The organism is Leifsonia sp. NCR5, from assembly GCF_002105485.1.
Classification (GTDB): domain Bacteria; phylum Actinomycetota; class Actinomycetes; order Actinomycetales; family Microbacteriaceae; genus Leifsonia.
In genome coordinates this window covers 1-51,486 of sequence record NZ_NCSR01000027.1, presented here as the reverse complement: position 1 = coordinate 51,486, position 51,486 = coordinate 1, and the positions used below count along the sequence as shown (strand labels likewise).

45 protein-coding genes are annotated in these 51,486 nt (G+C 69.0%); 15 read left to right on the top strand and 30 right to left on the bottom strand.

Annotation, left to right across the window (positions count from 1 at the left end; genetic code table 11):
- From B7438_RS17745 to B7438_RS17710, 8 genes are all read right to left on the bottom strand, one after another.
- Positions 1 to 1,631: DUF11 domain-containing protein (locus tag B7438_RS17745; RefSeq protein WP_143466034.1), on the bottom strand; the 1,631-nt coding region annotated here is incomplete at its 3' end.
- A gap of 312 nt (positions 1,632 to 1,943) precedes the next feature.
- The gene (locus B7438_RS17740; RefSeq protein WP_179150864.1) at positions 1,944 to 2,621 is read right to left on the bottom strand and encodes a phosphatase PAP2 family protein; all 678 of its coding nucleotides are present in this window, start codon (positions 2,619 to 2,621) and stop codon (positions 1,944 to 1,946) included.
- 118 nt (positions 2,622 to 2,739) lie between these two features.
- Positions 2,740 to 3,969, bottom strand: coding sequence for a multidrug effflux MFS transporter (locus B7438_RS17735; RefSeq protein ID WP_085371014.1), 1,230 nt, complete (start codon positions 3,967 to 3,969; stop codon positions 2,740 to 2,742).
- A gap of 172 nt (positions 3,970 to 4,141) precedes the next feature.
- Positions 4,142 to 5,314 carry an ROK family protein gene (locus tag B7438_RS17730; RefSeq protein ID WP_085371013.1) on the bottom strand — a complete coding sequence of 391 codons (1,173 nt, stop codon included), beginning with the start codon at positions 5,312 to 5,314 and terminating at the stop codon, positions 4,142 to 4,144.
- A 40-nt stretch (positions 5,315 to 5,354) separates the two neighbouring features.
- Entirely contained in the window at positions 5,355 to 6,452 is a 1,098-nt protein-coding gene (locus tag B7438_RS17725) for a Gfo/Idh/MocA family protein (RefSeq protein ID WP_085371012.1), read from the bottom strand.
- Positions 6,437 to 7,129 carry a ThuA domain-containing protein gene (locus tag B7438_RS17720; RefSeq protein ID WP_085371011.1) on the bottom strand — a complete coding sequence of 231 codons (693 nt, stop codon included), beginning with the start codon at positions 7,127 to 7,129 and terminating at the stop codon, positions 6,437 to 6,439. The genes B7438_RS17725 and B7438_RS17720 overlap by 16 nt, the downstream gene beginning before the upstream one ends.
- Positions 7,126 to 8,349, bottom strand: coding sequence for a Gfo/Idh/MocA family protein (locus tag B7438_RS17715; RefSeq protein ID WP_085371010.1), 1,224 nt, complete (start codon positions 8,347 to 8,349; stop codon positions 7,126 to 7,128). The genes B7438_RS17720 and B7438_RS17715 overlap by 4 nt, the downstream gene beginning before the upstream one ends.
- A gap of 138 nt (positions 8,350 to 8,487) precedes the next feature.
- A complete protein-coding gene (locus B7438_RS17710; protein WP_085371009.1) occupies positions 8,488 to 9,495 on the bottom strand; it encodes a LacI family DNA-binding transcriptional regulator in 1,008 nt (335 codons plus the stop codon).
- A 76-nt stretch (positions 9,496 to 9,571) separates the two neighbouring features.
- Between B7438_RS17710 and B7438_RS17705 the strand changes: the two genes are divergently transcribed.
- Entirely contained in the window at positions 9,572 to 10,540 is a 969-nt protein-coding gene (locus B7438_RS17705) for an acetylxylan esterase (protein WP_085371008.1), read from the top strand.
- 13 nt (positions 10,541 to 10,553) lie between these two features.
- Here the strand turns inward: B7438_RS17705 and B7438_RS17700 are convergent, their stop codons facing one another.
- The 4 genes from B7438_RS17700 to B7438_RS17685 form a co-directional block, all read right to left on the bottom strand.
- Complete coding sequence (locus tag B7438_RS17700; protein WP_085371007.1) at positions 10,554 to 12,974, bottom strand: glycoside hydrolase family 3 N-terminal domain-containing protein; 2,421 nt, start codon at positions 12,972 to 12,974, stop codon at positions 10,554 to 10,556.
- A 104-nt stretch (positions 12,975 to 13,078) separates the two neighbouring features.
- Complete coding sequence (locus tag B7438_RS17695; protein ID WP_085371006.1) at positions 13,079 to 13,972, bottom strand: carbohydrate ABC transporter permease; 894 nt, start codon at positions 13,970 to 13,972, stop codon at positions 13,079 to 13,081.
- A complete protein-coding gene (locus B7438_RS17690) occupies positions 13,972 to 15,003 on the bottom strand; it encodes a carbohydrate ABC transporter permease (protein WP_085371005.1) in 1,032 nt (343 codons plus the stop codon). Before B7438_RS17690 ends, B7438_RS17695 begins: the two co-directional genes overlap by 1 nt.
- Positions 15,004 to 15,012: 9 nt before the next feature.
- Positions 15,013 to 16,302 (bottom strand): ABC transporter substrate-binding protein, encoded by a 1,290-nt coding sequence (locus B7438_RS17685; RefSeq protein ID WP_085371004.1) that lies wholly within the window; start codon positions 16,300 to 16,302, stop codon positions 15,013 to 15,015.
- A gap of 167 nt (positions 16,303 to 16,469) precedes the next feature.
- Here B7438_RS17685 and B7438_RS17680 point away from each other — a divergent pair, with 167 nt between their 5' ends.
- The 4 genes from B7438_RS17680 to xylB all read left to right on the top strand — a co-directional run bounded on the left by B7438_RS17680 (position 16,470) and on the right by xylB (position 21,563).
- Positions 16,470 to 17,498 carry a LacI family DNA-binding transcriptional regulator gene (locus tag B7438_RS17680; protein ID WP_085371003.1) on the top strand — a complete coding sequence of 343 codons (1,029 nt, stop codon included), beginning with the start codon at positions 16,470 to 16,472 and terminating at the stop codon, positions 17,496 to 17,498.
- A 75-nt stretch (positions 17,499 to 17,573) separates the two neighbouring features.
- Positions 17,574 to 18,830 carry an endo-1,4-beta-xylanase gene (locus tag B7438_RS17675; RefSeq protein ID WP_085371002.1) on the top strand — a complete coding sequence of 419 codons (1,257 nt, stop codon included), beginning with the start codon at positions 17,574 to 17,576 and terminating at the stop codon, positions 18,828 to 18,830.
- 11 nt (positions 18,831 to 18,841) lie between these two features.
- A complete protein-coding gene (gene xylA, locus B7438_RS17670; protein WP_085371001.1) occupies positions 18,842 to 20,032 on the top strand; it encodes a xylose isomerase in 1,191 nt (396 codons plus the stop codon).
- A gap of 97 nt (positions 20,033 to 20,129) precedes the next feature.
- Positions 20,130 to 21,563 carry a xylulokinase gene (gene xylB / locus B7438_RS17665; protein WP_085371000.1) on the top strand — a complete coding sequence of 478 codons (1,434 nt, stop codon included), beginning with the start codon at positions 20,130 to 20,132 and terminating at the stop codon, positions 21,561 to 21,563.
- A gap of 42 nt (positions 21,564 to 21,605) precedes the next feature.
- Here xylB and B7438_RS17660 read toward each other — a convergent pair whose 3' ends face one another.
- Complete coding sequence (locus B7438_RS17660) at positions 21,606 to 23,438, bottom strand: bifunctional sugar phosphate isomerase/epimerase/4-hydroxyphenylpyruvate dioxygenase family protein (protein WP_085370999.1); 1,833 nt, start codon at positions 23,436 to 23,438, stop codon at positions 21,606 to 21,608.
- Positions 23,438 to 24,310 carry a shikimate dehydrogenase gene (locus B7438_RS17655; protein WP_085370998.1) on the bottom strand — a complete coding sequence of 291 codons (873 nt, stop codon included), beginning with the start codon at positions 24,308 to 24,310 and terminating at the stop codon, positions 23,438 to 23,440. The genes B7438_RS17660 and B7438_RS17655 overlap by 1 nt, the downstream gene beginning before the upstream one ends.
- Before the next feature lie 136 nt (positions 24,311 to 24,446).
- Between B7438_RS17655 and B7438_RS17650 the strand changes: the two genes are divergently transcribed.
- Positions 24,447 to 25,799, top strand: a complete 1,353-nt coding sequence (locus tag B7438_RS17650) for an MFS transporter (RefSeq protein WP_085370997.1) — start codon at positions 24,447 to 24,449, stop codon at positions 25,797 to 25,799.
- Between the two features lie 88 nt (positions 25,800 to 25,887).
- Here B7438_RS17650 and B7438_RS17645 read toward each other — a convergent pair whose 3' ends face one another.
- Both B7438_RS17645 and B7438_RS17640 read right to left on the bottom strand, forming a co-directional pair.
- Positions 25,888 to 26,307: a DUF5684 domain-containing protein gene (locus B7438_RS17645; protein ID WP_256922111.1), complete on the bottom strand. Its 420-nt coding sequence runs from the start codon at positions 26,305 to 26,307 to the stop codon at positions 25,888 to 25,890.
- A 184-nt stretch (positions 26,308 to 26,491) separates the two neighbouring features.
- On the bottom strand, positions 26,492 to 27,907 hold the full coding sequence (locus B7438_RS17640; RefSeq protein WP_085370996.1) for an MFS transporter: 1,416 nt from the start codon (positions 27,905 to 27,907) through the stop codon (positions 26,492 to 26,494).
- Between the two features lie 36 nt (positions 27,908 to 27,943).
- On the opposite strand from B7438_RS17640, the gene soxR reads away from it, so the two are divergent.
- Positions 27,944 to 28,405: a redox-sensitive transcriptional activator SoxR gene (gene soxR / locus B7438_RS17635; protein ID WP_085370995.1), complete on the top strand. Its 462-nt coding sequence runs from the start codon at positions 27,944 to 27,946 to the stop codon at positions 28,403 to 28,405.
- 5 nt (positions 28,406 to 28,410) lie between these two features.
- On the opposite strand, the gene B7438_RS17630 is transcribed toward soxR, so the two are convergent.
- Both B7438_RS17630 and B7438_RS17625 read right to left on the bottom strand, forming a co-directional pair.
- A complete protein-coding gene (locus B7438_RS17630) occupies positions 28,411 to 29,430 on the bottom strand; it encodes a LacI family DNA-binding transcriptional regulator (RefSeq protein WP_085370994.1) in 1,020 nt (339 codons plus the stop codon).
- Between the two features lie 7 nt (positions 29,431 to 29,437).
- Positions 29,438 to 30,760 carry an APC family permease gene (locus B7438_RS17625; protein ID WP_085370993.1) on the bottom strand — a complete coding sequence of 441 codons (1,323 nt, stop codon included), beginning with the start codon at positions 30,758 to 30,760 and terminating at the stop codon, positions 29,438 to 29,440.
- 101 nt (positions 30,761 to 30,861) lie between these two features.
- On the opposite strand from B7438_RS17625, the gene B7438_RS17620 reads away from it, so the two are divergent.
- On the top strand, positions 30,862 to 31,803 hold the full coding sequence (locus tag B7438_RS17620) for a helix-turn-helix domain-containing protein (protein ID WP_179150862.1): 942 nt from the start codon (positions 30,862 to 30,864) through the stop codon (positions 31,801 to 31,803).
- A gap of 1 nt (position 31,804) precedes the next feature.
- Here B7438_RS17620 and B7438_RS17615 read toward each other — a convergent pair whose 3' ends face one another.
- The 8 genes from B7438_RS17615 to B7438_RS17580 all read right to left on the bottom strand — a co-directional run bounded on the left by B7438_RS17615 (position 31,805) and on the right by B7438_RS17580 (position 39,214).
- Positions 31,805 to 32,083 carry a hypothetical protein gene (locus B7438_RS17615; protein ID WP_085370991.1) on the bottom strand — a complete coding sequence of 93 codons (279 nt, stop codon included), beginning with the start codon at positions 32,081 to 32,083 and terminating at the stop codon, positions 31,805 to 31,807.
- Positions 32,084 to 32,151: 68 nt separating this feature from the next.
- Positions 32,152 to 32,793 carry a helix-turn-helix domain-containing protein gene (locus B7438_RS17610; RefSeq protein WP_085370990.1) on the bottom strand — a complete coding sequence of 214 codons (642 nt, stop codon included), beginning with the start codon at positions 32,791 to 32,793 and terminating at the stop codon, positions 32,152 to 32,154.
- Positions 32,794 to 32,798: 5 nt separating this feature from the next.
- On the bottom strand, positions 32,799 to 33,233 hold the full coding sequence (locus B7438_RS17605) for a VOC family protein (protein WP_085370989.1): 435 nt from the start codon (positions 33,231 to 33,233) through the stop codon (positions 32,799 to 32,801).
- An 86-nt stretch (positions 33,234 to 33,319) separates the two neighbouring features.
- On the bottom strand, positions 33,320 to 34,465 hold the full coding sequence (locus tag B7438_RS17600) for a glutamate--cysteine ligase (RefSeq protein WP_085370988.1): 1,146 nt from the start codon (positions 34,463 to 34,465) through the stop codon (positions 33,320 to 33,322).
- A gap of 84 nt (positions 34,466 to 34,549) precedes the next feature.
- Positions 34,550 to 35,842, bottom strand: a complete 1,293-nt coding sequence (locus B7438_RS17595; protein WP_085370987.1) for a sodium:proton exchanger — start codon at positions 35,840 to 35,842, stop codon at positions 34,550 to 34,552.
- 352 nt (positions 35,843 to 36,194) lie between these two features.
- A complete protein-coding gene (locus B7438_RS17590; RefSeq protein ID WP_085370986.1) occupies positions 36,195 to 36,611 on the bottom strand; it encodes a VOC family protein in 417 nt (138 codons plus the stop codon).
- A 66-nt stretch (positions 36,612 to 36,677) separates the two neighbouring features.
- Positions 36,678 to 37,817: a cystathionine gamma-synthase gene (locus B7438_RS17585; protein ID WP_085370985.1), complete on the bottom strand. Its 1,140-nt coding sequence runs from the start codon at positions 37,815 to 37,817 to the stop codon at positions 36,678 to 36,680.
- 32 nt (positions 37,818 to 37,849) lie between these two features.
- Complete coding sequence (locus B7438_RS17580; RefSeq protein WP_085370984.1) at positions 37,850 to 39,214, bottom strand: cystathionine beta-synthase; 1,365 nt, start codon at positions 39,212 to 39,214, stop codon at positions 37,850 to 37,852.
- Positions 39,215 to 39,263: 49 nt separating this feature from the next.
- On the opposite strand from B7438_RS17580, the gene B7438_RS17575 reads away from it, so the two are divergent.
- Positions 39,264 to 39,932 (top strand): metal-dependent transcriptional regulator, encoded by a 669-nt coding sequence (locus B7438_RS17575; RefSeq protein WP_085370983.1) that lies wholly within the window; start codon positions 39,264 to 39,266, stop codon positions 39,930 to 39,932.
- Between the two features lie 18 nt (positions 39,933 to 39,950).
- On the opposite strand, the gene B7438_RS17570 is transcribed toward B7438_RS17575, so the two are convergent.
- Together B7438_RS17570 and B7438_RS17565 are read right to left on the bottom strand one after the other, a co-directional pair.
- Positions 39,951 to 41,216, bottom strand: coding sequence for an Nramp family divalent metal transporter (locus tag B7438_RS17570; protein WP_085370982.1), 1,266 nt, complete (start codon positions 41,214 to 41,216; stop codon positions 39,951 to 39,953).
- 62 nt (positions 41,217 to 41,278) lie between these two features.
- Entirely contained in the window at positions 41,279 to 43,165 is a 1,887-nt protein-coding gene (locus B7438_RS17565) for an ABC transporter ATP-binding protein (protein WP_256922110.1), read from the bottom strand.
- A gap of 136 nt (positions 43,166 to 43,301) precedes the next feature.
- Here B7438_RS17565 and B7438_RS17560 point away from each other — a divergent pair, with 136 nt between their 5' ends.
- The 5 genes from B7438_RS17560 (at position 43,302) to B7438_RS17540 (ending at position 47,892) form a co-directional block, all read left to right on the top strand.
- A complete protein-coding gene (locus tag B7438_RS17560; RefSeq protein ID WP_085370981.1) occupies positions 43,302 to 44,585 on the top strand; it encodes an ABC transporter substrate-binding protein in 1,284 nt (427 codons plus the stop codon).
- An 82-nt stretch (positions 44,586 to 44,667) separates the two neighbouring features.
- Positions 44,668 to 45,702, top strand: coding sequence for a carbohydrate ABC transporter permease (locus B7438_RS17555; protein ID WP_085370980.1), 1,035 nt, complete (start codon positions 44,668 to 44,670; stop codon positions 45,700 to 45,702).
- The gene (locus tag B7438_RS17550; RefSeq protein ID WP_085370979.1) at positions 45,702 to 46,616 is read left to right on the top strand and encodes a carbohydrate ABC transporter permease; all 915 of its coding nucleotides are present in this window, start codon (positions 45,702 to 45,704) and stop codon (positions 46,614 to 46,616) included. The genes B7438_RS17555 and B7438_RS17550 overlap by 1 nt, the downstream gene beginning before the upstream one ends.
- A 4-nt stretch (positions 46,617 to 46,620) precedes the next feature.
- The gene (locus B7438_RS17545; protein WP_085370978.1) at positions 46,621 to 46,869 is read left to right on the top strand and encodes a hypothetical protein; all 249 of its coding nucleotides are present in this window, start codon (positions 46,621 to 46,623) and stop codon (positions 46,867 to 46,869) included.
- 15 nt (positions 46,870 to 46,884) lie between these two features.
- Positions 46,885 to 47,892: a LacI family DNA-binding transcriptional regulator gene (locus B7438_RS17540; RefSeq protein WP_085370977.1), complete on the top strand. Its 1,008-nt coding sequence runs from the start codon at positions 46,885 to 46,887 to the stop codon at positions 47,890 to 47,892.
- A gap of 214 nt (positions 47,893 to 48,106) precedes the next feature.
- Here B7438_RS17540 and B7438_RS17535 read toward each other — a convergent pair whose 3' ends face one another.
- Positions 48,107 to 49,345 (bottom strand): MFS transporter, encoded by a 1,239-nt coding sequence (locus tag B7438_RS17535; protein WP_085370976.1) that lies wholly within the window; start codon positions 49,343 to 49,345, stop codon positions 48,107 to 48,109.
- A 91-nt stretch (positions 49,346 to 49,436) separates the two neighbouring features.
- Positions 49,437 to 49,904 carry a MarR family winged helix-turn-helix transcriptional regulator gene (locus tag B7438_RS17530; RefSeq protein WP_085370975.1) on the bottom strand — a complete coding sequence of 156 codons (468 nt, stop codon included), beginning with the start codon at positions 49,902 to 49,904 and terminating at the stop codon, positions 49,437 to 49,439.
- Between the two features lie 92 nt (positions 49,905 to 49,996).
- Between B7438_RS17530 and B7438_RS17525 the strand changes: the two genes are divergently transcribed.
- Positions 49,997 to 51,486, top strand: a 1,490-nt coding sequence (locus tag B7438_RS17525) for an amino acid permease (RefSeq protein ID WP_143466032.1), incomplete at its 3' end; no start/stop codon positions are given.

The window sequence follows — 51,486 nt, the reverse complement described above, 5'->3', positions numbered from 1 at the left end:
GCAGAAGCCGACGCATTCTCGTTCGTGTTCGCGTTCGCCGTCGCGCCAGCAACATCCGCCGACGCATCCGTCGACGCATCCGTGAGCGCAGCAGCCTGAGCAGCAGCCGTGTTGTTCGCGGTCGCCGCAGCAGACGCCGACGCGTTCTCACCAGCAACCGTGCTCACATCAGCAGCAGCCTGAGCCGCAACCTGCGAAACAGCATTACCATTCGTCGTCACATCCGCCGACGCATCCGTCGACGCCGTCGGGTTCGCCGCAGCCTGCGCCGCAGCCTGAGCCGTCGTCGTCCCCGAAGCCGAAGCCACCGARTCCGCATTCSCGAACGCCGCAGCCTCCGCAGCAGGATCCGCATCCGCCGACGCCGCAGCAGAAGCCGACGCRTTCTCGTTGCCCTGATCGACGAGCACCTCTGTGGTCGCCGCGGAAATGTTATTCGTGAGGTCCGGGTCGTCCTCGTTCGCGATAAGCGTCGCGTTGTTTGTGACCGTCGTCGGCGCGCTCGGAGCCTGCGCTGTGAACTCGACACGGTGCACCGCGTTCGGGGCGAGAACCGGCACGTTGCAGGAGATGTCGCTTGCGTCGAGGAGGCAGCCCTCAGGCAGCTGGACGTTTGTGAGTCCAGCGGGCAGGGTGTCTGTGATCACCGAACCAGACGACGTGTCCGTGGCGGAGTTGTTCGTCACCTCGAGCGTGTAGGTGATCGTCGATCCGGGGGTGACCGTAGCAGGTGCCGACTTCACGAGCTGAAGGTCGGTCGAGAGGTCATCGAGCCCAACGAACGTGGCGTCAGACGCCGCGTTCGACCCGGGGTACATGTATCTCCCGACGAGCGTGAACGTGGGATTGCCTGATCCGGGGTTGTCGATCTTCAGCTGTAACGCGGGTCGACCAGATCCGGTGGCGATGTTCGCGTACATGAAGCCGAGGTTGCCGTTCGGGAAGGTCCAAGCGCCTCCCGAGCCGACCATGACTTCCGGAGCCAGATCTGCCGGGCGGGGGAAGATCGTCGTGGTCATGAGCGTCGGATCGATTCGGACGATCGAGGTCGCGCTGAGAGCCCAGTAGTACCCTTGCGAATAGGACAGGTCACCTCCGGTAAAGCTGATGTCCGGAATTTCCTTGTAGCTACCCTCGAGCGGATTACCGTCGCTGTCGACGGTCAGGACACCCGTGTAGTACTTGATCTCATCCACGACCTGGGCGAAGTACTGGAAAACGAAGGTGTTCGCGTACGCACCCTTTCCAAAGGCACCACCGGCGATATACACGCCGTTCATGTCCGTGCCGTCGGGGAAGACGCCGCTAGGAATCCCGTACTGGGTGACCGCGCCGTCCGAAGCGATACTGGTCCACCAGCCGTTCCTCGTGAAGGGCCGCTCCGTGAATCCGAAGATGAACCCGGAATCTGCGTGATATCCCACTGCCTTGTAGCCGTCTTGAGGGTCGCCAACAGGCTCGACGGTCAGACCGGATTCCAGGTTCTGCACCCTGAGCAGCAGCGATTGCGTATTCGCTTGGTCGAGGGCAAGGCTCGTGTAGATCGCGCCGACCTCCGGGTCGAACGGCTGACCGGGTGCTGCGGCGGCCGGGAGCGCGACGATGCCGCCGGCTCCCACACCCCCCGCCACGGCGAGGGCAATAGACGTCCTCAGTTTTCGTGAACGCACGTTGTGTTGTCTCCAATCGCCGGCGGATGCGCGAGCCGACTATGTCGGTCGGGTTCTCGCATTCCGCGGGCAGGTTCGAATTCGAATTGTGATGCCCGGAGGTGACCGCCAGTCGAACCAGCAGTTCTCTCCTCAGGAATACCCAGAACGGTCTGCAGTGCGGCAGATCGCTAGGTGACCTCATACATCCAGAGTGCGAAACATTGTGTTGATAACGCGAGGAATACGAAATATTTCAGCGGTCGGGTCTGAGCGATCCGGTCGGCTCAGTTTCTAGCGCCGCGCGAGGAAGAACGGATGCGGCTCCAGCCGCTCCTTTGCCAGGCGCAGCGCCAGCGGCGCCCACACGATCACCGCGATGGCCGCGCCGAGCAGCAGCCCGCCGATCGTGTCGCTCAGCCAGTGAGCCCCCAGGTAGGTGCGGCTCACCGCCATCAGCACCGCCCAGAGCACGCCGACGATCCACACCCAGACGCGCGGGAAGATGATCGCGAGGACCACCACCATCGTCGCGGCGTTGGCCGTATGCCCGGACGGGAATGATCCAGTGTCGGAGTGCACGAGGATCTCGGTCGGGCGCGCTCTGCCCACCGTGTGCTTGAGAAGTTGGACGCACGCCACCGACAGGACGCTGGCCACAGCGAAGAAGGTCGCGCCCCACGGTCGCCGGAAGGCGAGCAGCAGCAGGAAGATCACGACGGGCACGACGATCGAACCGACGATGCCTCCGCCCGCGTAGTTGAAGAACAGGGCGGGCCCCAGCCAGATCGGCGAGCGGTGTTCGACGATCTCGCCCATCCACTCGAGGTCGATGGAGAACGGCTCCTTGGGGCGGAACGCGATGATCGCGCCGAGCACCACGACGAGCCCGACGGCGACCGACGCGGAGATCACCGGCCAGCGCCTGCTGACCTTCGCAGCCTGCCTGACCTGCTCGTGCGCCGTCCCCATTGCACCAACGTACTCATTCCACAGCGCGCATCAATCGAGTCCGAAGGTATTCACGGGTACCACCGGCGTGTCGTGTGAATAACTTCGGACTCGATTGTCAGGGGACGGGCGGCGCGGGTCAGTGGGCGAGGGCCGGGACGGTGCGGGGACGGACGATGAGCCAGAGAGCGGCGATCGAGACGACGGCGCAGATGGCCATGACGAAGCCCATCGGGGTCGCGCTGCCGACGCCGAGGATGCCGACGACCGGCGAGACGATGCCCGCGATGCCGAAGTTCAGAGCGCCGAGGAGGGATGCGGCCGTGCCCGCCTCGTGCCCGTGACCGTTGAGCGCGAGCACCTGCACGCAGGGGAAGCCGAACCCGCACGCCGCGATGAAGAACCAGAGCGGGATCGCCGTTCCCCACAGGCCGACGTGCGCCTGGTCGAGGATGACGATGAGCACGCTGGAGACGAACATCACGACCGTCGAAACGGCGAGGATCCACTGCGGCCCGACGTACTTGGTGATGCGCGCGGCCGACTGCACGCCGATGATGATTCCGATGGAGTTCACTGCGAACAGCAGGCCGTACTCCTGGGCATTGAATTTGTAGATCTCCTGGAACACGAATGAACTCGACGAGAGATAGGAGAACAGGCCGGTGAAGTTGGCTGCGCCGACGATGGCGATGCCGACGAAGATCCGGTCGCTCAGCACCGCCTTGTAGCGCTGTCGCATCGTGGAGTGACCCGCGTCGTAACGGCGGGCTTTCGGCAGCGTCTCGACGATCCAGAGCGAGACGCAGATGACGACAAAGAGGCCGTAGCAGGCGAGCACGACGAAGATGCCGCGCCAGGGCATGACGAGCAGCAGCCACGATCCGATCACCGGGGCGAGCACGGGGGCCAGGCCGTTGACGAGCGCGAGGCGGCTGAGCATCCTGACCAGCGGGCGGCCGCCGAAGAGGTCGCGCACCATCGCCATCGCGACGACACCGCCGGCGGCGGCGCCGATGCCCTGCATGGCGCGGGCGAGGCCGAGCAGCTCGACGTTCGGAGCGACGGCCGCGCCGAGGCAGGCCAGGATGTGCACGCAGGTCGACAGGATGAGCGGGAGGCGGCGGCCGATCTTGTCGCTCCACGGGCCGACGAGGAGCTGCCCGACGCCGAATCCGATGGTGGTGGCCGTGAGGGTCAGCTGGATGGCGGCCGTCGAGACATTGAAGTCTTCCTGCAGCGTCGGCAGCGCGGGCAGGTACGTGTCGATGGTGAACGGACCGAGCGCCGTGAGCGCACCGAGGATGAGGATGTATGCGAGGCGCTGGCGGCCGGAGAGGGAGTCTCCGGGATGCACGACGGTGGTCACGAAAGTTCCTTGTGGAGAGAAGACGAACACCGCGACCGTGGCCGCGGTTGGTGGGAGGGGTGGGATTCTGCTCGCTCGTTCGAATCGATTCGACCGTCGTTGCCTGGTAATCCTATCGGATACCGGACGCGAATGTTACCGTGCACATCCCCCGGTTTCGGGGGGGGGGGCGTCAGTCGGCGGGGGCGGCCAGCAGCGGCGCGAAGGCGAGTTCGGCGGCGCCGATCATCAGGATGTTCGCCCCGAGCTCTGCCCGCGCGATGCGAAGGTGCTCCCCCGATGCGGCGAGCGCCTCCCGCGAGACGAGCAGGATCAGCCGCTCCGGCGCGACGGCGAACAGCGCGCCGAGGAAGCCGCCGAGCACCACCAGCTCCGGGTTGAACACGTTGGTCGCGTTGCGCAGGGCGATGGCGAGGAAGCCGAGCTGCCGCTCGATCTCCGCCAGCACGGCCGTGTCTCCGCGCTCGACCGCGGCGGCGAGCGCCCCGTCCAGCTCTTCGCCGTCCGCCGTCTCCAGCCCGAGGGCGGCGAGGAGCGCGCGCTGGTTCACCTCGGTCTCCAGGCAGCCGACGGCGCCGCAGTGGCAGCGGATCCCGTTCGTGTTGACGAGCGTGTGGCCGAGCTCCCCCGCGTATCCCGAGACGCCGGTGAGCGAGACGCCGCCGACGATGACGCCTGCGCCGATTCCGGATGCTCCACCGTTTAGGTAGACCAGGTCGCTCGCTCCACGCCCTGCGCCGAACAGCCGCTCGGCGTTCGCCCCGAGGTTGGCGTCGTTGGCCGCGCTGACGCTGAGGCCGGTCGCCTCCGCGAGCTCGGCGGCGAAGGGTTCGTCGCGCCATTCCAGGTGCGGGGCGAGCCGGACGACGCCGTCGCTCTCCCGCACCAGTCCAGGCACGGCGACCCCGATGCCGACCACTCTGGTCGCCGCGGACAGGTCGGGGCGGAGCCCGTCGATGACCGCCGCCGCGACGGTCGCCGCCTCCTCGGCTCCCGGCACGTGGTCGAGCGGGAACCGGACGCGGCGGTGCACGACACCGTCGAGTCCGACGATGCCGACCGTCACCGCGTCGATCTCCGGGTTGACGGCGACGGCGACGACGCGGCTGTCCGCGACGACGACGGGAGACGGCCTGCCGACCCTGTTGCTCGTCTCCGGCTCACGCTCGGTGACGAGCCCGAGCTCGACGAGCTCCGCGACGAGCGCCCCGACGGTCGACCGATTCAGCCCGGTCGCGTGCGTCAGAGAGGAGCGGGCGGCCGGTCCACCCCGGTGGACGAGCCCGAGCACGGTGGCGAGGTTGTTCCGGCGCACGGTGTCGAGGTTCGTCCCGGTGGTGTTCATGGTCCTGTGTACTGTACCGTTTCGCGCCGGGCCGGACGGTTCACCAGCTCTCGGGCCGCACTCCGAACGGGACGGGCTCCGGTCGCTCCACCGTCGACGTGAGCGTGACCACCTCGTGGGCGCGCCCAGCGGCGATGATCGACTCCATGATCTCGAGCACGTGGAACGCCAGCTCTCCGGATGCGCGGTGCGGCCGCCCCGTCTCGACCGCGCGGGCGAGGTCGGCGAGCCCGACGCCGCGCCCGGCATCCGCATAGCCGGCCGACGCAGGCACCTCGCGCCAGGTGCGGTCGTCCGCGGTGGCGATGGATGCGATTTCCGAGAAGGCGTTCGGGTCGGGCACGGCGATGCTGCCGGTGGTGCCGAACACCTCGAACAGCGGAGCGCGGGACTCCCACACCTCGAACGACACCGTCACCGTGGAGATGACGCCGTTCGCGTGCTCCAGGATCGCGGTCACGTGCGTGTCCACATCCACCGGGATGGGGGTTCCGGCGAGCGGTCCCGTGGCGACGGTGCGCTCGCGCTCTGAACGGCCGACGGCGCCGGAGACCCGCACGACGGGTCCGAAGAAGTGGACGAGGCTGGTCAGGTAGTACGGGCCCATGTCGAACAGTGGCCCACCGCCCGGCTGGTAGTAGAACGCCGGAGCGGGGTGCCACAGCTCGTGACCAGGGGCCGTCCACGAGACGGCGGCGCCGACCGGGCGTCCGATCCTGCCGTCGTCGAGCAGAGCGCGCGCGGTTTGGATGCCGGTGCCGAGCACGGTGTCGGGGGCGCTTCCGACGCGCAGGCCCTTCTCGGCGGCGCGCTGCAGGACCGGAAGCGCGTCGGCCGTCGCGAGGGCCAGCGGCTTCTCGCCGTAGACGTGCTTGCCCGCATCCAGTGCCCTGAGCGCGATCTCGGTGTGCGCGGCGGGAATGGTGAGGTTGAGGACCGCGTCGATGCGCGGGTCGTCGATCAGCGCATCCACGGTGAGCGCGTCCACGCCCTGCTCGGCCGCGACCACGGATGCGCGGTCGAGATCGAGGTCGGCGACAGCGGTCAGCGCGAGGTTCGGGAGGTGCGGGAACTGCTCGAAGTACTGGCGGCTGATGTTGCCGACCCCGACGACGCCGACGTTCAACGGGCTGCCCACAGGAGTCCCCTTTCGATGATGGTGCGGACGGGCTGGCTCTCCACGATCTCGAGCCGGTGGCCGGGAGCGGAGACGAAGATGCGGCCCTTGCCCCACTGGCGGGTCCAGATGGCCGGCGCGGTGACAGGACGGTTCCACGCATCCCAGGGCCGCACCGACTGCGTCGTCGTGGCGAGGACATCGTTGTACTCGTCGCTCAGCACCCAGTACTGCTCGCTGACGAGGTCGAAGTCGTCGATGCCCTGCGTGATCGGGTGCGTGCGCCCGTAGTCGGTGATGTGCACCGTGTACGGGATGTAGTTGTCCGACTGCTCCCCGGTGCGCTCTGCGGGGTCTTTGCCCGCGTGGTGGGCGAACTGGCCGCCGATCATGTGCAGGTAGTCGGCGTTGTCGCGGTACGCGTCCGCGATGCCGCCGTGCCAGCCCGCCATGCCCGTCCCGTTGAGGACGGCACGCTGCAGCCCGGCGAACTCCTCGCGGGTGATGGTGTTCATGGTGTTGATCTGGAGGATCAGGTCCACGGTGTCCAGATACGCCTCGTCGGTGTAGATGGCCGGGCCGTCCTCGATGCGCACCTCGAAGCCGTTCGCTTCGAGGTGCGGAATGAAGAGGTCGGTGGTCTCGACGGGCATGTGCCCGTCCCAGCCGCCGCGGACGACGAGTGCTTTCCTGGTCATGCTTCCTGTCCTGTCGATTCTGCTGTCGTCTGTTCTGTCGCCGTCCATGCGCTGCCTGTCGCGGCACTGCGCTCGACGGCGGCGAGGACTCGCTGCACGTGCAGACCGTCGGCGAACGACGGCTGCGGGTCGCGGCCGTCCGTGATGTCGTCGACGAAGTCTTTGATCTGGTGGCTGAAGGCGTGCTCGTAGCCGATGGCGTGCCCGGTCGGCCACCAGTTGGCCATGTACGGATGCTCGGGCTCCGTCACGATGATCCTGGTGAACCCCTGCTCCCCGGCGGGGAGGGTCGCGTCGTAGAACTGGATTTCGTTCATGGCTTCGAGGTCGAACGCGATGGCGCCGCGCGATCCGCTCAGCTCGATCCGCAGGGCGTTCTTGCGTCCTGTCGCATAGCGGGTCGCCTCGAACGCGCCGATGGCCCCGGAGGCTGCGCCTCCCCCGCCGAGCCGCGCGGTGAACCACGCTGCGTCGTCGACGGTCACCCGACCGCGCTCGGACGAGGCGGTGCCGGAGAGCCCGACCGTCTCGCCGAGCAGCGGGCGCTCCTCGACGAACGTCGCGAGGGTGCCGGAGACGCTGTCGAGGCGGGAGCCGGTGATGTGCTCGACCAGGTCGATCGCGTGCGCGCCGATGTCGCCGAGCGAGCCGGAGCCTGCTGCGTCCTTGTCGAGACGCCAGGTCATCGGGCCGTCTTCGTCCGTCAGCCAGTCCTGCAGGTAGAGCGCCCGCACCTGACGGATCGTGCCGAGCCTGCCCTCTTCCACGAGCCGTTTGGCGAAGCCGATGGCCGGAACGCGCCGGTAGCTGAACCCGACCATCGAGCGCACGCCGCGCGCCGCTGCACGTTCGGCGGCGGCGACCATCGCCTCCGCCTCCTCGACCGTGTTGGCGAGCGGTTTCTCGCAGAGCACGTGCTTGCCGGCATCCAGTGCCGCGATGGCGATCTCGGCGTGGGATGCCCCCGGCGAGCAGATGTCGACGATGTCGATCTCCGGATCGTCGATGACGCGGCGCCAGTCGGTCTCGGCGTGCTGCCAGCCGAAGCGGTCGCGTGCTGCCTCGACGCGGGCACTGTCCCGGCCGACGATGGTCCTCATCACCGGTTCCGCGGCGAGAGGGAAGAACCGAGGGGCGACCCGCCAGCCCTGTGAGTGCGCGGCTCCCATGAACCCGTAGCCGACCATCGCCACGCGCAGCTGCCTGGCAGCATCCGTCATCTCTCGCTCCTTCGCGTCGTTCCGCCGTACGACGCTATTGCCGGGGCGAGGGCGGTCACAAGTTTCGATAGATCATTGGAAAACTTTCGCATCCTGATGGTCGGAACGGCCGCTCCGACGGCAGCCGCGACGGTCGTGTCAGGCGGCGGGAGCAGCCGTGGAGTGCCGCACGACGAGCGAGGTCGCGAGCTCCAGACGGGCGTTGTCGATCTCGCCCGAGCGCAGGCGCAACGCCATCCTGGTCGCCTCCTCCGCCATCTCCTGCAGCGGTTGGCGAACGGTGGTCAGCGGCGGCCTGGCCCACAGCGCCGGCCGCACGTCGTCGAAGCCGACCACGGACAGGTCGTCCGGCACGTCGAGGCCGAGAGCGGCCGCGGCGTCGTAGACCCCGAGGGCCTGCAGGTCGTTGCCTGCGACGATCGCGGTCGGGCGATCCGGCAGGCTGAGCAGCCGCCTGCCCTCCCGCTCGCCGATCAGCTGTTCGAAGGCGCCGCCCGCCGCGAACTCCTCCACGATCGGGATGCCGGCCTCGGCGAGCGCAGACTGATATCCGGCCACCCGGGCGCGGGAGCACATCAGGTCGGCGGGGCCGGAGATCACCCCGATCTTCGTGTGGCCGAGCGCGATCAGGTGGCGCGTCGCCGCGACCCCGCCCGCCCAGTTGGTCGCTCCGACCGCCGGGACGTCCGCGGGCGGGTCACCGGCAGGGTCGACGACGACGAACGGGATGTTCCTCGTGCGCAGCTGCCTACGGTGCTCGACGGTCAGGTCGGAGAACTGCAGGATCACCGCGACCGGCTTGCGCTGCAGCACCCCCGTGATCCACTCCTCGTGCGGGCGGTGGTGGTCGCCGAGGGCGGACAGCGCCAGGACGAACCCGGATTCGCGGGTGATCCGTTCGACGCCGCGGATGATCTCAACCGACCACTCGCTCTGCAGGTTGTCGACGACCAGCTCGACCAGCCCTCCGCGCTCGGGGTCGAGACCGCGCCGGGCGTACCCGGAATCGCGCAGCAGTTCTTCGACGCGCTGCCGGGTGGCCGTGGAGACGCCCGGGCGCCCGTTGAGGACCTTGGATGCGGTCGACAACGACACGGACGCCTGCTGCGCTATCGCCTCCAGGGTGGGCCTGGTTCGATCGGACATGCTCACACTGTGCCACAATGTGGCCCATCCCTTTCGCCCGATCCGGCGAAAACTTCCCAGGAGGATCCGCTCAGCGATGGCTTTCACCGACCTGTCTCCCGCCGAACTGCTCGCTTTCCGCCCCGAGGTGGACGAGCCGGACGACTTCGACGCGTTCTGGACGGAGACGCTCGCCGAAGCGCGCTCCGTCGGCGGCGACGTCACCCTCACCCCGGCAGACACCCCGATCACGCAACTGATCGTCGACGACCTGACCTTCCCCGGCTTCAACGGAGAGCCGGTGCGCGCCTGGGTCTCCCGGCCGAGGGATGCGGAGAGTCCGCTGCCCGCCGTCGTGCAGTTCCAGGGCTACGGAGGAGGGCGGGGACTCCCCGGAGAGAACGTGCTCTGGGCGCTCGCCGGGTACGTGCACGTCTTCGTCGACACGCGCGGGCAGGGCAGCAACTGGGGCACGGGAGGCGACACCCCGGACCCGCACGGCTCAGGACCGGCGACCCCCGGATACATGACCCGCGGCATCCACGACCCGCGCGAGTACTACTACCGCCGCGTCTTCACCGACGCGGTGCGGGCGGTGGATGCGACGCGGGCCTTCCCGTTCGTCGACGCGGACAGGATCGCCGTGACGGGCGGGAGCCAGGGCGGCGGCATCGCCATCGCAGCGGCGGCGCTGGCCGACGGCGTGCGCGCCCTGCTGCCGGACGTGGCGTTCCTCAGCGCCTTCCGCCGCGGAGCAGAGGTCGCGATCGGCGGCCCGTACCTGGAGCTGGCCACCTACCTGTCCGTGCACCGCGACCAGGTGGATGCGGTCTTCCGCACCCTCTCGTACTTCGACGGCGTGAACTTCGCCCGCCGCATCCAGGTGCCGTCGCTGTTCTCGGTGGCGCTGATGGACCGCGTCGTGCCTCCGTCCACCACGATGGCCGCGTTCAACCACCTCGCGGCGGAGGACACGACGATCGAGGTCTACTCGTTCAACGACCACGAGGGCGGCTCCGCCGTGCAGTGGCAGAAGCAGGCGAGGTGGCTGGCCGAGCGGTTCTAGATCCCGAGCGGTCCTAGACCGCGTCGACCATCTCCTCTGCCCGCTCGGACAGCAGCACTCCGACCGTGCGCCGGTCGGCGGCGGTCACCTCGTGCACGTCGCCGGTCAGCGTCACGATGGCCCGCCCGGTCGCCGTTCCGGCGATGTGGCGCACGTCGGCCTGCTTCTCGTTGACGATCGCACCGCCGGTGACCTCGTCTCCGCGAAGGCCGGTGGATGCCGCTGCGTGCGTCGCCGCCCACACTTCCACGTCGCCGGGCTCGACGACCCTGACCATCCTGCGGTCGCTGAATGCGAGCCTGGTCGCCGGCACGTCGAAGGTCACCCGCACGGATTCGCCGGCCTCCAGGTCGACCCTGGTGTATCCGAGCAGCTGAGCGACCGGCCGCGTGACCGTTGCCGTGACGTCGTGGCCGTAGAGCTGCACCGTGTCCGTGCCGCGCACGGAACCGGTGTTGGTCACGGTCAGGGTCGCGGCGAACGCCCCGTCGGTGGATGCGTCTGCGTCGACCTCGAAATCGGAATACGCGAACGCGGTGTACGTCAGGCCGAAGCCGAACGGGAGCACCGGAGTGGAGTCGGTGGCCGTCACATCGGACGGGCCGCCCAGGATCGGGTGCAGGTAGGAGTACGGCTGCGCGCCGGCCGAGCGCGGCATCGAGACGGGGAGACGGCCCGAGGGGTTCACCCGTCCGGTCAGGATGTCCGCAATGGCCGGGCCGCCGCCCTCGCCGGGGAAGAAGGCCTGGAGGACGGCGCTCGGCGCTGCGTCTCCGTTCAGCGCCCAGTCGATCGCGTACGGGCGGCCGGTGAGCAGCACCATGACCACCGGCGTGCCCGTGGCGATCACCGCGTCGACCAGGCGCCGCTGGGCGCCGGGCAGCTCGAGCGATTCGGAGTCGTTGCCCTCGCCGACCGTTCCGCGGCCGAACAGGCCGGCCTGGTCGCCGACGACGACCACCGCGAGATCGGCGCCGGTCGCCGCATCCACTGCCGCAGCGAAGCCGGACTCGTCGTCGCCCTCCACGGCGCAGCCTTCGGCGTGCACGAACTCCGGAAGGGGCAGCCCCGCATCCGCGAAAGCGGTGGGCAGCGCTTCGAGCACCGTCGGGATCTCGAACCCGAGCGGGAGGCCAGGGTGTCCGGCCAGCACGTGGTTGGCGAACGAGTAGCAGCCCTGCAGCGCCTCCGCGCGGTCGGCGTTCGGGCCGATCACGGCGACCGTCGAGACGGGCGTCGTGCGTGAGCCGAGCGGCAGGACGCCGTCGTTCGACAGCAGCACGACCGACTCCTCCGCCAGGCGCCTGGCCAGCTCGCGGTGCCGCGGAGAGTCGAGGTCGACCTCGGCGGGCGGCTCGTCCTCGAACGCGTCGGCGTCGAGCAGGCCGAGCTCCTCCTTCTGGGCGAGCGCGCGGAGCACGGCGCGGTCGACGTACGCCTCGTCGAACTCCCCCGACCGGATGCGGTCGGCCAGCGGCTGCAGGTACGCGTCGCCGGTCGGCAGCTCGATGTCGATGCCGGCCTCGAGCGCCAGGGCTGCCGCCTCACCGCGGTCGGCGGCCACGGCGTGCATGACCTCCAGGAACGCCACGGCAAAGTAGTCGGCGACCACCACGCCGTCGAAGCCCAGCTTCTCGCGCAGCGTGCCGGTGAGCAGGCCGGGGTCCGCGGCGACGGGGACACCGTCGATCTCGGTGTACGAGTTCATCACCGAGCGGGCGCCGCCATCCAGGATGGCCATCTCGAACGGGGGCAGGAACACGTCGGCGATCTCCCGCGGACCGGCGTGCACGGGCGCGTGGTTGCGCCCCGCTCGCGACGACGAGTATCCGAGGAAGTGCTTGAGCGTGGCGTGCACGCCCGACTCCTGCAGACCCCGCACGTACGCGGTCCCAACGGTGCCGACGAGGTACGGGTCCTCGGCGATGCATTCGTCCACCCGGCCCCAGCGGGGGTCGCGGATCACATCGAGCACCGGGGCGAGGCCCTGGTGTATGCCGAGCTGCTTCATCGAGTCGCCGATCGCGGCGCCGACCTCCTCCACGAGCTCCGGGTCGAACGACGCACCCCACGCGAGCGGCGTCGGGAAGGTCGCCGCCTTCCACGTCGCCAGCCCGGTCAGGCACTCCTCGTGCACCAGGGCCGGGATGCCCAGCCTGGTCTCACGCTTCAGCCTCCGTTGCTCGTTCCACAGCCAGGCTGCGCGCTCGGCGGGCTGGACAGGACGCGTGCCGTACACCCGCGTGTAGTGCCCGATGCCGTGCCGGGTGACATCGGCAAGGCTGCCTTTCGCATCCTGAGCAGCGGCCATCTCGCCCTGCATCGGGGCCACGAGGCCGTTCTGATCGAGCCAGTACCCGACGATCTGCGCGAGCTTCTCTTCGAGGGTCATCCGGGCGTGGAGCGCGCGAACACGCTCCGACACGTCTGGCATGGCCGCGGGAAAAACGGTCGCGGACTCAGTGCTTTTCTTCACAGGAACCAATCACAAGAGAGAGAGCTGAATGCAGTGGGACGAGAAACGGACGGCGGCCGCGGTCAGCCCTTGACCGCGCCGGTCAGGCCGCCGACGATCCGCTTCTGGAAGATCGTGAAGAAGATCAGAGCGGGGATCATCGAGAGCGACGTGAACGCCAGGACCTTCGCCGTGTCGACGGAGTACTGCGACGCGAACGCCTGGACTCCGAGGGGCAGGGTGAACGTCGACGGGTCGTTCAGGATGAACAACGGCAGCAGGTAGCTGTTCCAGCTCGCGATGAACGCCAGGATGCCCGTGGTCACGACACCCGGGATCGACAGCGGCATCACCATCCGGAAGAAGAACCCGAGACGGCTCGTGCCGTCGAGCGCCGCGGCCTCCTCCAGCTCGACCGGGATCGCCCGGATGAACGGCACCAGGATGATCACCGTCGTCGGCAGGGAGAACGCGATCTGCGGCAGGATGACGCCCGCCAGGCTGTTGGTGAGCCCGAGGTCCTTCACCAGGATGTAGAGCGGGGTGATCGCCACCGTCAGCGGGAACATGAGCCCGGCCGCGAACAGCGAGTAGATCGCCCCGCGACCGCGGAACTGGTAGCGGGCGAGCACGTAGCTGACCATCAGTCCGAGGGCGACGACGCCGACCGTGGTCAGGATGCCGACGATGGCCGAGTTGCCGACCTCCAGCCAGAACGTCGAGCTGGTGAGCACGTCGGCGTAGTTGACCATCACCCACGGGTTCGGAAGACCGGCAGGCGACGTGGTGATCTGCGAGTTGGTGCGGAAGCCGCCGATGATCGTGTAGAGGATCGGGGCGAGGCACACGGCGATGAAGACCAGCGCGATGAAGTAGGTGACGGGGCTGCCCCACTTCTCACCGTTCTTGGAGAGACGCTGCCTGCGGCCGCGCTGTTCCCTCACCGGCTGAACCGTTCCGGCTGTCGTTGCTGACATTACTTCTTACCCTCCGTAATGGCGCCGACCATGTCGCGACGAAGCACGAAACGCTGGTAGATCAGGGCGATCACGAGCGAGATGATGAACATCACGACCGCGACGGCGTTGCCGAAGCCGTAGTTGCCCGAGCCGCGGCCGTTGACGACCATGTATGTCGCCATCGTCGACGTCCCGGCCGTCGCAGCGACGTACTGACCCCAGATGATGTAGACGAGGTCGAACAGCTGCAGGGATCCGATGATCGACAGGAACGCCCAGATCCGGATGGTCGGGCCGAGCAGCGGAAGCGTGATGCGCCGCTGGATCTGCCAGTAGCTCGCCCCGTCGATGGCCGCCGCCTCGAACAGCTCCTCCGGGATGCTCTGCATTCCGGCGAGGAAGAGGATCACGGCGAAGCCGATGTACTTCCAGGAGATGATGAACATCAGCGACCAGATCGCGATGTTCGGGTCGGACAGCCAGTCCTGCTTGAACGCACCGAGGCCGATGCTCTGCAGCAGGTCGTTGACCGCGCCTGCGCTCTGCAGCATCAGGCTGAAGCCGGTTCCGACGATGACCTCGGAGATCACGTACGGCACGAAGATCAGCACGCGGATGATGGTGCGGCCGCGGATCTTCTGGTTGAGGAGCAGGGCGAGCACGATCGCCACCGGCCCCTGCATGACCAGGGAGAGCACCAGGATGATCCCGTTGTGCGTCAAGGCGTCCTGGAACGTCTTGTCCTGGAAGATGATCAGGTAGTTGTTGAGCCCCACGAAGTCGGTCGGGGCTCCGTAGCCCTTCCACTTGAAGAAGCCGTAGTACGCGGCGAGCACCACCGGGAAGATGACGAACGCCAGGAACATGATGATCGCCGGACCGGCCAGCAGGGTGATCTCTGCTCGCTGACGCCAACCACCGCCTCTGCGGCGTCGCGGAGGACGCGACCGCACAGGGGGTGACGCCACGACGGCGTCACCCCCGTTTGTGCGAACGCTCGGAGCTTGTTGCTCGTCGATGACCGACTTTGCACCGAGGGACTCACTCATGATCGAGAACTATCCCTTTGCTCCGGCGTCGTTGACGGCCTTGACGATCGCCTCCGGGCTGCCCTTGCCTGCGAGCATGTCGACGACCCCGGCGTTCAGAGCGTTACCGACGCTCTGTCCGTAGAGGGTGTCGAGCCAGACGGACACGTACGGTGCCTTGTTGTACGCCTCGAGGATCTTCTTCAGCGCGGGGTCGGTGACGACGTCCTGGGCGTCCTTGCTCGCCGGGAGGGTCTGGAACGCGGTCGCGTAGCCCTCCTGGTACTTCTTCTGCATGAAGAAGTTGAGGAACTCCGGGCACTCCTTCGGAGCCTTCGTGGCACAGGTGAAGCCGTCGACGCCACCCATCATCGCGTCTGCCTTGCCCTTGCCGCCGTCGATCGCGGGGAACGGGAACCAGCTGAGGTCGGCCAGCGGCTTCTGGTCAGGGGTGAGCGATGCGATCACTCCCGGGTCCCAGGCGCCCATCAGTTCCATCGACGCCTTGTGGTTGGCGACGAGACCGGCGGAGCTGCCTGCGCCCTGCTGTGCCGTGGTGGTCAGGAAGCCGTCGTTGAACGGCTTCGTCGCGGCGAAGGACTGGAGGTCATCACCGGCCTTGAGCCAGCAGTTGTCGTCGAAGCTGCGCGACTTGGCCGCCTTGTTCATCGTGTCCTGCGAGCACTCACGGAGGGCGAAGAAGTAGTACCAGTGCGCTGCGGGCCATGCGTCCTTGCCACCGAGGGCGATCGGCTGAACGCCGGTCTTCTTGACGGCCTCGACCGTCGCCTCGAGTTCCGGGATGGTGGTCGGCGTCGTGGTGACGCCGGCCGCCTTGTAGAGGTCCTGGCTGTAGTAGATTCCGCCGGGGAGCACGGCGGTCGGCATGCCGTAGATCTTGCCGTCGACGGCGAACGAGTTCAGGACGCCCTCGCTGACCGCCGACTTGGTCGCGGAGTCGATCTTGTCGCTGATGTCCATCGCCTGACCTGCTGCGACGACGTCGGCGAGCTTTCCGCCACCGCGTGCCATGAAGATGTCGGGACCGTCGCCGGAGTTCAGCGCGGTCTGCAGCTTGCCGTCCATGTCCTCGTTCTGGATGGACTGGATCTTGATCGTGACGTTGGGGTTGGCCTTCTCGAAGTCCGCGACCGTCTGCTGCCAGTAGGCCTTGCCCGGTCCGGTGGTGGAGTTGTGCCAGAAGGTCATCGTGACCTTGCCGTCAGCAGAGTTGCCGCCGTCGCCACTACACGCCGTTGCGAGAAGGGCTGTGCTCGCGACGAGTGCGAGCAAGCCCGCCGCTCGAATTTTCCTCTTCATTGTGGAAACTCCTTGGTTGTCCTCATTGACGCACATTCGTCCGCCCGCCGAGAGCTTCGCATCCCATCCTGTGATTTGTCAAACGATGTCGATAACGTTTTCGACAACGTTATCGAAATGTCGCTGCAAACCTGGAAAAGCGCTGGGCGCACGGTACTGTGTCCACTATGTCCACGGAACTCGACCCCGCCGCCTTCGGCAGGGTGACGATCAACGACGTCGCCCGTGCGGCAGGAGTCTCGGTGTCCACCGTCTCTAAGGTGGTCAACGAACGCTACGGCGTCGCGGCCACCACCTCCCAGCGCGTGATGGAGGTGGTGAACGAGCTCGGCTACGAGACCTCGCTCGTCGCGAGCAGCCTGCGCAGGCGCAGCACCAACGTCATCGGCATCCTCGTCGCCGAGTTCGAGCCGTTCTCCGTCGAGCTGCTGAAGGGCATCTCGGTCGCCGCCACCGGCACGGGATACGAACTGCTCGCGTACACCGGGCTCGTCTCCGGCGTGAGCAGCGTCGGGTGGGAGCGCAAGTCGCTGTCCCGCCTGGCCGGCACGCTCATCGACGGGGCGATCATCGTCACGCCCACCACGCTCATCCCGAGTTCCTCCATCCCGGTCGTGGCGATCGACCCGCACACGGGGCAGGGCGGACCTGCGACGATCGACTCGGACAACGTGGGAGGCGCGCTCGTCGCCGTCCGCCACCTGATCGGGCTGGGGCACACCAGGATCGCGCACATCCGCGGCCGACGGGATCTGGCCTCCGCCCAGCTCCGCGAGGACGGCTACCGTCAGGCACTCCAGGAGGCGGGCATCCCGTTCGACCAGGACCTGGTGCTGTACGGCGAGTACTCCGCGGCACAGTCCGCCGTCGTGGCGCGCGAGCTGCTGGACCGGCCGGACCGGCCGACGGCGGTCTTCGCCGCCAACGACACCTCGGCGATCGGCGTGCTCTCCGTCGCCAGGGAGCTGGGCCTCCGGGTGCCGGAGGATCTCTCGATCGTCGGCTTCGACGACATCCCGGATGCGGCGAATTCCACCCCGCCGTTGACCACCGTCGCGCAGCCGCTGCACGAACTCGGCGAGCGCGCGCTGCAGATGCTGCTCGCCCTGTTGGACGGACAGCCCGTCGCGACCGGCGTGCACCTCCCTGCCGAGCTGGTCGTCCGCGCGAGCACGGGTCCCGCCCCGACCGTCTGAGAAATTCGCATTTCCCATCGGCCGCTCTCGCTGATATGTTCTTAGAAACAACAATTCCCCTCCGAGAGTGAATCAGTGTCGATCTATTCCGCAGCCGAGCCGTCGACCACGGCGCCGGCCCACCGCATCCACGAGGCCGTCGTCACGGTCCTGGATGCGCGAGGAGAGCCGCTCGCCGGCGCCGAGGTCACCGTCGAGCAGACCAGGCACGCGTTCGGCTTCGGCAACATCGGCTTCGACTTCATCGGCCTGGCCAACGGGGAGGGGAACGAGGCGGACGAACGTCTCGCCGAGCTGTACACCGGCGTGTTCAACACCGCGACGCTCCCGTTCTACTGGGGCCGCTTCGAGCCACGCCGCGGAGAGCCGGACACCGCCAGGCTGCAGCGCACCGCCCGCTGGTTCCGCGACCGCAGCGTCGCGCTCAAGGGCCACCCGCTGGTCTGGCACACCGTGCAGCCGGACTGGCTGCTCGGCCTGCCGCTCGACGAGGTCGAGCGACTGCAGCGCGAGCGCATCCGCCGCGATGTGCACGACTTCGACGGTCTGATCGACACCTGGGACGCCATCAACGAGGTCGTCATCATGCCGGTGTTCGACAACGGCGACAACGCGATCACCCCACTCGCCCGCGCCAAGGGACGCATCGCCATGATCCGGATGGCGTTCGAGGAGGCCCGCGCCGCCAACCCGAACGTGAAGCTGCTGCTCAACGACTTCGACCTGTCGACCGCATACGAATGCCTGATCGAGGGCGTGCTCGAGGCCGGCATCCCGATCGACGCCATCGGCCTGCAGACCCACATGCACCAGGGCTACTGGGGCGAGGGCGCCGTGCTCGCAACGGTCGACCGCTTCGCCCGCTACGGCCTTCCCCTGCACCTGACGGAGACGTCGCTGGTGTCCGGGCACCTGATGCCGGCCGACATCGTCGACCTCAACGACTACCAGATCCCCGAGTGGCCGTCGACGCCGGAGGGCGAAGAGCGGCAGGCCGACGAACTGGTGCGGCACTACCGGTCGCTGGTCGCGCATCCCTCCGTGGAGGCGATCACGTACTGGGGTCTCACCGACGCCGATGCGTGGCTCTGCGCGCCGATCGGCCTGGTCCGCGCGGACGGAACGCCCAAGCCGTCGTACGAGGCGCTGCGCAGGCTCATCGCCGACGAGTGGTGGCTGAGCCCCACCACCACCATCGCCGACGAGAACGGACGCGTCGCCGTCTCCGGCTTCAGCGGCGACTACCTGGTGCGTGTCGGCGACGCGGCCACCCCGATCACCATCGACCGAACCACCGATCGCATTCAGATCTCCATCCCATCGAACAACTGAAGGAAATTGCTATGACTGCCACACCCACCCGCGAGGACAAGTTCTCGTTCGGACTCTGGACCATCGGATACAACGGCACCGACCCGTTCGGCGGCCCCACCCGCCCGCAGCTCGACGTCGTCGAGGCCGTCACCAAGCTCAACGAGCTCGGTGCGTACGGTCTGACCTTCCACGACGACGACCTGTTCGCCTTCGGCTCCACCGACGCCGAGCGCCAGAAGCAGATCGACCGCCTCAAGGGCGCCCTCGCCGACACCGGCGTGATCGTCCCGATGGTGACCACCAACCTGTTCAGCGCTCCGGTCTTCAAGGACGGCGGCTTCACCTCCAACGACCGCGCCGTCCGCCGCTTTGCGCTGCGCAAGGTGCTCCGCAACCTCGACCTGGCCGCCGAGCTCGGCGCCAAGACCTTCGTCATGTGGGGTGGCCGCGAGGGTGCGGAGTACGACTCGGCCAAGGACATCCGCGCCGCGCTCGAGCGCTACCGCGAGGCCGTCAACCTGCTCGGCCAGTACGTCACCGACAAGGGATACGACATCCGCTTCGCCATCGAGCCGAAGCCGAACGAGCCCCGCGGCGACATCCTCCTCCCGACGGTCGGCCACGCGATGGCGTTCATCGAGACGTTGGAGCGCCCCGAGCTGGTCGGCGTGAACCCGGAGGTCGGACACGAGCAGATGGCCGGCCTGAACTTCGCGGCAGGCATCGCCCAGGCGCTCTACCAGGGCAAGCTGTTCCACATCGACCTCAACGGTCAGCGCGGCATCAAGTACGACCAGGACCTGGTCTTCGGTCACGGCGACCTGCAGAACGCGTTCGCGCTGGTCGACCTGCTCGAGAACGGCGGCCCGAACGGCGGCCCGTCCTACGACGGCCCCCGCCACTTCGACTACAAGCCGTCGCGCACCGAGGACATCACCGGCGTCTGGGACTCCGCAGCGGCGAACATGCGCACCTACCTGCTCCTCAAGGAGCGCGCGCAGGCCTTCCGCGCCGACCCCGAGGTGCAGGAGGCGCTCGAGGCGTCGCGCGTCACCCAGCTCGCGCAGACCACGCTGGCCGACGGCGAGAGCTACGACGACCTGCTGGCCGACCGCGCCTCGTACGAGGACTTCGACGCCGACGCGTACTTCGGCGGCAAGGGCTTCGGCTTCGTGCGGCTGCAGCAGCTGGCGCTCGAGCACCTGCTCGGCGCTCGCTGAACCCGCTGAAAAGCGACTGAATCACACCTGAAACACCTCGAGGGGCGCCCGCGAACCGGGCGCCCCTCTCCCCCATTCATCGGAAAGGACAGAGCGGATGACGCTGGTCGCCGGAGTCGACTCATCGACGCAGAGCTGCAAGGTGGTCGTGCGCGACCTCGAAACGGGAGCCGTCGTGCGGTACGGGCGTGCCGCGCATCCCGATGGCACCGAGGTCGACCCCGCCGCCTGGTGGGCCGCTCTGCAGCAGGCCATCGAGGAGGCCGGCGGACTCGACGACGTGGCCGCTGTGTCCATCGCCGGGCAGCAGCACGGCATGGTGACACTGGATGCGCAGGGCCGGGTCGTCCGCGACGCCCTGCTCTGGAACGACACCCGCTCCGCCCAGGCCGCCCGGGACCTCATCGACGAGGTCGGAGCCGCCGAATACGCCGCCCGCGTCGGCGTCGTCCCCGTCGCCTCCTTCACGGCGACCAAGCTGCGCTGGCTGCGCGACGCGGAACCGGCGAACGCGGAACGCGTGGCAGCGGTCGCCCTCCCCCACGACTGGCTCACCTGGCGCCTGCTCGGCTACGGCCCGGAGGGCGAGAGCGAGCTCGGCCCCGACCTCGACGCGCTGACGACCGATCGCTCGGACGCGAGCGGCACCGCATACTGGGGCGCTGCATCCGGGGCGTACGATCTCGACCTGTTCTCGCTCGCTTTCGGCCGCGCGGCCCGGGAGGCAGGCACGGCCGGCAACGGCATCGTGCTCCCGCGGGTGCTCGGGCCGGCGGAGTCGGCCGGACGCACCACGTCCGGCGTCCTGGTGGGACCCGGCGCCGGCGACAACGCGGGCGCCGCGCTCGGGCTCGGTGCCGCCGACGGCGACGTGGTCGTCTCGATCGGCACCAGCGGCACGGTGTTCGCGGTGACCGATGCCCCCGTGTCCGACGAGAGCGGAACTGTCGCGGGTTTCGCCGACGCCAGCGGACTCAGCCTGCCGCTGATCGCGACGCTCAACGCCGCCCGCGTGCTCAGCTCCATCTCCGGCCTGCTCTCGGTCGACTTCGACGAGCTCGCCGACCTCGCGCTGTCCGCGGAGGCCGGCGCGGAAGGCGTCGTCCTCGTGCCGTACTTCGAGGGAGAGCGCACCCCGAACCTGCCGGACGCCACGGCGAGCATCCACGGGCTCACCATCGCCAGCACCCGCCCGTCCACGTTCGCCCGCGCCGCCATCGAAGGGATGCTCTGCGGGCTCGCGGACGGCCTCGACGCCGTGCGCGCGGCCGGTGTGCGGGAGAAGCGCGTGCTCCTGATCGGCGGGGCCGCCCAGAATCGCGCAGTCGCCGCCATCGCTGCGCAGGTGTTCGACGCCCCCGTCGTGGTGCCTGCGCCGGGCGAGTACGTGGCGAACGGCGCGGCGGTGCAGGCCGCGTGGGCGCTGACCGGCGAGCGGCCGGAGTGGACAGTGGATGCTGCACCGGCGCTCGCGGTCGACACACGCCCGGTGATCCGCGAGCAGTACGCGCGCGCGACCGCGGGGGTCTGAGCGCCGGATGGTTCCGGCGCGGTGGCGAGTGCGCGACCGCGCTCAGGCCGCGGCGTGCTGCGCGGCCATCCGCACCGGGGCGTTGCCCGCGCCGTAGCCGTCGTATCCGCCGACCCGCTGGACCAGCTCGATGAAGACGCTGCCGAGCGTCGGCGTGTAGAAGTGCACGAACTCGCCGTCCGCGTCGCGGTCGTAGAGCAGGTCGAGCGAGCGCAGTTCGGCGATCCTCTCCGCGCCGAGGTCGAAGCGTGCGGCGAGGTCCTCGTAGTAGTTGGTGGGAACGGGCAGGAACCGCAGGCCCCGCTCCCGCGCACGCCTGGCCAGGCCGACCACGTCCGAGCAGGAGATGGCGACGTGCTGGGCGAAGGGCCGCGCATCCGGTGTCGCGTCGCGCTCGGACAGCGACGGAGCGACGTTGAGCGCGAACCGCACGCCCCCGTCGCGCGAGCGGACCACCTGGCTGCGGACCAGCCCGACGGGGCCGGCCACCTCGGTCGTGGCCGACGGCCGCAGCGCGAGCAGGCTTCCGTAGAACAGCACGGCCTCGTCGAAGTCGGCGGCATGCTGGGCGAGGTTGACGTGGTCGATTCCGCGGATGGCCGCGTCTCCGGCACCGAAGCCTCCACTGAACTCGGCCACCCAGTCCGGAGTCGCCGACCCGGGCGTCGGTGTCGACCAGAAGATCTCGGTGCCGTCCGGGGCGACGACGGCGGGGAGGTCCTGATCCTGGGCGCTCGTGCGGCGGAACACGCGAGGCACGCTCAGCGCCGAGGCCCGCGACGCTGCCGCCGCCGGGTCCGCCACGTCGAGACCCACCGCGGCGATGGACGGCTCACGGCCACGCGCCTGCTGTTCGTTGAGGACCACCCGCGCGTCGCCCTGCGACCAGAGGCGCACGTCCTTCGTCCTGTGCTGCCCGGCGAACGCGAAGCCCAGCTGGTCCAGCAGGACGGCGACGGCGTCGGTGTTCTCCGCCTTGATCTCCACGAAGTCGAAGCCGCGCGGCTCCGGCACCGCGGTGACGGTGGCGAGGTCGGTCGCGCCGCCGGGCGCGCTCGCCAGCAGCCGCGCCGTGGCGTCTTCGAGCACGCGCAGCGACCGGTGCGCGTGCCGGGCCGTGCGCCAGGCGTCGGTCTGGCGGAAGGTGTCGTTGAACACTTCGAGCGACAGCGGACCGCGGTATCCGCCGCGCACGACGTGGGCAAGGAACGCGGGCAGGTCGAAGCCGCCTTCACCGGGGAACAGACGGTGGTGACGGCTCCAGGAGAGCACATCCAGCGACAGCAGCGGGGCGTCGGCCAGCTGCACGAAGAACACCTTCTCACCAGGGATGCTCTCGATCCCGGCCGGATCGTGCCCGCGCGACAGGATGTGGAAGCTGTCCAGGCAGACGCCGAGCGCCTCGTGTCCTGCCAGCTCCACGATCCGCCAGGAGCGGCGGTAGTCGTCCACGAAGCGGCCCCACGCGAGGGCCTCGTACGCGATGCGCATCCCACGCGCCGCCGCCCTGTCCGCCAGCCGCGCCAGCTGGGAGGCGGAGACGGCGTCGTCGTCGACGGTCGCCGTGGCCACGTTGCTGCACACGAGCACCGTGTCGATGCCGAGCCGCTCCATCAGCTCGAACTTGGCCTCCGCGCGGTGGAGCACGGCGCGGAAGACATCGTCGCTGACCCCCTCCGCATCCCGGAACGGCTGGTACAGCGACAGCTCGAGTCCGAGTCTGTCGCTCAGCGCGCGCAGCTCCTCCGGCGACTGCTGGGCCACCACGAGGTCCGGTTCGAAGATCTCGACCGCGTCGAAACCGGCGTCGGCCGCCGCGTGCAGCTTGTCGACGATGGTGCCGGAGAGGCAGACCGTGGCGATGGAGGTGCGCATCAGCGGCCCAGCGCCACGAGGTCGAGGAACTGGGCGTGCATCCTGGCCCTGTCCGGCTCACGGCCGGTGATGAGGCGGAACGCGTCCGCCGCCTGTCCGACGGCCATCTGCCCGCCGTCGAGCACGCGGCACCCCGCTGCGCGTGCGGCGGCGACGAGTTCGGTGACCACGGGCCGGTAGACGATGTCCGCCACCCAGAGACCGGGATGCAGGAGCGTCACGTCCACCGGGATGCCCGGATGCGAGTGCATGCCGACGAAGCTCGCGTTGACGAGACCGTCCGCGTCGGCGAGGAGGGTCGCGAGGTCGGCGGGGGCCGCGGAGGAGATCCGTGCCGCAGGGAAGGCGGCGGCTGTGTCCGCGGCGAGCCTGGCCGCGGAGGCGGGGACGACGTCCACGATAGCGAGACGCCCGACCCCGGCGCCGAGCAGCGCGTGGGCGACCGCCCCGCCTGCACCTCCCGCGCCGATCAGCACGACCGAGCCGAGGTCTGCTCCCGGCAGGCCGTCGGCGAGCGCCGACGCGAACCCGGTGACGTCCGTGTTGTGGCCGACCAGCTTCCCGTCGACGATGAGCACCGTGTTCGCTGCGCCCACCGCTGCGGCCACCGGATCGACCTCATCCAGGGCGGAGAGCATCTCGCGCTTGCACGGGTGGGTGACGTTGAAGGCGGAGAAGCCGAGCGCCCTTCCCTCCGCGATGATCGCTCCGACCTCGTCGGCGCGCCTGCCCAGGACGGCCAGGTCGAGCGGGCGGTAGAGGTAGCGGATCCCGTGTGCGTCCCCCTCCGCTTCGTGCATGGGCGGGGTGAGCGACGGGAGTACGCCGTCGCCGATCAATCCCACGAGATACGACTCGCCTACCACGCTCATTGCGCCTCCTCGCTGCAGAAATTGGATGTTGGGATTCAGTTGACACCGACCCCGTCAGCTTCCTAACGTACCGTATGATTCATGCAGCATTTAAGTTGCGTGAAGCACCCACTCTGACGTACGCGAGGACGATTCAATGACGACAACCGCCCCTCCCCCCGGCACCTCCCCGAGCAAGACACCGCGGCGCGCGGCCGTGGCCAGCTTCCTCGGCTCCGCGGTCGAGTACTACGACTTCTTCATCTTCGGAACGGCGGCGGCCCTGATCTTCCCGCACGTCTTCTTCCCCGACGCCGACACGAACGCGCAGGTGATGTCGTTCGCGACGTTCGGATTCGCGTACATCGCGCGCCCCGTCGGCGCCATCTTCCTCGGCCACTTCGGCGACAGGATCGGGCGCCAGAAGGTGCTCGTCTTCACCCTCGTGCTGATGGGCATGTCGACGTTCATCATCGGCTGCCTGCCGACCTTCTCGGCCATCGGCTGGTTCGCCCCGGTGCTCCTGGTGCTCTGCCGGCTGATGCAGGGTCTCTCCGCGGCCGGCGAGCAGGCGGGCGCCAGCTCGATGACGCTCGAGCACGCACCGGAGAACCGCAGGGCGTTCTTCACCTCCTGGACGCTCACCGGCACCCAGGGCGGCCAGATTTTGGCAGCGCTCGCGTTCATCCCGATCCTGGCCGCGCCGGACGAGTTCACGTACTCGATCGGCTGGCGCATCCCGTTCTGGCTGTCGGCGCTCGTGGTCGTGATCGCGTTCGTGGTGCGCCGCTCGCTGCCGGAGTCCCCGGAGTTCGAGAGCGCGAAGAGCAAGGGCGAACTCGCCAAGCTTCCCGTGGCCGACCTGCTGCGCGACCACTGGCGGGATGTGCTCCGTGTCGTGCTCTGCGCGACCATCGCCGCCGTGTCGACCGTGTTCGGCAGCCTGGCCATCGCATACGGGATCAGCGTCGGCGTCGACAAGGAACTCACGCTCTGGCTCGTCGTCGCGGCCAACGCGGTCGCCATCGCGACCCAGCCGCTGTTCGGGATGCTCGCCGACCGCATCGGCCGCAAGCCCGTGTTCGTCTACGGAGCGCTGGCGAGCGCCGTGCTCATGCCGTTCTATCTCGTTTCGATGTCGCAACCGAACATGCTCATCGTCTTCGCGCTCTCGGTGGCGACGTTCTCCTGCGGGTACGCGGCGTCGAACGCGGTCTGGCCGGCGTTCTACAACGAGATGTTCTCGCGCCGCGTCCGGTTCTCCGGCGTCGCCATCGGCACCCAGCTCGGCTTCCTGGCCGCCGGGTTCACCCCGAGCATCGTCACCGCGCTCGGCGGCACCGGCGAGAACGGCTGGGTGGTCATCTCGCTCTTCACGGCGGGCATCGCCGTGCTGGCCTCCGTCGCTGCGCTCACGGCGCGCGAGACGGCGCACGTGCCGACCGACCGGCTGGGGCTGGATGGCACATCCCGTGCCGTCGATGCGCCGGAGCCGGTCGCGGTGCGCTGAGGCACGGGTGCGCTGACGCAGCGCTACGAACGAGAAAGGTGCGGCCGGGACCTCCCGACCGCACCTTCTCCGTTTCGTTCTCGCGTGCCTACGCGGTGACCGCCTCGCGACGCCCGCCCGGCCCGACGTACTGCGAGCTGCCGTAGCCGACGATGAAGTAGCCGATGATCGCGAACAGCCAGAGCAGGAAGATGCTGAAGGCGGCCCCCTTGCCGAACGCGCGGCCGACGCCGAGCGCGACGATGATCGCGACGATGATGTTGACGATCGGGATGAAGTACAGGATCACCAGCGCACCGTGGAATCCACCGATCTTCACCAGCAGGTAGGTGTTGTAGATCGGGATGAGCGCGCCCCAGCCCGGCTTGCCCGCCTTGGTGAAGACGGGCCACAGGGCGATGACGACAAGGATGTATCCGATGAGGCCGCCGATGATGGACGGCACCGGGTTGTATGCGGTGGTCTCGGTGGCGATCAGGCCGTCGGCGGCCAGGGCGATGGGGAACATGGGTGTCCTCTCTCTGAACGGAAATGACAGTATCCATTCAGCGTTTCAACAGGGGGACGCCAGGTGAACCGGGCGTGTCGCACGGACGGCGACCGCGTATCGTCGCGGCGGCGGACGGCTGTCGCTCGGCCCCGCGGTTCGGGAGCCGTCCGGCGCCGCCGCGACGAGTCTGTAAGGGCGCGCGTCAGCGGCGCGACACCAGGATGCGCGGCCCGGCGACCCACGACGCCAGACACAGGATGCCTGTGAAGGCGAACACCCCGACGAACGGCCACGCGCCGCCCAGCCCGGACAGCGCGGCGAACACGATCGCGGTCGCGGCGAGCGAGATGGCGGAGCCGATCGCGTCCGCGATGGAGAGCGCAGAGCTGTTGAAGCCCTGGTTCTCCGTGGTGGAGTACTCGAGCGTCAGCACGCCGAGGCGCGGGTAGAGGATCCCCATGCCGGCACCGGCGAACGCCCAGCCGACCACCACGACCACCGGAGACAGGTGCAGCAGAGCGGTCAGCAGCAGTGAGGCGATCGCGACGCTCAGCCCGATCGAGCCGAGGCGCGCCGCCAGCCGGTTGCCGATGGCGGGGAACCGGCCCTGCACCCACGACGCCGCCGCCCAGCTCACCCCGGCCGCCGTCAGCGCGAGGCCGGACAGGGCCGCGGTGAGCCCGAACTCGGTCACCAGCAGCAGAGGCACGTAGACCTCGGCCGCGAAGAACGTCGCGGCGACGAGGGCACGCACGAGGATCACGCTCGGCAGCCCCCGGGCGGCGCGCAAGGCGCGCGGCGGCAGCAGCGGCCGGATGGCGACGATCGCGACAGCGACCGCGAAGACGGGTGCGATCCACTGCACGGGTCCGCGGGCCTCCGCGGTCAGGTTGAGCGCGAGCACCGCGACGGCGACCAGCACCGCCCAACCGATGCGTCGCAGGTCGAGCGGCGGGCGCTCCTCCCCCTCGTCCGGCCGGTGTACACCGCGCATGGCGGGCACGACCATCAGCATGGCGAGGACAGCGAGCCCGACGACACCGAGGAACACCCAGCGCCAGCCGACCGACTCCGCGAGCGCTCCCGCGATCAGCGGACCGACGAGCGACGGGATCACCCAGGCCGCCGCGAACCCGGCGAAGATCTTGGCGTGCAGGTTCGGCGGGTACACCCGCGCGACGATCACGTACAGGGCCACCGTCAGGGCGCCGCCGCCGAACCCGTGGATGAGCCGGCCAGCGACGAAGACGCCCATGTTCTGGGCGGTGCCCACCACGAGCAGCCCTGCCACGAACATCCCGACCGAGGCGAACAGCGCGTTGCGGGGACTTCCCCTGTCGCACCACGCCCCGGCGAGCACCATGCCGACGACGCTCACGGCGAGCGGTCCGGCGAAGGCGAACGCGTAGAGGCTCGCGCCGTCGAGTTCGCGGCTCACAGTCGGCATGATCGTGGTGACCGCGAGCGCCTCGAACGCCGCGAGCATGATGAGCGCGCACATCCCGATGCTGACCCAGCGATAGCGGGCGCTCAGGACACCGCCGGGTGGCGGGAGGTCGGCGACCGCGGCTCCCTGCTGCAGGGGCGTGCTGGTGCGTTCGCGGTCGTCAGTGGTCATGGTGCGAGCCTAGGACCTCAACTACGGTTGAGGTCAATGACTCCTTCCGAACCGATCCTCAGCGTCGGCGACATCGCTTCCCGCAGCGGCGTCGCCGTCTCCGCCCTGCACTTCTACGAGCGGCAGGGACTGATCAGCAGCGAGCGGACGGCGGGCAACCAGCGCCGCTACCGGCGCGATGTCCTGCGGCGGGTGGCGTTCATCCGGGTGTCGCAGCGGGTGGGCGTGCCGCTCGCCGAGATCCGTCTCGCGCTCGACTCGCTGCCGGAGGGCAGGACGCCGACGAAGAAGGACTGGGCACGGCTCTCCCGGCTGTGGCGGGATGCGCTCGACGAACGGATCAGAGACCTGGAGCATCTGCGCGACGACCTCACCGGGTGCATGGGATGCGGGTGCCTCAGCCTGCGCACCTGCGCGCTGCAGAACCCGTCGGACGAACTCGGCGGCAGCGGGCCTGGGCCGCGGAGGTGGCTGGACGGCGTGACGAAGGAGGACTGACGCGCTCAGCGCGGCGGCGCCGTGGACGCGCGCACGATCAGCGCGGGTTGCACGTTGCCGGGGTGGGGCTCGGCGGTCGACTCGATCTCGGCCACCAGCCGGGCGACGCAGCGGCGGCCGAGCTCGGCGAAATCCTGCCTGACCGTCGTGAGCGGAGGGCAGAAGTGAGCCGCCTCCGGGATGTCGTCGAAACCCACAACGCTCAGGTCGCCCGGGATGTCTCTCCCGCGGTCGCGGGCGACGTGCATGATGCCGAGCGCCAGCTGGTCGTTGGAGGCGAACACGCCCGTGATGGCCGGGTCGGCGAGCAGCTCCTCCCCTGCCGCGTAGCCGGACTGCGCCGTCCAGTCGCCGCGGATCGGGGGTAGCACGTCGAGGCCGGATGCGCGAAGCTCGTCCTGGTAGCCGCGCAGCCTGGCCTGCGCCTCGATCCAGCCGAGCGGCCCGGAGACGTGCACGATCCGGCGATGGCCGAGGTCGATCAGGTGGCGGGTTGCAGCGCGGGCCCCGGCGAGCTGGTCGACGGAGAGTTCTCTCTCCGCATACTGGTCGCCCGCCTGCATGGTCACGTACGGCACATCCAGCCCGGTGGAGGCGATGAGGTCGAGCACCCGCTCCTGCGGCGCGATCACGACGATGCCCTCCACGGCCTGGGCGAGCAGATGGTCGATCCCGTCGGCGATGCTCTCCTCGGTGAGGTCGGCGAGCTGGGCGACCGCCACGTAGTACCCGGCCTCGCGCCCGGCGGACTGGATCGCGCCCATGCTCGACACCGGCCCGTAGAGCGCGGCGGCGGAGGCGGCGAGCACGCCGATCGTGTTCGACCGGGCGGTGACGAGCGCCCGTGCGGCGCGGTTGGGCCGGTAGTGCAGTTCGTCCATCGCCCGCACGACCCGCTCGCGCGTCGAGTCCCGGATGCTCGGGTGCCCGTTCAGGACGCGCGACACCGTCTGGTGCGAGACCCCCGCCACCCGCGCGACATCGCGCATGCTGGCGGCCCGGCTCGCAGCGTCGTCGTGCGTCATTCCCTCATTATGCGCTCCGCCCACGCGCGCTCCCGCTCCCGCGACGGGGGCGGATGAGGAGGGCGGCGACCGCGAGGACGAGCGGGAAGACGAGGTGCCAGCCGGCGAGCAGGAGGAGACCGGCGGCGAAGACGCAGGAGGCGAGGGACATCCACCAGCCCAGCGACCAGCGCGGCAGCAGCACGAGCGCCGACGCGACGCCGAGCGCATACACGGCCGCCGCGATGCTGGTGTGCACCAGGATGAACGGCTGCAGGTCGCCGCTCGCGAGGACCAGTGCGGAGTACGCGGCCATGATCACCGCGGACAGGAGCAGGCCGCGCCGGGCGATCCCGCCGTTCTCGGCTCCCCTGCCGAACCAGCGCGGCAGGTCGCCGTCTCTGCCCATCGCGGCGCCCAGCTTGCTGAACGCGGCGAGGTAGGCGTTGAACACCCCGGTGACCACGATGGCGGCGATCACGGCCACCACCACCCCGCCGCCCGGGCCGGACGACACCGTCACGAGGTCGAGAAGAGGCACGGCACTCGTCGATGCCGCGTCGCCGAGCACGAGCACCGTCACCGTCTGGATGGCCAGGTACGCCGCGGACACGATTACCAGCGCCAGCGCGGTCGCCCGCGGGATGTCCCGCCGCGGGTTGCGGAACTCGCCGCCGATCCCCGCCACGGCCTCCCACCCGGCGAACGCCCAGATGTAGAGGCTCATCGCGAGCCCGACGCCCTCCCAGCCGTGCGGGAGCAGCGGCTGCAGGTTGGCGGGATCGGAGTGCGGGACGGCGGCGGCGAGCACGAACACGAGCACGGCCACCAGGGCAGCGGACAGGACGAGCTGCAACCAGCCGGCGAAGCGCACGCCGAATGCGGTGACGATCACCGGGATCACCATCAGTCCGATGGCGATCAGCACGGTGGTCAGCGCATCCCCGCCGATCACGGCGACCACGTATCTCGCCGTCATCAGCGCCGCGATGGGCGCACCGATCGGCGTGCCGAAGAAGAACCAGTAACTGATGACGCGGGCGGCGGTCGGCCCGAACGCGCGGCGGGCGAACGTGGCGACACCACCTGCATCCGGATGCCGCCTGGCGAGAGCGGCGAACGTCGCCGCCAGCGGGATGGAGATGACGGCGAGCGCGGCGACGGCGATGATCGAGCCAGGACCGGCGACCGACGCGGCGAGCGCCGGCAGCACCAGGATGCCCGTGCCGAGCACGGCGGCGACGTAGAGGGCCGTGCCCCCTGCGACGCCGAGATGTCCGTGCGTGGCGCCTGGCGGTGCGTCCGGTGTCGCGCCGCGGGCGCGCGCGATCGATGGCCCGCTGTCCGTCATTCCTCCATCATGGCGGTGGCCGCCGACATCGGCAGAATGTCGCCGCACGGAGACGTATGCTTGCATTTCGACCGCAGGACCGCACGTGCAAGGAGACACAGGTGTCTGAGACGTTTCACGACTCCACTGTCACGCGCGACGTCGACACGGCCGAGGCGAAACTGCAGGCCACGTACGCCTCCATCGTGCTCGGCACGGACCCGCACACCAACGGCCTCCGGTACGCCGAGGAGGTGCACGGCGAGAATCGTTTCGTCGTCGCCCGCCACCTGTTCGACGGCGACGTGGAGTGCGCGGCCGAGCTGCCGTTCTTCACGGTCGCGTCCGTCGTCGGCAGCTACCTCTGGCGGACGGGTGGCGAAGAGGGGGACCTCAGTCAGGGCCCCGCGATCTTCCAGCCCGGCCGGCGGCTCGACGCCTCGGTCTCCCACGCGGACGTGAGCGCGGTGAGCATCACCGTCGAGAGCCTGGCCGCGACGGCCGCAGCGCAGTTCGGCGACGGAGTGACCATGCGCTTCGATTCGGCGCTCCCCGTCACCAGGGCGCTGGGCGAGCACTGGCTCGCGGTGGCGCGACTGGCCAGGCAGACCGCGCTGACGGAGGCGTTCGAGAACGACCTGGTCCGCGCATCCATCTATCGCCAGCTGGCCATCGCGACCATCGAGGCGTTCCCACTGACCGGCGATCACCAGGCGCGGCGCACGACCGTCGCATCCCGGGCTGTCGCCTTCAAGAGGGCCGTCAGCTACATCGACGACCACGCGTCGCTGCCCATCACCGTCGACGACATCGCCACCGCGGCGGGCACCACCGTGCCCGAACTCGACAGGGCGTTCGACATGCACCTGCCGTACACCGCAGACCAGTACCTGCACAGCGTGCGGCTCTCCGCCGCCCACCGCGACCTGCGCGAGGGGAAGACCGACGTGCACGGCGGGGTGGCTGCGGTGGCGGCGCGATGGGGGTTCGTCGATGTCGACGCCTTCGAGGCGCACTACCGCTTCCGATTCGGCACGAGTCCGGAGCAGACGCTCGGCTGCTGACTCAGAGCCCGGCGTGCACCGCCAGCACCTCGACCGCGAGCCGCCAGTCCCTGGATGGCGCGGCCCCGGCGGTCCCGGCGTCCTCCTCCTCGCCGGGCAGCCTGGCCACGAACATCGGCCACGCTTCGCCGGCGGTCCGCACCTCCTCGATCAGCCCGAGGTACTCCCCGCCGTAGTAGACCTCCCACGCGGCCGTCGCCGTCGGGCTGTACATGAGCGTGAGCGGCGTCGTGCCATAGCTGTAGACCGCGTGCTGGTGGTCGAGCTGGTTCCCGGTCATGTTCGGAAGAGTATGCGCTATCCCGCCCGCACGGTAGCGGTCGGGCGCACAGGGTCACGCGATTCCGTTCAGGCGGCCAGGTGGAAGGTGCTCGCGAAGCGGTCGAGCAGGTCTCCGCGCCCCCGCAGCACCTCCACCACGCCCGTCTCGATCGCCCGTTCCGGGGCGAGTTCGCCGGAGATCAGCCTCCGGATGTCCGGGCCGGTGGAGAAGGCGAGGTCGACCGGTCCGTCGCCGCGCGTCACATCCAGCGTCGTGCCGTCCACCCGGATGTGCAGCTCGGCCTCCCCGAACCGCGCACCGTACGCCGTGGTCGGCAGGGCGGCGGCGACCTGCGGGCGGAACGCGGTGCGCAGATCCATCGTCATCGAGTCCGGCGTGATGATCTGCTCCTCCCTCGGCTCGCTCAGGGTCTTGAATCCCCATGCCCCGAGCGCGAGCACCACCGGTTCGAGCTCCCGGCCGTACGGCGTCAGCTCGTAGACGATCACCCGCGAGTGCGGAACGCGGTGCAGCACTCCCGCCGCCTGCAGCTCCTTCAGCCGCGCAGCCAGGATGTTGCTCGGGATGCGCGGAAGCCCGGCCGCGAGCTCCCCGTACCGGCGCGGCCCCACGAGCAGGTCGCGGACGATGAGCATCGCCCACCGTTCCCCCACCAGCTCGAGGGCCTGCGAGAAGCCGGAGTACTGCCCGTAGTCGCGTGCTGCCATCGCCCTCAGGCCTGCTGGTTCGCGGCGGCGGCCGGTCCCTGCTCGGCGGCGACCGGGTCCATCCAGCCGAATTCGAGGAGGTTGCCGTCCGGGTCGTTGAGCTGGCGCTGGTACATGAAGCCGTAGTCGGAGGCCGGACGTGCCTCGGAGCCGCCGGCCGCGATCCCGTCTGCGATGGTCTTGTCCACGTCCTCGCGGCTGTCGAGGAAGATCGCGGTCGACACGGACGGGTTCACGGCGGGGTCGCCGATCGGCAGGTCGGTGAAGGTCTGGAAGTACTCGCGCACCAGGATCATGAAGTAGCTGTGGTCCTCCTCGACGACGACGCAGGCCGCGTTGTGGTCGGTGAAGAGCGGATTGATGGTGAACCCGACCGCCGTGTAGAACGCCTTCGCGCGTTCCAGGTCGGTCACCGGCAGGTTGACGAACATCGCGGTCATTGTGGTCTCCTCAGGTCGGTCCGTCTGTGGACGCGTTAACACTTGCAAAAAACAAGTGAGGAGTCAATACCCCGGACAATAGCCGGTCAGGAGACGGGCAGATCGTCGCCGGACGGACTCAGCTCGTGCGTCGCATCCACCGCTGCCTGCACCACATCCTCGAGGCTGCCGCGCACCGCGAACGCCGCGCGCTGCCTGCCGGCCCCTCCCCCGGACGCCACGATCCTCGCCAGGCCGTCGTGCACGAGAGCGGCGTCGCCGTTGGCCTCCAGCGCCCTCCGGATGTGGACGACCAGCGCATCCAGTGCGTCCGTGATGTCTGCGCCCGCCCCGTGCTGGGGATGCGGCAGCCGGCCGTGCACACCGGTCAGCGCCGCCTGCCACCCGGCCAGGCGCAGTGCGGCGGCCGGCAGATCGGACGGCCGCACCCCGGCGTGCCAGTCCGCCGCCGCGGTGTCGACCAGGGCGCGGACGATCGCGGCCAGGACGACGGCATCCCGCGCATCCAGGCAGACGTCGGCGATGCGCACCTCGATCGTCGGCTGCTTGTGCGACAGGCGGGCATCGAGGTAGACCATGCCGTAGTCCATGATCACCTCGGTGTCGACGAGCAGCCGTTCGAATCTGTCGTACTCCTCCACCGAACCGAACACGTCGGTCGGGCCAGCGCTCTGCCACTGGTGCCAGGCGAGGAAACGGAAGCTCGCATATCCGGTGTCCCCGCCCCCGGCGAAGGGCGAGTTGGCGCTCAGGGCGAGCAGCAGCGGCAGCCAGGTCCTGATCCTGTCCAGGATGGCGACGCCCTCCTCGCGCGACTCGATGCCGACGTGCACGTGGCAGCCGCAGACGAGCGTCGTCTGCGCGGTGGCGCCGTAGCGGCGCATCATCTCGTCGTAGCGGTCCTTCTGCGTGGGATGCGGCTGGACCGGCAGCGGCGACATCCCCACCGCGACCGCGCGCGCGCCGAGCGTGCGGGCCAGCCTGTCCGCCCGCTCCCTGCCCGCGACGATGTCCGCCAGCAGCTCGTCCGTGGAGGTGAGCGGCCTGGTCTGCGTCTCGATCATCTCCTGGTGGATCTCGGCCGAGAGCTGGGGACCAGGTTCTTCCGCGCCGTTCCTGGCCCGCGCGTCGTCGGCCTCCGCCGCGGCGAGCGCCTGCGGGGCGACGGCCATCGGAGCGCCGGTGCGCTCGTCGACGAGCAGCAGTTCTTCCTCCACCCCGAAAGTCCTCATAGACCAACTATCCGCGCCAGCACCTGCGGTGGCCAGCCCCTAGCGGGAACCTCCAGGTTGTGACGTAACCGGACGACGCAGAGCTCAGGCGGAACGCTCCGGCTCCAGGGCGGCGGGCTCCTCCCGCTTCGCGAACCGGAACGGAGCGGTGATGGTCGGCAGCAGCGTCCGCCTCCGCACGACGAACAGGGCGACGGCGAGCACGGCGTACACGGCGGAGACGATCAGTCGCGCCTCCGTCGACGTGAACACGAACGTCGCGGCGAACAGCACGAACAGGGCGACCGCCCAGCGTCCGCTGAACCGGAGCGTGAGAAGCATGGCGACGCCCAGGATGGTCTGGGTCGCGGTCAGCGTGAACTCCTCCACCTGCCGTGCATCCATCGGCAGGGCCATCCCTCCGCCGCCGATGAGATGTGCGATGGGCAGCGTCCCGACCAGCGCCGTCCACTGGTTGACCTTGCTGGCGAGCAGGATGCCGATGCCCATCGCCGCCTTGCCGCGCAGCGCGAAGAGCACAGCGATCACGAACTCCGGAGCCTCGGAGGCGAGCGGTGCGAGCCACTGCACGAGCAGGAAGTCGTCGATCCCGAGCGCCCGCCCTCCCTCGACCAGGCTGGTGGCGAACGGCTCGGCGAGCAGCAGGATGATGACGGCGGCGAGGACGAAGATCGTCACGACCGTCGCCCGGCGGGCACGGGTCGGCAGCGTGCCGATGCTGTGCGCGACACCGACGAGTTCCGGCTCGTCGCTCTCGCCGGTCGACACCCGCCACAGGTAGTAGGCGAAGAGCGCGAGCAGCAGGACACCGAGCACGACGTGGATCTGCCCGGTCAGCGGGATGACCAGGGTGAGCACCGACGCGACCAGCAGCAGCCCGAGCTCGACGCGGTTGCCGTGCGGCAGCCGGATCGCGAATGGCTTCGCCTGCACATCCGGATCGGCGGGCGTCCGGCGGCGACGCGCAGCCAGGAACGCGAGGAACGCCACCAGCAGGATGAACGGCCAGCCGAACCCGAGCAGCAACCGGTTGGAGCCGGTCATATTGGCGGCGGCGTACGGAGCCTGAGACGGGTCGGAGCCCGCGCTGAACGCGAAATAGAGGTCGATCGCGTACTCGGGCAGGATCGCGATGATCGCCAGCAGTCCGACGGCGAGACCGCCCGAGATGTCGACCTCGGCCGCCTCCCCGGCCCAGGCGAGAGCGAAGGCCGCGGCGACGATCGCGACGCCGAACGAGAGCACCCCGATGAGCGGGGGAACGTGCACGCCGGTCAGCGTCAGGGCGACCCCCTGGGCGGCGATCAGCGCCACGACCCCCAGCGGGAGGACGAGACGGCGCCAGACGGACGCGGTGGGAGGGTGCGGATTCGACACGGGGAGACCCTTTCGATCACAGGCGGCGACCGAGAGAATGCACAGGGGTGACTCGGTCGCCGGGAATGGCCGACCGAAGGTCTCGTTCGCCCGCACGCAGGCTGCACTGTGCGGGTGGTGCGCCGGGCCGGTCTCCGTGACCAGCCAGTATGTCGACGAACCGCGTCGCCGTCCCCGCACCGTGCGACGGATCGCAACCGGCGGTTCGGGCGGTGGGAACTACTCCCCTTCGATGCCTTCCATCCTGCCCGGGATGCGCGCCCCGCGAGGGGCCGGCCGGGCACTCTCCCAGCGTTTAGGCCCGCCTGACATGCGCGCGCAGGCCGTCCTCATTCCGCCGTTCGGCCCGCCGTCAGATGGTGAGCGTTCCGTCGTCGTTGACGGTCCAGTCCGGGTTGTACGCGACCTCCCAGACGTGACCGTCGAGGTCGGCGAAGTATCCGGAGTATCCGCCCCAGAACACGCGCTCCGCCGGCTTCAGGATTCTCGCCCCCGCGGCCTCCGCCTCGGCGAACACCCGGTCGACGGCCTCCTCGGACGGCTGGTTGATGGCGATGGTGATGCCGCTGAACGTGCCGTCGATCGGATGCTTCGCGTCCTCGGCGAGGTCATCCCTGCCGAACAGGCCGAGCGCGATCCCCGGCAGCTGGTAGAAACAGACACCGTCGAGCGCCTGCGTCGGCGTCCAGCCCAGCCCCTCCTCGTAGAAGCGCCGCGCCCGCTCCAGATCGGCAACGCCCAACGTGATCAGACTCACTCGCTGTTCCATGGCTCGACGCTAGCGCCCGCCGCCGACATGGCGCGAACGCGGCCGACAGGGAGCGGGCGGCACAACCTACCGGGACAGCGCCTGGTCGATGTCGGCGAGCAGGTCGGAGACGTCCTCGATGCCGACGGAGAGCCGGATGACGTTGTCCGGCACCTCGAGCTCCGTGCCGCGCACCGAGGCGTGCGTCATCTCGCTCGGGTAGCCGATCAGGGATTCGACGCCGCCGAGGGACTCCGCGAGCTGGAACACCTCCGTCGACTCCGCGAAGCTGCGCGCCGCCGCTGCACCGCCACTGAGGGCGACGGAGAGCATCCCGCCGAAGCCGCTCATCTGGCGCGCTGCCAGCTCGTGGCCGGGGTGGCTGGGCAGGCCGGGGTAGTAGACGGCGTCGATGCCGTCGCGGCCGACCAGGGCCTCCGCGATGGCCTGCGCGTTCTCGGTGTGACGCTGCATGCGCACGGCGAGGGTCTTGATGCCGCGCGTGGTGAGCCACGCATCCATCGGGGACGACACGGCACCGGCCGCGAACTGGATGAACTGCACCCGGCCCGCGAGCTCTTCGTCGGCGAAGACGAGCGCCCCGCCGAGCACGTCGGAGTGGCCGCCGAGGTACTTGGTGGTCGAGTGCGCGACCACGTCGGCCCCGAGCGACAGCGGCTGCTGCAGCGCAGGGGACGCGAACGTGTTGTCCACGACGACGAGCGCTCCGACCGCGTGACCGAGCTCGGCCAGGGCGGCGATGTCGCTCACCTTCATCAGCGGGTTGCTCGGCGTCTCGATCCAGAGCACCTTCGTGCCGTCGGCCTGCAGCGCGGTGCGGACCGCATCCAGGTCGGTGAGGTCGACCGTGGTGTTGCGGATGTCCCACGCACCGTGGATGCGGTTGATCAGCCGGTGGGTTCCCCCATAGACGTCGTTGCCGAGCACGACGTGGTCGCCCGGCTTCAAGACGGCGCGCAGCAGCGCGTCCTCCGCCGCGAGTCCGGACGCGAACGACAGCGCGCTCACTCCACCCTCCAGCGCGGCGAGCAGCGTCTCCAGCGAGGTGCGCGTCGGGTTGCCGCCCCTGCTGTACTCGTAGCCGCCGCGCAGGCCGCCGACACCGTCCTGGACGAACGTCGACGTCTGGTAGATCGGCGGGATGATCGCGCCGGTCGTCGGGTCGAACTCCTGGCCGACGTGGATGGCGTTGGTTGCGAACTTCATGGGTCTGTCTGCTGTCTTTCTGGAGTCGTTTTTCATTCGCTGAGGAAGTTGAGGAGGTCCTGCCGGGTGAGCACGGCGACCGGTTTGCCGTCCTCGGTCACGAGCAGGGCGTTCTCGGTGGCGAGGGCCGCGCGCGCCGCGCTGACCGGCTCGTTGATGCCGATCAGCTGGAACGGAGCGCCGATGTGCGCGCCGACGTCGTCGGTCATCTGGGCGCGACCGCTGAACACGGCGTCGACCAGCGAGGTCTCGTCGAGCGCTCCCGCCACCTCGCCCATCACCACGGGCGGCTCCGCCGTGAGAACGGGCAGCTGCGAGACGCCGTAGGTGTTCATGATCTGGATGGCGTCGCGCACGGTCTCCGACGGGTGCGTGTGCACCAGGTCGGGCAGCGCGCCGCTCTTCGTCTTGATGACGTCGTGCACCGTGGCCTCGTCGGGCACGTCGCTGAACCCGTAGGACCGCATCCACTTGTCGTTGAAGATCTTGGCGAGGTAGCCGCGTCCTCCGTCCGGGAGGATGACCACGACGACGTCGTCCGCCGACAGGTCTTTCGCAGCCTTGAGAGCCGCTGCGACGGCCATGCCGCTCGACCCGCCGACCAGGATGCCCTCCTCGCGGGCGAGCCGCCGCGTGACGTGGAACGACTCCGCGTCCGAGATCGCGATGACCTCGTCCACCACGGTCGGGTCGTATGCACCCGGCCAGAAGTCCTCTCCGACACCCTCGACGAGGTACGGGCGTCCGGTGCCGCCGGAGTAGACCGAGCCCTCCGGGTCTGCGCCGATCACGCGCACGGCGCCGTCGGACGCCTCCTTGAGGAACTTCCCCGTGCCGCTGATCGTGCCGCCGGTGCCGACGCCGATGACCACGTGGGTCACCTTCTGGTCGGTGTCGCGCCAGATCTCCGGGCCGGTGGTCTCGTAGTGGCTGCGCGGCCCGTTCGGGTTGAAGTACTGGTTGGGCTTGAACGCCCCGGGGATCTCCGCCGCCAGCCGGTCGGAGACGCTGTAGTAGGAGTCGGGATGCTCCGGCGCCACCGAGGTCGGCGTGACCACGATCTCCGCTCCGTATGCGGTGAGGACGTTGCGCTTGTCCTCCCCCACCTTGTCCGGCAGCACGAACACGCACTTGTATCCGCGCTGCTGGGCGACGAGCGCGAGCCCGACGCCGGTGTTGCCGCTCGTCGGTTCGACGATCGTCCCGCCGGGCTTCAGCAGCCCCTCTTTCTCCGCAGCGTCGATGATGCGGGTTGCAATGCGGTCCTTCGACGAACCTCCGGGGTTCAGGTACTCGAGTTTGACGAGCACCGTCGCCGCGATTCCGTCGGTCAGCCTGTTGAGCTTCACGAGCGGAGTGTCGCCGACCAAGTCGATGATGGTCTCTGCGTAATTCACGCGACCAACCGTAACAGTGCCGCGTGCGCACCGCCCGTAGAATTACGACATGCCAGTGTCCGACCTCTCGACCGTGGCCCAGGATTACCTCAAAGTCATCTGGTCCGCGACCGAATGGGCGGAGACGCCCATCACGGTCAAGCAGCTCGCCGAACGCCTCGGCGTCCGCGCCGCCACCATCTCCGACGGCATCCGCCGTCTCGCCGACCAGGGGATGCTCGTGCACGAGCCGTACGGCGGCATCGAGCTGACGGACGCTGGCCGCCGCCACGCGGTCGCGATGGTGCGCAGGCACCGGCTCATCGAGACGTTCCTGGTGGAGGAGCTCGGCTACGGCTGGGACGAGGTGCACGACGAGGCGGAGGTGCTGGAGCACGCCGTCTCCGACGAGCTGGTCGAGCGCATCGACCGCAGGCTCGGCTACCCGTCCCGCGATCCGCACGGCGACCCCATCCCGAGCGCGGACGGCATCGCGCACCGACCGGATGCGACGCCTCTGCTCGCCGCGCACACCGGCGTCCCGCTGACGGTGTCGCGCATCTCGGACGCCGACCCCGCGATCCTCCGCTACCTCGCCGACCGCGGCATCGTGCCGGACGCCCAGCTGAGCGTCGACGAGCACCGCCAGTTCGCCGGGGACATCACCGTGCGGCTGGGAGGCGCAGAGGTCGTGCTCGGCGAGACGGCCGCCGGCGCGGTGTGGGTGACAGAGGCCTGATTCAGCTGGTGGGCGGCATCAGCCGACCCACTGCGCCACCGTCAGCACCACCAGCGCGACGTTGAGCACGACGACGAGCGCCGCGATCCCGATCCCGGCCACGCGCATCCACACGCTGTCCGCACGGTCGCCCATCACGTCCTTCGACGCGGTCAGCCGCAGCAGCGGGATCATCGCGAACGGGATGCCGAGGCTCAGGAACACCTGGCTGATCACGAGCGCCCAGGTCGGCTCGACGCCCAGCACCAGGATCACGATGGCCGGAATGAGCGTGACGATGCGCCGCGTCAGCAACGGGATGCGCACCGTCAGCAGCCCCGCCATGATCGTCGCCCCCGCGTAGCTCCCCACCGACGTGGACGCGAGCCCGGACGCCAGCAGGCCGACCGCGAACGCGATCCCCACCACCGGTCCGAGCGCCGCCGTGATGGCGGCGTGCGCCCCCTCGATCGTGTCCGTCCCGTCCGCCCCGCCGAGGGAGGCCGCGGCCAGCAGAAGCATCGCGATGTTGACGGCGCCGGCGAGCACGAGGGCCGCGACCACATCCACACGGGTCGCGCGGAGGAGGGTGCGTCGCGCATCCGGGGTGGAGGCGTGGCCGTGCCTGTCCCTGGCGAGCGCGGAGTGCAGGTAGATGGCGTGCGGCATGACGGTCGCTCCGAGCATGCTCGCCGCCAGCAGCACCGTCGGAGCCCCGTCGAAGCGCGGCACCAGGCCGCCCGCCGCAGCACCCCAGTCCACCGGGCTCACGAACAGCCCGGCGAGGAAGCCGACCGAGATCACGCCGAGCAGTCCGAGGATGACCGCCTCGAACGGGCGCTGGCCTCTGCGCGACTGCACGGCGAGGATGCCGATGGCGACCACGCCGACCACCAGGCCGCCGAGCGGGAGCGGCAGGCCGAACAGCAGGTTGAGCGCGATGGCGCCGCCGATCACCTCCGCCAGGTCGGTCGCCGCCGCGACCAGCTCCGCCTGCACCCAGAAGGCGCGCCGCCCGCCGGTGCCGAGCCGGGAGCCGAGCAGTTCGGGCAGGCTGCGGCCGGTCACGATGCCGAGCTTCGCCGACTGGTACTGCACGAACACGGCGATCACGTTCGCCGCGACGAGCACCCAGACCAGGAGGTAGCCGTACTGCGCGCCGGCGGTGAGGTTGGCGGCGACGTTGCCGGGGTCGACGTAGGCGATGGCGGCGACGAACGCGGGTCCGAGCAGCAGGAACAGGCGGGACGATGGGCGCCGGGCGCGCGCCGGACGCGACTCCGTCGTCTCCACGGCCTCCGCCATCGCACGCCCCTAACCCGATTGTTAGACCAGCCTAACACTGGCGGCGTGGTGACGAGAAGGCGTCAGTCGTCGAGCAGCGCGCCCTCCGTCTGCTCGCGGTAGAGCCTGGCGTACACGCCGCCCTGCTCCAGCAGCTCCCGGTGCGTGCCGCGCTCGACCAGCCGGCCGTGGTCGATCACGAAGATGACGTCGGCGGCGACGATGGTCGACAACCGGTGGGCGATGGCGATGGTGGTCCTGCCCCGGGATGCGGTGTCCAGCGCCTGCTGCACGACGCGCTCCGAGATGGAGTCGAGAGCGCTGGTCGCCTCGTCGAGTATCAGCACCTCCGGGTCCTTCAGCAACACGCGCGCGATGGCGATGCGCTGCTTCTCCCCGCCGGACAGCCGGTAGCCGCGTTCGCCGACCACCGTGTCGTAGCCGTCGGGGAACCCGGCGATGGTGTCGTGGATGTTCGCCTTCCTCGTCGCCTCCTCGATCTCCTCCTGCGTCGCATCCGGGCGGGCGTATCGCAGGTTCTCCCCGATGGTGGCGTGGAAGAGGTACGTCTCCTGGCTGACGACGCCGATGTGCGACACCAGTGAGTCCTGCTGCAGCGCCTTGATGTCCGTGTCGCCGAACAGGATGCGCCCGCTCGTCGCGTCGTAGAAGCGCGGGATGAGGTACGAGACGGTGGTCTTGCCCGCGCCGGACGGGCCGACGAACGCCGCGAACTCGCCGGGCCTGATCACGAACGACACGTCGTCGAGGGTGTTCCGCTCTCCGTCGCGCGCATCCGGATACCGGAACACGACGTGGTCGAACTCGATGCGGCCGAGGTCGCGCGCTGGGTCGACGGGGACCGCATCCGGCTGGTCGGCGATGGCGGGCTTCAGATCGAGGTACTCGAAGATGCGGGCGAACAGGGCTCCGGAGGTCTGCAGGTCGAGCGCGACCCTCATCAGCGCGAGCAGGGGGAAGAGCAGCCTGGCCTGCACCGTGGTGAACGCCACGATCGTCCCGGCCGTGATGTCGGTCGCGCCGCCCAGCACCAGCCAGCCGGAGACCAGGTAGACGATGGCGGGGATGGACGACAGGAAGATGTTCACCATCGCGAAGAACCACTGGCCGCTCATCGACTGCGACACCTGCAGGCGGATCTGGTTGGCGTTCTCGTCGGAGTACCTGCCGACCTCCGCCGCCTGCCTGTTGAAGCTCTTCGACAGCAGGATGCCGGACACGCTCAGTGTCTCCTGCGTGATCGCCGTCATGTCCGACAGCGACTCCTGCGTCTTGGTCGCGATCCGCGCGCGCACCTGGCCGACCCTGCGCTGCGCGATCACCAGGATCGGCATCAGGATGACGGCCACGATGGTCAGCTGCCAGTTGAGCAGGATCATCGCCACGAACGCCGCGATTACCGTGACCGTGTTGCCCAGGATGCTCGACATGGTGTTGGTGAGGACGTTCGCCACCCCGCCCACGTCGTTCTGCAACCGCGACTGGATGATGCCCGTCTTGGTCTTCGTGAAGAAGCTGAGCTCCATCGACTGCAGGTGGGAGAACAGCCGGACGCGGAGCGCCCCCATCACCTTGTTGCCCACCGAGGCGGTCAGATACGTCTGCCAGACGCCGAGCAGCGCCGAGCCGACGAACACCACGATCATCACGACGACGATCGTGATCAGCGCCTCCATGTCGGGCTTCCCGCTCTTCGGGAACAGGCCTTCGTCGAACGCCCGCTGGGTGAGAAGAGGAGGAACGACGGACAGCGCTGCTCCGATGAGCACGAGCACCATCGTGACGATGATCGCGGTGCGGTGCGGCGCGAACAGCGTCGTGATGCGGCGGAACAGGTTCGGGATCTTCGGGGCCGTCGCGTTCAGAGCCCGCTGCGCCTCGGCGTCGCCGCCGCTGACCCGGCCACGACCGCCGCCTCCACCGCCGGCCATGCCGCGCATCCCGCTCATGGTTTCAGCGTAGCCCTGGCGTGACCCAACCGTGATGCAAGCGCTTGACGTAAACGCTTGCATTCCACCCCACGACGGGGGTAGCGTCCGTCTCGGGCGCGCCCGCGTCCGCACCAAGAGCTCAACGAGGAGTGAAATGAAAGCAGCACGTCTCTCGGTGATCGCCGGAGTGGCCGTCGTCGGCCTCGCGCTGGCGGGATGCACCGGTGGTGGTTCAGGGGGCAGCGGGGGCGGAGACGCCAGCGCCAACCTGACAGGGAAAGGCCCGATCACCTACGTTCAGGGCAAGGACAACTCCAACGTCGTCCGCCCCCTCGTCGACAAGTGGAACGCAGCCCACCCGGACGAGAAGGTCACCTTCAAGGAGCAGTCCGACCAGGCAGACCAGCAGCACGACGACCTGGTCCAGCACTTCCAGGCCAAGGACTCCGGATACGACGTGGTCGATGTCGACGTGGTCTGGACAGGAGAGTTCGCGGCCAAGGGCTGGCTGCAGCCGCTGACCGGCGACCTCAAGATGGACAACTCGGCGCTCCTGGCTCCGACCGTCAAGTCCGGCACGTACAACGGCACGCAGTACGCGGCGCCGCAGACCTCGGACGGTGGCATCCTCTACTATCGCAAGGACCTCGTGCCGACCCCGCCGAAGACCTGGGACGAGATGCTCAAGGACTGCGACATCGCCAAGGCGAAGGGCATCGGCTGCTACGCCGGTCAGTTCGCCAAGTACGAGGGCCTCACGGTGAACGTGGCTGAAGCCATCAACACCAACGGCGGCACCATCGTCGGCGACGACGGCAAGACGGTCACCGTGGACAGCTCCGAAGCCAACGCCGGTCTCACCCGGCTGACGGACGGCTTCAAGAACGGGCAGATCCCGGCAGAGGCCATCACGTACCAGGAGGAGCAGGGACGCCAGGCGTTCGAGGCGGGCAAGCTCCTCTTCCTGCGCAACTGGCCGTACGTCTACAACCTGGCCAAGACCGACGGAAGCTCGACCGTGAAGGACACCTTCGGCATCGCTCCGCTTCCCGGCGTCACCGCCGACAAGCCCGGCGTGTCCAGCCTGGGCGGCCACAACGCGGCGATCAGCGTCTACTCGAAGCACAAGGCGACGGCGTTCTCGTTCCTGAAGTTCCTGCAGAGCGAAGAGACCCAGAAGTTCTTCGTGACCCAGGGCTCGCTGGCACCCGTGCTGTCGTCGCTGTACGACGACGCCGGCCTGAACACCCAGCTGCCGTACCTGTCGACCCTGAAGACGTCGATCGAGAACGCGGTCCCGCGTCCCGTCTCGCCGTTCTACCCGGCCATCACCAAGGCGGTGCAGGACAACTCCTACGCAGCGCTGAAGGGTGACAAGTCGGTCGACCAGGCGCTGAAGGACATGGCTGCGGCCATCAAGACCGCGAGCGCCGGATAACCGACCGGATGCGGCCACCGGGCGGCGGGAACTCTCCCGCCGCCCGGTCCCTCTTCCCCTGAAATCGTCTCGGAGGCCTCACATGTCAACGTCGAACGTCGTCGCCCCGCCAGGAACCCGCAGCCCCAAGTCGCCGCAAGTGCGCGCTGGGGTGAAGAAGAACCGCCGTCAGCAGAGTCGCTGGGCGCTCTACCTCATCCTCCCCACCCTCGTCCTGCTCGCGATCGTCATCGGCTACCCGGTGGTCAGCGCGATCATCATGTCGTTCCAGAAGGACGCCGGACTCGACCCGGCGACCGGCCTGTTCGTCCAGGGCGGCTTCGCCGGCTTCCAGAACTACGCGCACTGGCTGTTCCAGCAGTGCGCAGGCCCGAACGGCGAGACCATCACCTGCCCGCCGGGCAACCTGGGATCGCAGTTCTGGAACGCCGTCTTCGTCACCTTCTTCTTCACCGTCACCACGGTGGTCCTGGAGACGGTGCTCGGGATGTGGTTCGCCTTCATCATGAACCGCACGTTCCGCGGCCGCGGCCTCGTCCGTGCCGCCATCCTGGTGCCGTGGGCCATCCCCACCGCCGTCACCGCGAAGCTCTGGTACTTCATCTTCTCGGTCGCCGGAATCGCCAACGCCGTGCTCGGAGCGCACATCCTCTGGACGAGCGACGAATGGGCATCCCGGTTCGCGGTGATCATCGCCGACACCTGGAAGACCACGCCGTTCATGGCGCTGCTCATCCTGGCCGGACTGCAGATCATCCCGGAGGAGGTGTACGAGGCCGCCAAGGTCGACGGCGCCACCACCTGGCAGCGGTTCTGGCGGGTCACGATGCCGCTGGTGAAGCCCGCGCTCCTCGTGGCCGTGCTGTTCCGCGTGCTCGACGCCCTCCGCATCTACGACCTGCCAGCGATCCTCACCGGCGGAGGTGGTGGCACCGGTAATGCCACGACCACCCTCTCGATCCTCGTGGTCGATCAGATCAGGCAGGGCTTCAACAGCGCCTCCGCCCTGTCGACGATCACGTTCATCCTCATCTTCCTCGTCGCATTCATCTTCGTCAGGTTCCTCGGGACCAACGTGGTCAGAACGCAGGAAGCCCAGCAGAAGGGAGCGAAGTGATGACCACCGTCGCAGGCCCGGCAGCGGCCACAGCGGAGGCGAAAGCACTCCCCCGCACCAAGCAGAGGTCCAAGGCGAAGTCGCGCCAGCGCAACGCGGGCATCCGCACCGGCGTCAGCGCGATCATCATCGTGCTGTGGTGCCTCCTCCCGTTCTACTGGATGGTCGTGACCTCGTTCCGCGATGTCGGATACACGTTCGACACCACGCCGTGGTTCACCCACTTCACCTGGGACAACTACGCGACGGCGTTCTCCACCAAGCTCGGCAACCATCTCGGCCAGGCGCTCCTGAACTCGCTGTTCATCGGAGCCTGCGTCACGATCATCGCCCTGCTGGTCGGAACGTTCGCCGCGTACGCGCTCGCCCGCCTCGACTTCCGGTTCAAGGGCATCGTGCTGGGGCTCATCCTCGGCGCATCCATGTTCCCGGGCGTCGCGCTCATCACGCCGCTGTTCCAGCTGTTCACGAACATCGGCTGGATGGGCACGTACCAGGCTCTGATCATCCCGAGCATCTCGTTCGTGCTGCCGCTCACGGTCTACACGCTCACCTCGTTCTTCCGCGAGATGCCGTGGGACCTCGAGGAGGCGGCCAGGATCGACGGGTGCACGCAGGCTCAGGCCTTCCGGAAGATCATCCTCCCGCTGGCGGCTCCCGCCGTCTTCACGACAGCGATCCTGGCGTTCATCTCCTCGTGGAACGAGTACCTGATCTCCAGCCAGCTGTCGAGTGACGCCACGCAGCCCGTCACCGTCGCCATCGCCTCCTTCGCCGGCAGCCAGCCGCACCAGGAGCCGTACACCGCCGTCATGGCGGCCGGAACGATCGTGACGGTCCCTCTGGTCATCCTGGTGCTGATCTTCCAGCGCCGTATCGTCGCCGGGCTCACCGCCGGTGGTGTGAAAGGCTGATCACATGCGCTGGGACGATTCGCTCGAACTGGTCGATGTCGGCATCGGCATCGCCGGGTTCTTCGCGTTCGCGTTCCTGATCGTCACGATCGTCTGCGAGCTGACCGGTGTCGACGCCCTCGGCTGGGCGCTGACGCTGCTGGCTCTCGTCCTCATCCTCGTGCTCCTCTGGCAGGCGCGGCGGCGCATCGTCGCCTCGCGCCTGCCGGCGGAGGACGGGGAGCGCGTCACTCAGCCCCACCAGGGCTCCTGACCGACGGGGAACGGCATGGCAGGGATCGACGAGGTCGCGCGCGCGACGGGCGTCTCGACCGCGACGGTTTCGCGCGCGCTCCGGGGGCTGCCGAACGTGTCGGACAAGACGCGTGCCGCGGTGCGGAGGGCAGCGGACGAGCTCGGCTACGTCGCGTCCTCGAGCGCTTCCGGGCTAGCGAGCGGGCGGACGCTGGCGATGGGTGTCGTCGTGCCGTCCGTGAGCCGCTGGTTCTACACCTCCGTGCTGGAGGGCGTGGACGCCGAGCTGCGCTCCGCCAGCTACGACATGATCCTGTTCAACCTGGGCGGCCACCGCGGCGACAGGGAGCGGGTCTTCCACCGCAGCATCCTGCGTAAGAGGACTGATGCGCTGCTCGCCCTCTGCCTCGACTTCACGCCGGATGAGCGCCACCAGCTCGCCTCGCTCGGCCACCCCACCATCGTCGTCGGCGGCCCGGTCAAGGGCCTGCGCAGCGTCGGCATCGACGAGCGCGCGACGGCGCGCACCGCGACGGAGCACCTGATCGGGCTCGGTCACACCGACATCGCGCACATCGGCGGCGAGGACGAGGAGGGCCTGAACAGGCAGGTACCGATCGGCCGCCTGCACGGCTTCCAGCAGGCGATGCGGGATGCGGGCCTCCCCGTGCGCCCGGAGTGGGTCATCCCGGGCGGGTTCTCCCTCCCGCTCGGGCGCTCGGCGATGAACGCCCTGCTCGACCGGCCGGGCCCCCGGCCGACGGCGGTCTTCGCCGGTTCGGACGAGATGGCGATGGGCGCCATGCTCGCCGCGGCGGACCACGGCCTGTCGGTGCCGGGCGACCTGTCCGTGATCGGGATCGACGACCACGATTTCGCCGCGTCGTTCCAGCTGACGACGATGGCGCAGGACCCGTTCGACCAGGGTTCCGTCGCCGCGCGCATCCTGCTGGACGAGCTGGCAGGCGGCCAACCGCGCAGCCGGTCCGTGCGGTCGACCGCGACGCTGAAGCTGCGCGGTTCCACCTGCCCGCCGCGCTGAGCGCGCATCCCGACACGCGCGGCAGTACAACGTGGTAGGTCGCACGCTGACCGATCTGGAAGAATAGCCGAGCGAACGTCCGGCTGATCGTGCCTTTCGGGTAGGCGCGATCAACTGCTGTCGATGTCGCCTGTTCTCGAGCACCTAACTCGGGAACGGGAAGAGCCGCCCTGCCTAGGAACAGGGCGGCTCTTCGAAATCTCGCGCGTTCGCGCTAGGCGGCGTCTCCGATCGAGACGGCCTCCGCCTCTTCGATCGTGGTCTCCTCGACGCCGTCGACGCGCTTGAGGTGACGGTGGCCGACCACCACCAGGATCACCGCGACCAGCACGGAGACGGCACCGGCGAAGAACGGGGTGGCCGGGGAGATCGTGTCGGCCAGAAGGGTCGCCGCCGGCGGGGCGATGGCGCCGCCGAGGAAGCGCACACCGGAGTACGCACTGGATGCGACGGAGCGCGGCAGGTCCGTCGCCTCCATCACGCACTCGGTGAGCACCGTGTTCAGCACGCCGAGCAGCAGACCGCCGACGATCACGCAGACGATCAGTCCGACGAGCGAGCCGATCAGCAGCCCGGCGACGGCCAGGTCGATGGCGAGCAGCGGCATCACGATCCAGAGCACCCTGGTGCGCGGCAGCCTGCTGGTCAGCAGCGGTGCGCCCCAGACCGAGGTGATCGCGAGGGCGACGCCCCAGCCGAAGAAGACCAGTCCCAGCGAGATCGCGCTGCCCATCCCGAGCGGCACCAGTGCGAACGGCGTGTACGCGAGCAGCACGAAGAACCCGATGTTGTAGAACAGGGCGGCAGCGGCGAGGAAGCCGAGCGCCGGCTTGGCGAGCGCCTTGAACGGCGCGGAGATGCTGGTGGGCTGCGGTTTCTCCGGCGACTTCTTGAGCATCAGGACGATGGCGATGAAGCCGACCGCCATCAGCGTCGCCGTGCCGAAGAACGGTCCGCGCCAGCTCCAGCTGCCGAGCAGTCCGCCGAGCAGCGGGCCGATCGCGATGCCGAGACCGAGAGCCGCCTCGTACAGGATGATCGCCGACGACGTGCCTCCGGCGGCCGCTCCCACGATGGTGGCGAGGGCGGTGGAGATGAAGAGTGCGTTGCCGAGCCCCCATCCTGCGCGGAAGCCGATGATCGACTCGACGTTCTGCGAGAGACCGGCGGCGAGCGCGAACAGCACGATGAGCGCCAGGCCGATCAGCAGCGTCTTCTTGGCGCCGATCCTGCTGGAGATCCAGCTGCTGAAGAACATCGCGATGCCGGTGATCAGGAGGTAGCTGGTGAACAGCATCTCCGTCTCCGTCGGAGTCGCCTCCAGGCTCTTGGCGATGGCGGGGAGGATCGGGTCGACGAGGCCGATGCCCATGAAGGCGATGACCGACGCGAAGGCGACGGCCCAGACGGCACTCGGCTGCTTGAGGAGGTTGCTTGGTTTGTCGTGGGACATAGAGGTGATGGGCTCCGATTGGTCGGTGGGGAAGCGTGAAGCGGTGACGGTGCCGGGTGTGCGGACGACGCCGGCGGCGGCGAGGGATGCGCTACGGGGCGGTGGCGAGCGCCTCAGCCGGTGCGGCGAGGCCGACGCGCGATCCGATGATGCGCACGGTGGCGCGCAGGGCGGCCAGCTCGTCGTCCGTGAGGTCGTCGAACATCGGCACGAGGGCGCCGGAGAGTTCGTCGCGCCAGTTCTGCAGCGCCTTCTCGCCCTTCGGCGTGACGGCGATCTGCCAGGCGCGGGCGTCGTCGGTGTCTGCGATGCGCTTGACCCACTCCGCCTCGACCAGATTGCGGACGAGCTTGGTCATGGTGGGCTGCGAGACTCTGCTGTGCGCGGCGAGCTCGCCGAGGCGCATGGCGCCGGAGGACTGCAGGACGCTGAGCGTGCGCCAGGTGGCGGGCGACTCGGTGTTGCCCGTGACGCGGGCGGCGAGGCGTGTCAGCCGGTGACTCGCGACGACGAGGTCGCCGAGGGTCTCCCGGAGATCACTGGGGGTGCTGTGTGTCATGCTTCGATTATATATAGCCACGCTATATAAATCAACTGATTTCGTTTCAGTATTTCAAATGGCTACGTTTTAGTTTCGTGTTTAATGTTCAGATGCCCAGCACCCGACGCACCCCGCACGAGACCGCCGAACTGCTCGCCGCCCAGGACGACGCAGGCTCGTACGAGAAGGGCCTCAAGCGCCGCCACATCCAGATGATCGCTGTCGGAGGGGCCATCGGCACCGGTCTCTTCCTCGGTGCGGGAGGACGCCTGGCCTCCGCCGGGCCGAGCCTGCTCATCGTCTACGCGATCTGCGGCCTGTTCGCGTTCTTCATCCTGCGCGCGCTCGGCGAACTGGTGCTGCACCGGCCGGACTCCGGCTCGTTCGTCTCGTACGCCAGGGAGTTCTTCGGGGAGAAGCTCGCCTTCGTGGCCGGATGGTCGTACTGGATCTACTGGGCGATGATCGCCATCGTCGACATCACGGCCATCGCCCTCTACCTCTCGTTCTTCGGCACGTACGTGGAGTTCTTCGCCATCGTGCCGCAGTGGATCTTCGCCCTCGCCGCCCTGGTGGTGGTGCTGCTGCTCAACCTGCTGTCCGTGAAGGTGTTCGGCGAGCTCGAGTTCTGGTTCTCCATCATCAAGGTGGCCGCCCTCGTCTCGTTCCTGGTCATCGGCATCCTCTTCGTCGTCTTCGGCACCCCCATCGACGGGCGCACCCCCGGCTTCGCGCTCTTCGCCGAGAGCGGGGGCTTCTTCCCGAACGGCGTGCTCCCCGCTGTTCTCGTCATCCAGGGTGTCGTCTTCGCCTACGGGGCGATCGAGCTCGTCGGCACGGCGGCGGGAGAGACCCCCGACCCGCAGAAGACGATGCCCCGCGCCATCAACTCGGTCATCCTGCGCATCGCCCTGTTCTACGTCGGCTCGATCGCCCTGCTGTCGCTGCTCCTGCCGTACACCGCGTTCGAGAAGGGCACGAGCCCGTTCGTCACGTTCTTCGCCTCCATCGGGGTCGAGGGGGCGGATGTCGTGATGAACATGGTCGTCCTGACCGCGGCCCTCTCGTCCCTCAACGCCGGCCTCTACTCCACCGGACGCATCGCGCGGTCGCTCGCGCTCCGCGGCACCGCCCCGGTCTTCACCACGAAACTGAGCAGGCACGGGGTGCCGTACGGCGGCATCCTGGTCACCGGTGCGATGGCGCTGCTCGGCGTGGGGCTGAACGCCGTCGTACCCGAGGACGCGTTCGAGATCGGCATCAACCTCACGGCGCTCGGCACCCTCACGGCGTGGGGAGTGATCGTGCTGTGCCAGATCCGGCTGCGCAGGCTCTCCATCGCCGGCCTCGTCCGGCGCCCGTCGTTCCGGCTGCCGGGGGCGCCGTTCACGGCGTACCTCACGCTCGGCTTCCTCGGGACTGTCGCCATCCTCATCCTGCTCGACTACCCCACCGGCACGTTCACCTTCGGCACGGCGGTGGTGGTCGTCATCCCCGCCCTCGTCCTCGGCTGGTTCGGCGTGCGCCGCCGCGTCGCCCTCGTCGCCGCGGCCAGGGCCGCCCGCGCGCTTCCCTCCGCCGACCTCACCCCCACCGGCCC

Excerpts from the sequence above, each read along its gene's own strand:
- B7438_RS17570 (WP_085370982.1), bottom strand. The coding sequence starts at position 41,216 with ATGGCGGAGGCCGTGGAGACGACGGAGTCGCGTCCGGCGCGCGCCCGG.
- soxR (WP_085370995.1), top strand. The coding sequence starts at position 27,944 with ATGACTCCTTCCGAACCGATCCTCAGCGTCGGCGACATCGCTTCCCGC.
- B7438_RS17655 (WP_085370998.1), bottom strand. The coding sequence starts at position 24,310 with ATGAGCGTGGTAGGCGAGTCGTATCTCGTGGGATTGATCGGCGACGGC.
- B7438_RS17695 (WP_085371006.1), bottom strand. The coding sequence starts at position 13,972 with ATGTCAGCAACGACAGCCGGAACGGTTCAGCCGGTGAGGGAACAGCGC.
- B7438_RS17680 (WP_085371003.1), top strand. The coding sequence starts at position 16,470 with ATGTCCACGGAACTCGACCCCGCCGCCTTCGGCAGGGTGACGATCAAC.
- xylA (WP_085371001.1), top strand. The coding sequence starts at position 18,842 with ATGACTGCCACACCCACCCGCGAGGACAAGTTCTCGTTCGGACTCTGG.
- B7438_RS17550 (WP_085370979.1), top strand. The coding sequence starts at position 45,702 with ATGACCACCGTCGCAGGCCCGGCAGCGGCCACAGCGGAGGCGAAAGCA.
- B7438_RS17660 (WP_085370999.1), bottom strand. The coding sequence starts at position 23,438 with ATGCGCACCTCCATCGCCACGGTCTGCCTCTCCGGCACCATCGTCGAC.
- B7438_RS17535 (WP_085370976.1), bottom strand. The coding sequence starts at position 49,345 with ATGTCCCACGACAAACCAAGCAACCTCCTCAAGCAGCCGAGTGCCGTC.
- B7438_RS17685 (WP_085371004.1), bottom strand. The coding sequence starts at position 16,302 with ATGAAGAGGAAAATTCGAGCGGCGGGCTTGCTCGCACTCGTCGCGAGC.
- B7438_RS17720 (WP_085371011.1), bottom strand. The coding sequence starts at position 7,129 with ATGACCAGGAAAGCACTCGTCGTCCGCGGCGGCTGGGACGGGCACATG.
- B7438_RS17625 (WP_085370993.1), bottom strand. The coding sequence starts at position 30,760 with ATGACGGACAGCGGGCCATCGATCGCGCGCGCCCGCGGCGCGACACCG.
- B7438_RS17530 (WP_085370975.1), bottom strand. The coding sequence starts at position 49,904 with ATGACACACAGCACCCCCAGTGATCTCCGGGAGACCCTCGGCGACCTC.
- B7438_RS17715 (WP_085371010.1), bottom strand. The coding sequence starts at position 8,349 with ATGACGGATGCTGCCAGGCAGCTGCGCGTGGCGATGGTCGGCTACGGG.
- B7438_RS17540 (WP_085370977.1), top strand. The coding sequence starts at position 46,885 with ATGGCAGGGATCGACGAGGTCGCGCGCGCGACGGGCGTCTCGACCGCG.
- B7438_RS17640 (WP_085370996.1), bottom strand. The coding sequence starts at position 27,907 with ATGACCACTGACGACCGCGAACGCACCAGCACGCCCCTGCAGCAGGGA.
- B7438_RS17555 (WP_085370980.1), top strand. The coding sequence starts at position 44,668 with ATGTCAACGTCGAACGTCGTCGCCCCGCCAGGAACCCGCAGCCCCAAG.
- B7438_RS17740 (WP_179150864.1), bottom strand. The coding sequence starts at position 2,621 with ATGGGGACGGCGCACGAGCAGGTCAGGCAGGCTGCGAAGGTCAGCAGG.
- B7438_RS17630 (WP_085370994.1), bottom strand. The coding sequence starts at position 29,430 with ATGACGCACGACGACGCTGCGAGCCGGGCCGCCAGCATGCGCGATGTC.
- B7438_RS17560 (WP_085370981.1), top strand. The coding sequence starts at position 43,302 with ATGAAAGCAGCACGTCTCTCGGTGATCGCCGGAGTGGCCGTCGTCGGC.
- B7438_RS17690 (WP_085371005.1), bottom strand. The coding sequence starts at position 15,003 with ATGAGTGAGTCCCTCGGTGCAAAGTCGGTCATCGACGAGCAACAAGCT.
- B7438_RS17645 (WP_256922111.1), bottom strand. The coding sequence starts at position 26,307 with ATGTTCCCCATCGCCCTGGCCGCCGACGGCCTGATCGCCACCGAGACC.
- B7438_RS17575 (WP_085370983.1), top strand. The coding sequence starts at position 39,264 with ATGCCAGTGTCCGACCTCTCGACCGTGGCCCAGGATTACCTCAAAGTC.
- B7438_RS17605 (WP_085370989.1), bottom strand. The coding sequence starts at position 33,233 with ATGACCGCGATGTTCGTCAACCTGCCGGTGACCGACCTGGAACGCGCG.
- B7438_RS17585 (WP_085370985.1), bottom strand. The coding sequence starts at position 37,817 with ATGAAGTTCGCAACCAACGCCATCCACGTCGGCCAGGAGTTCGACCCG.
- B7438_RS17600 (WP_085370988.1), bottom strand. The coding sequence starts at position 34,465 with ATGAGGACTTTCGGGGTGGAGGAAGAACTGCTGCTCGTCGACGAGCGC.
- B7438_RS17590 (WP_085370986.1), bottom strand. The coding sequence starts at position 36,611 with ATGGAACAGCGAGTGAGTCTGATCACGTTGGGCGTTGCCGATCTGGAG.
- xylB (WP_085371000.1), top strand. The coding sequence starts at position 20,130 with ATGACGCTGGTCGCCGGAGTCGACTCATCGACGCAGAGCTGCAAGGTG.
- B7438_RS17700 (WP_085371007.1), bottom strand. The coding sequence starts at position 12,974 with ATGCCAGACGTGTCGGAGCGTGTTCGCGCGCTCCACGCCCGGATGACC.
- B7438_RS17610 (WP_085370990.1), bottom strand. The coding sequence starts at position 32,793 with ATGGCAGCACGCGACTACGGGCAGTACTCCGGCTTCTCGCAGGCCCTC.
- B7438_RS17650 (WP_085370997.1), top strand. The coding sequence starts at position 24,447 with ATGACGACAACCGCCCCTCCCCCCGGCACCTCCCCGAGCAAGACACCG.
- B7438_RS17565 (WP_256922110.1), bottom strand. The coding sequence starts at position 43,165 with ATGAGCGGGATGCGCGGCATGGCCGGCGGTGGAGGCGGCGGTCGTGGC.
- B7438_RS17545 (WP_085370978.1), top strand. The coding sequence starts at position 46,621 with ATGCGCTGGGACGATTCGCTCGAACTGGTCGATGTCGGCATCGGCATC.
- B7438_RS17705 (WP_085371008.1), top strand. The coding sequence starts at position 9,572 with ATGGCTTTCACCGACCTGTCTCCCGCCGAACTGCTCGCTTTCCGCCCC.
- B7438_RS17615 (WP_085370991.1), bottom strand. The coding sequence starts at position 32,083 with ATGACCGGGAACCAGCTCGACCACCAGCACGCGGTCTACAGCTATGGC.
- B7438_RS17710 (WP_085371009.1), bottom strand. The coding sequence starts at position 9,495 with ATGTCCGATCGAACCAGGCCCACCCTGGAGGCGATAGCGCAGCAGGCG.
- B7438_RS17730 (WP_085371013.1), bottom strand. The coding sequence starts at position 5,314 with ATGAACACCACCGGGACGAACCTCGACACCGTGCGCCGGAACAACCTC.